This window comes from Nostoc spongiaeforme FACHB-130, assembly GCF_014698475.1.
GTDB lineage: Bacteria > Cyanobacteriota > Cyanobacteriia > Cyanobacteriales > Nostocaceae > Nostoc_B > Nostoc_B spongiaeforme.
This window is the reverse complement of sequence record NZ_JACJTB010000045.1, coordinates 1-57,150: the sequence shown is the minus strand read 5'-3', so window position 1 is coordinate 57,150 and position 57,150 is coordinate 1. Positions and strand designations below refer to the sequence as shown.

47 protein-coding genes and 1 pseudogene are annotated in these 57,150 nt (G+C 40.6%); 24 read left to right on the top strand and 24 right to left on the bottom strand.

Features of this window, described 5'->3' with window-relative positions; genetic code table 11:
* Positions 1–108, top strand: a pseudogene (locus H6G74_RS31950) (IS982 family transposase); the annotation flags it as partial.
* Positions 109–130: 22 nt separating this feature from the next.
* Here H6G74_RS31950 and H6G74_RS25085 read toward each other — a convergent pair.
* From H6G74_RS25085 to H6G74_RS25060, 6 genes are all read right to left on the bottom strand, one after another.
* Positions 131–499, bottom strand: a complete 369-nt coding sequence (locus H6G74_RS25085) for an EamA family transporter (protein WP_190970228.1) — start codon at positions 497–499, stop codon at positions 131–133.
* 267 nt (positions 500–766) lie between these two features.
* Positions 767–2,056 carry a Glu/Leu/Phe/Val family dehydrogenase gene (locus tag H6G74_RS25080; RefSeq protein ID WP_190970227.1) on the bottom strand — a complete coding sequence of 430 codons (1,290 nt, stop codon included), beginning with the start codon at positions 2,054–2,056 and terminating at the stop codon, positions 767–769.
* 178 nt (positions 2,057–2,234) lie between these two features.
* Complete coding sequence (locus H6G74_RS25075) at positions 2,235–3,731, bottom strand: carotenoid oxygenase family protein (protein ID WP_190970226.1); 1,497 nt, start codon at positions 3,729–3,731, stop codon at positions 2,235–2,237.
* Positions 3,732–3,930: 199 nt separating this feature from the next.
* A complete protein-coding gene (locus H6G74_RS25070) occupies positions 3,931–5,334 on the bottom strand; it encodes a folate/biopterin family MFS transporter (protein WP_190970225.1) in 1,404 nt (467 codons plus the stop codon).
* A 91-nt stretch (positions 5,335–5,425) separates the two neighbouring features.
* Positions 5,426–7,648, bottom strand: coding sequence for a CHASE2 domain-containing protein (locus tag H6G74_RS25065; RefSeq protein ID WP_190970224.1), 2,223 nt, complete (start codon positions 7,646–7,648; stop codon positions 5,426–5,428).
* Positions 7,649–7,898: 250 nt separating this feature from the next.
* Complete coding sequence (locus H6G74_RS25060) at positions 7,899–8,642, bottom strand: DUF928 domain-containing protein (RefSeq protein WP_190970223.1); 744 nt, start codon at positions 8,640–8,642, stop codon at positions 7,899–7,901.
* Between the two features lie 452 nt (positions 8,643–9,094).
* Here H6G74_RS25060 and H6G74_RS25055 point away from each other — a divergent pair, with 452 nt between their 5' ends.
* The 4 genes from H6G74_RS25055 to H6G74_RS25040 all read left to right on the top strand — a co-directional run bounded on the left by H6G74_RS25055 (position 9,095) and on the right by H6G74_RS25040 (position 15,423).
* Entirely contained in the window at positions 9,095–10,120 is a 1,026-nt protein-coding gene (locus H6G74_RS25055; RefSeq protein WP_190970222.1) for a Gfo/Idh/MocA family protein, read from the top strand.
* A gap of 119 nt (positions 10,121–10,239) precedes the next feature.
* On the top strand, positions 10,240–10,725 hold the full coding sequence (locus H6G74_RS25050) for an NADAR family protein (RefSeq protein WP_190970232.1): 486 nt from the start codon (positions 10,240–10,242) through the stop codon (positions 10,723–10,725).
* 325 nt (positions 10,726–11,050) lie between these two features.
* The gene (locus tag H6G74_RS25045) at positions 11,051–13,834 is read left to right on the top strand and encodes a GAF domain-containing sensor histidine kinase (RefSeq protein ID WP_190970221.1); all 2,784 of its coding nucleotides are present in this window, start codon (positions 11,051–11,053) and stop codon (positions 13,832–13,834) included.
* 818 nt (positions 13,835–14,652) lie between these two features.
* On the top strand, positions 14,653–15,423 hold the full coding sequence (locus H6G74_RS25040; RefSeq protein WP_190970220.1) for a hypothetical protein: 771 nt from the start codon (positions 14,653–14,655) through the stop codon (positions 15,421–15,423).
* On the opposite strand, the gene H6G74_RS25035 is transcribed toward H6G74_RS25040, so the two are convergent.
* The 4 genes from H6G74_RS25035 to H6G74_RS25020 all read right to left on the bottom strand — a co-directional run bounded on the left by H6G74_RS25035 (position 15,407) and on the right by H6G74_RS25020 (position 18,988).
* A complete protein-coding gene (locus H6G74_RS25035) occupies positions 15,407–16,426 on the bottom strand; it encodes a glutathione S-transferase family protein (RefSeq protein ID WP_190970219.1) in 1,020 nt (339 codons plus the stop codon). The genes H6G74_RS25040 and H6G74_RS25035 overlap by 17 nt on opposite strands.
* Before the next feature lie 109 nt (positions 16,427–16,535).
* Positions 16,536–17,117 carry a Uma2 family endonuclease gene (locus H6G74_RS25030; RefSeq protein WP_190970218.1) on the bottom strand — a complete coding sequence of 194 codons (582 nt, stop codon included), beginning with the start codon at positions 17,115–17,117 and terminating at the stop codon, positions 16,536–16,538.
* Positions 17,118–17,200: 83 nt separating this feature from the next.
* Positions 17,201–18,229: a GTPase ObgE gene (gene obgE, locus H6G74_RS25025; RefSeq protein ID WP_190970217.1), complete on the bottom strand. Its 1,029-nt coding sequence runs from the start codon at positions 18,227–18,229 to the stop codon at positions 17,201–17,203.
* Between the two features lie 99 nt (positions 18,230–18,328).
* Positions 18,329–18,988, bottom strand: a complete 660-nt coding sequence (locus H6G74_RS25020; RefSeq protein WP_190970216.1) for a Mo-dependent nitrogenase C-terminal domain-containing protein — start codon at positions 18,986–18,988, stop codon at positions 18,329–18,331.
* 515 nt (positions 18,989–19,503) lie between these two features.
* On the opposite strand from H6G74_RS25020, the gene H6G74_RS25015 reads away from it, so the two are divergent.
* Positions 19,504–20,598, top strand: a complete 1,095-nt coding sequence (locus tag H6G74_RS25015; RefSeq protein ID WP_190970215.1) for a glutamate--cysteine ligase — start codon at positions 19,504–19,506, stop codon at positions 20,596–20,598.
* Positions 20,599–20,790: 192 nt separating this feature from the next.
* On the opposite strand, the gene H6G74_RS25010 is transcribed toward H6G74_RS25015, so the two are convergent.
* Complete coding sequence (locus tag H6G74_RS25010; protein WP_190970214.1) at positions 20,791–21,636, bottom strand: D-alanyl-D-alanine carboxypeptidase family protein; 846 nt, start codon at positions 21,634–21,636, stop codon at positions 20,791–20,793.
* Positions 21,637–21,895: 259 nt separating this feature from the next.
* Here H6G74_RS25010 and mnmG point away from each other — a divergent pair, with 259 nt between their 5' ends.
* The 3 genes from mnmG to H6G74_RS24995 all read left to right on the top strand — a co-directional run bounded on the left by mnmG (position 21,896) and on the right by H6G74_RS24995 (position 27,670).
* Complete coding sequence (gene mnmG / locus H6G74_RS25005) at positions 21,896–23,818, top strand: tRNA uridine-5-carboxymethylaminomethyl(34) synthesis enzyme MnmG (RefSeq protein ID WP_190970213.1); 1,923 nt, start codon at positions 21,896–21,898, stop codon at positions 23,816–23,818.
* Positions 23,819–24,042: 224 nt separating this feature from the next.
* Positions 24,043–25,407, top strand: coding sequence for a hypothetical protein (locus H6G74_RS25000; RefSeq protein WP_313888516.1), 1,365 nt, complete (start codon positions 24,043–24,045; stop codon positions 25,405–25,407).
* A gap of 820 nt (positions 25,408–26,227) precedes the next feature.
* Complete coding sequence (locus tag H6G74_RS24995; RefSeq protein WP_190970212.1) at positions 26,228–27,670, top strand: RecQ family ATP-dependent DNA helicase; 1,443 nt, start codon at positions 26,228–26,230, stop codon at positions 27,668–27,670.
* 11 nt (positions 27,671–27,681) lie between these two features.
* Here the strand turns inward: H6G74_RS24995 and H6G74_RS24990 are convergent, their stop codons facing one another.
* The 5 genes from H6G74_RS24990 to pheS form a co-directional block, all read right to left on the bottom strand.
* Complete coding sequence (locus H6G74_RS24990) at positions 27,682–28,008, bottom strand: DUF4926 domain-containing protein (protein ID WP_190970211.1); 327 nt, start codon at positions 28,006–28,008, stop codon at positions 27,682–27,684.
* Between the two features lie 90 nt (positions 28,009–28,098).
* Positions 28,099–28,677, bottom strand: coding sequence for a Uma2 family endonuclease (locus H6G74_RS24985; RefSeq protein ID WP_190970210.1), 579 nt, complete (start codon positions 28,675–28,677; stop codon positions 28,099–28,101).
* Positions 28,678–28,731: 54 nt separating this feature from the next.
* Entirely contained in the window at positions 28,732–29,016 is a 285-nt protein-coding gene (locus H6G74_RS24980) for a type II toxin-antitoxin system RelE/ParE family toxin (RefSeq protein WP_190594099.1), read from the bottom strand.
* Positions 29,013–29,228, bottom strand: coding sequence for a hypothetical protein (locus tag H6G74_RS24975; protein WP_190970209.1), 216 nt, complete (start codon positions 29,226–29,228; stop codon positions 29,013–29,015). Before H6G74_RS24975 ends, H6G74_RS24980 begins: the two co-directional genes overlap by 4 nt.
* Positions 29,229–29,258: 30 nt before the next feature.
* Complete coding sequence (pheS, locus tag H6G74_RS24970; protein WP_190970208.1) at positions 29,259–30,251, bottom strand: phenylalanine--tRNA ligase subunit alpha; 993 nt, start codon at positions 30,249–30,251, stop codon at positions 29,259–29,261.
* A gap of 343 nt (positions 30,252–30,594) precedes the next feature.
* Between pheS and surE the strand changes: the two genes are divergently transcribed.
* The 5 genes from surE to H6G74_RS24945 all read left to right on the top strand — a co-directional run bounded on the left by surE (position 30,595) and on the right by H6G74_RS24945 (position 37,414).
* Complete coding sequence (gene surE / locus H6G74_RS24965) at positions 30,595–31,395, top strand: 5'/3'-nucleotidase SurE (RefSeq protein ID WP_190594093.1); 801 nt, start codon at positions 30,595–30,597, stop codon at positions 31,393–31,395.
* Between the two features lie 381 nt (positions 31,396–31,776).
* Complete coding sequence (locus H6G74_RS24960; protein WP_190594090.1) at positions 31,777–32,661, top strand: MBL fold metallo-hydrolase; 885 nt, start codon at positions 31,777–31,779, stop codon at positions 32,659–32,661.
* Positions 32,662–32,959: 298 nt separating this feature from the next.
* Positions 32,960–34,015: a bifunctional riboflavin kinase/FAD synthetase gene (locus H6G74_RS24955; protein ID WP_190970207.1), complete on the top strand. Its 1,056-nt coding sequence runs from the start codon at positions 32,960–32,962 to the stop codon at positions 34,013–34,015.
* A gap of 108 nt (positions 34,016–34,123) precedes the next feature.
* Positions 34,124–35,032 carry an AAA family ATPase gene (locus H6G74_RS24950; RefSeq protein ID WP_190970206.1) on the top strand — a complete coding sequence of 303 codons (909 nt, stop codon included), beginning with the start codon at positions 34,124–34,126 and terminating at the stop codon, positions 35,030–35,032.
* Between the two features lie 405 nt (positions 35,033–35,437).
* Positions 35,438–37,414, top strand: a complete 1,977-nt coding sequence (locus H6G74_RS24945; protein ID WP_190970205.1) for a DUF3352 domain-containing protein — start codon at positions 35,438–35,440, stop codon at positions 37,412–37,414.
* Between the two features lie 243 nt (positions 37,415–37,657).
* Here H6G74_RS24945 and H6G74_RS24940 read toward each other — a convergent pair whose 3' ends face one another.
* A complete protein-coding gene (locus H6G74_RS24940) occupies positions 37,658–38,638 on the bottom strand; it encodes an aldo/keto reductase (RefSeq protein WP_190970230.1) in 981 nt (326 codons plus the stop codon).
* A 91-nt stretch (positions 38,639–38,729) separates the two neighbouring features.
* Here H6G74_RS24940 and H6G74_RS31635 point away from each other — a divergent pair, with 91 nt between their 5' ends.
* Entirely contained in the window at positions 38,730–38,852 is a 123-nt protein-coding gene (locus tag H6G74_RS31635) for a hypothetical protein (protein WP_277927181.1), read from the top strand.
* A gap of 106 nt (positions 38,853–38,958) precedes the next feature.
* Here H6G74_RS31635 and H6G74_RS24935 read toward each other — a convergent pair whose 3' ends face one another.
* Positions 38,959–40,350, bottom strand: a complete 1,392-nt coding sequence (locus tag H6G74_RS24935; protein ID WP_190970204.1) for a response regulator — start codon at positions 40,348–40,350, stop codon at positions 38,959–38,961.
* A 907-nt stretch (positions 40,351–41,257) separates the two neighbouring features.
* On the opposite strand from H6G74_RS24935, the gene H6G74_RS24930 reads away from it, so the two are divergent.
* From H6G74_RS24930 to H6G74_RS24920, 3 genes are read left to right on the top strand one after another with little or no spacing between them, the layout of a single operon-like run.
* Complete coding sequence (locus H6G74_RS24930; RefSeq protein WP_190970203.1) at positions 41,258–41,932, top strand: vWA domain-containing protein; 675 nt, start codon at positions 41,258–41,260, stop codon at positions 41,930–41,932.
* A gap of 50 nt (positions 41,933–41,982) precedes the next feature.
* A complete protein-coding gene (locus H6G74_RS24925; protein WP_190970202.1) occupies positions 41,983–42,765 on the top strand; it encodes a PP2C family serine/threonine-protein phosphatase in 783 nt (260 codons plus the stop codon).
* A gap of 57 nt (positions 42,766–42,822) precedes the next feature.
* Positions 42,823–45,003 carry a tetratricopeptide repeat protein gene (locus H6G74_RS24920; RefSeq protein ID WP_190970201.1) on the top strand — a complete coding sequence of 727 codons (2,181 nt, stop codon included), beginning with the start codon at positions 42,823–42,825 and terminating at the stop codon, positions 45,001–45,003.
* Between the two features lie 202 nt (positions 45,004–45,205).
* Here H6G74_RS24920 and H6G74_RS24915 read toward each other — a convergent pair whose 3' ends face one another.
* A complete protein-coding gene (locus H6G74_RS24915; RefSeq protein ID WP_190970229.1) occupies positions 45,206–45,988 on the bottom strand; it encodes a hypothetical protein in 783 nt (260 codons plus the stop codon).
* Positions 45,989–46,103: 115 nt separating this feature from the next.
* Between H6G74_RS24915 and H6G74_RS24910 the strand changes: the two genes are divergently transcribed.
* On the top strand, positions 46,104–46,898 hold the full coding sequence (locus H6G74_RS24910; protein ID WP_190970200.1) for an HAD family hydrolase: 795 nt from the start codon (positions 46,104–46,106) through the stop codon (positions 46,896–46,898).
* A 101-nt stretch (positions 46,899–46,999) separates the two neighbouring features.
* Here the strand turns inward: H6G74_RS24910 and H6G74_RS24905 are convergent, their stop codons facing one another.
* Complete coding sequence (locus tag H6G74_RS24905) at positions 47,000–47,653, bottom strand: PEP-CTERM sorting domain-containing protein (protein ID WP_190970199.1); 654 nt, start codon at positions 47,651–47,653, stop codon at positions 47,000–47,002.
* Between the two features lie 341 nt (positions 47,654–47,994).
* Positions 47,995–48,201: a hypothetical protein gene (locus tag H6G74_RS24900; protein ID WP_190970198.1), complete on the bottom strand. Its 207-nt coding sequence runs from the start codon at positions 48,199–48,201 to the stop codon at positions 47,995–47,997.
* A gap of 453 nt (positions 48,202–48,654) precedes the next feature.
* Between H6G74_RS24900 and H6G74_RS24895 the strand changes: the two genes are divergently transcribed.
* Positions 48,655–50,298 carry an alpha/beta hydrolase gene (locus H6G74_RS24895; RefSeq protein WP_190970197.1) on the top strand — a complete coding sequence of 548 codons (1,644 nt, stop codon included), beginning with the start codon at positions 48,655–48,657 and terminating at the stop codon, positions 50,296–50,298.
* 113 nt (positions 50,299–50,411) lie between these two features.
* Here the strand turns inward: H6G74_RS24895 and H6G74_RS24890 are convergent, their stop codons facing one another.
* Entirely contained in the window at positions 50,412–51,140 is a 729-nt protein-coding gene (locus H6G74_RS24890) for a hypothetical protein (RefSeq protein WP_190970196.1), read from the bottom strand.
* Between the two features lie 601 nt (positions 51,141–51,741).
* On the opposite strand from H6G74_RS24890, the gene H6G74_RS24885 reads away from it, so the two are divergent.
* Positions 51,742–51,948, top strand: a complete 207-nt coding sequence (locus tag H6G74_RS24885) for a hypothetical protein (protein ID WP_190970195.1) — start codon at positions 51,742–51,744, stop codon at positions 51,946–51,948.
* Between the two features lie 175 nt (positions 51,949–52,123).
* On the opposite strand, the gene ilvC is transcribed toward H6G74_RS24885, so the two are convergent.
* Both ilvC and H6G74_RS24875 read right to left on the bottom strand, forming a co-directional pair.
* The gene (gene ilvC, locus H6G74_RS24880; RefSeq protein ID WP_190970194.1) at positions 52,124–53,119 is read right to left on the bottom strand and encodes a ketol-acid reductoisomerase; all 996 of its coding nucleotides are present in this window, start codon (positions 53,117–53,119) and stop codon (positions 52,124–52,126) included.
* A gap of 273 nt (positions 53,120–53,392) precedes the next feature.
* Positions 53,393–53,830 carry a thermonuclease family protein gene (locus H6G74_RS24875; protein ID WP_190970193.1) on the bottom strand — a complete coding sequence of 146 codons (438 nt, stop codon included), beginning with the start codon at positions 53,828–53,830 and terminating at the stop codon, positions 53,393–53,395.
* Positions 53,831–54,014: 184 nt separating this feature from the next.
* Between H6G74_RS24875 and H6G74_RS24870 the strand changes: the two genes are divergently transcribed.
* The 3 genes from H6G74_RS24870 to H6G74_RS24860 all read left to right on the top strand — a co-directional run bounded on the left by H6G74_RS24870 (position 54,015) and on the right by H6G74_RS24860 (position 57,055).
* Positions 54,015–54,902 carry a DUF4349 domain-containing protein gene (locus H6G74_RS24870; protein WP_190970192.1) on the top strand — a complete coding sequence of 296 codons (888 nt, stop codon included), beginning with the start codon at positions 54,015–54,017 and terminating at the stop codon, positions 54,900–54,902.
* 99 nt (positions 54,903–55,001) lie between these two features.
* Positions 55,002–56,534 (top strand): SagB/ThcOx family dehydrogenase, encoded by a 1,533-nt coding sequence (locus H6G74_RS24865; RefSeq protein ID WP_190970191.1) that lies wholly within the window; start codon positions 55,002–55,004, stop codon positions 56,532–56,534.
* 227 nt (positions 56,535–56,761) lie between these two features.
* A complete protein-coding gene (locus H6G74_RS24860; protein ID WP_190970190.1) occupies positions 56,762–57,055 on the top strand; it encodes a PAS domain-containing protein in 294 nt (97 codons plus the stop codon).
* The last annotated feature ends 95 nt before the right edge of the window (positions 57,056–57,150 follow it).

Here is a 57,150-nt window from a genome sequence, read left to right as displayed (position 1 = left end):
CATGTTGCCGCTAAAATCACCAGTCATACTCTACGCCTTTTTCTGCGTCAGCGTTTTGGTATTGATGTGCTTACTTTTGAACAGCATCCTCTGGCTTCATTCACATAAGGCGTACTATATAGACAGTTTATTATTTGCGCCAAACCACTAAGATTACACCCACAACAATAAAGCTTAAACCAACTAAGCGAATGAAAGGTATCGGCTCTTTCAATATCCAATAGCCAAGCAACACAGAAAAAATGTAACCTATAGATACAGATGGGCCAGCAACGCTCAGGTTAACTCTAGACAGTAGTAGGATATAAAACATAGCACCAAAACCATAGCAAGTTAATCCAATTAATAGTTCTGGTATTGTGATAATACTAAGAATGTGAGTGATTGCGTTGCCTAAGTTAACCCTGCCTAATTTATTTGCGCCTATTTTCAAAAAAAATTGTCCGGCTGTGCTGATGAGGATTGATACAATTAATAAACTAAATTCTTGCGGGGTCATAAGCTGTTATATCGTGTTCGGTGAAATAATTATCATTAAGACCGCAGAAGGATCTGAGGACGCAAGGGAGCATAGGAAAGGGTGTTTACATTTCTCCACCGATTTCCGGAATTATAACTAATTACCCGAACTTGATATTACTCACCTAAATTATACATTCAGCATATATTAATTTTGACTGACTAGAACTGAAAAATGATCTTTCACAACCTGACTCCTTTCTGCTGGAGAGACGCTGCATAGCAACGTCTCTACTTTATGTAATTATCAAGGATAAAGACCGCGATCGCTCAATGCCTGTGCTACTCTGCCTACACCCAAAGTATAGGCTGCTAACCGCAGAGGAACTTGGCGCACTTTAGACTGTTGAATCACTTGATGGTAAGCTTGCACCATCAAATGTTCCATTTCGCGGTTGACTCTTTCTTCATCCCAAAATAGGTAAGACAAACCTTGCACCCATTCCAGATAACTCACTACCACACCCCCAGCATTGGCCAAAATATCTGGTAGTACAGTTACACCCTGCGCTTCTAGAACACGGTTGGCTTCTAAAGTTACAGGGCCGTTAGCGGCTTCAGCGATAATTTGCGCCTGTATTTGATGGACATTCTCTGCTGTAATTTGGTTTTCTAAAGCCGCCGGAATCAAGACATCGCAAGGTAAAGTCAGTAATTCGGCGTTGGTAATAACTGTAGCGTTGGGGAAACCAGCCAAATGGTGACGATTTTCGGCGGCGTAAGCTTTTAAAGCGGGAATATCCAACCCATCAGCCGCATATACTCCACCTGTCCCGGTGGAGACTGCTATAACTTTCGCGCCTGCTTGGTGAAGTAGTTCAGCTGCTGCACCACCAACATTACCAAAACCTTGAATAACAACTCGCACTCCTGCTAAAGTTCTGCCTTGGTCTGCTAAAGCTTCCCGCACAATAATCATTGTGCCGCGTCCGGTGGCCTTTTCTCTACCAAGGGAACCACCTACAGATAGGGGTTTACCAGTCACAACCCCTGGGACAGCATGACCAACATTCACAGAATAAGTATCCATCATCCAAGCCATTTCACGGGCAGAAGTACCCATATCTGGCGCAGGGATATCTACGGACGGGCCGATATCTTTAATTAATTCGCTAGTGTAACGCCGGGTAATGCGTTCTAGTTCTCCCACACTATATTGTTGTGGATCAATGGCAATTCCTCCCTTTGCACCACCATAAGGAATACCCAACAACGCACATTTCCAAGTCATCAACATAGCGAGTGCTGAAACTTCCCGCAATGTGACAGCCGGATGATAACGAATTCCGCCTTTGTAGGGGCCTAAAATATCCGAGTGTTGTACCCGATGTCCTGCTAATACTCGCACTTCACCATTGTCTAGTTTCACGGGAATGGAAACTGTGACAACTTTGCGCGGATGGCTGAGAATTTCCAGTACACCTTGGTCTAACCTTAATTCTTTCCCGGCTGCTTCTAAGTAGCTACAAGCTTGATCGAATGGGCATATATGGGCTGGTGTAGCGGCTTCTAGAGGCATTGTCGGTGTTGCAATCATAAAAGTTTCTCCTCATCGCGGTATCTTTGCGAACTGGATACATATATGCCTAGCTTATCCTCTATATTCAAAAATGAATTATTTTCTGTAGTTTTTGTTACAATTTTATTTTTTGTTAAAAAAAGCACAGTTCTGGTGAAATGTGCTTTATAAACAGTGAATAATCAATATTTATACATCAGGGATCAATTGGGCAGAATAGCTCAGAAGTGAAATGACCATGAAAGCCATAGGGGATGTGATGTTTGAGGTGTAGACGAGCGATCGCACCTTTGGTTAAATCACTAGCATCTAAAATTACCACATCTGAACGGTGATGAGCCGCATCGTAAACCAAAGTGAGTATCCAACCATCATCTTCTTGTTCAGCACCAGGACGGGGTACAAAAATTGGTTCGCCTACAAAGCCACGGGGTGCATCACTCCAAAGTTGTTTTGCTCCTGTTTCTAAATCTAGTTTGAGAATTGCTTGTCCAGGAGCATGTCCCGTCTCTGCATGAGCCGCAGCTACATACACATAGCGATAATAACGCCCGACTTTATTAGGATTTACACTAGGAAATTCACAACTATGATTTGTGATTAATTTCTTTTGTACCGTTTGACTATCAAGATTTAGGTGAAACCGCCAAATATTACCGGGGGGAAACTGCTCAAAATCAACTTGGCGAAAATCGCTGGCTGGTTCTAGTTCGGGAAAATTCTCATAGCAAATAGTATCAATGAATATTTCATTGCCCACCTCAAAAGCATTGGCGTGATGGAAAATAAAGCCTGCTTGAGTTTCTAAAACTTGGACGTTTTGTTGTCCTTCTTGGGGAGTGCGGGGAATTACTAAAATCCGCGTCAACTTGTTGGGTTGAAACTTGATACTTTCTGCGGCACTACTAATACCCAAAGCAAATAATAGGGGATTAAAGGTGACAGGATTTTGAAAGAATATATAGTAATTGGGTGTAATGACAAAATCGTGAATAAAGCAGAAGCCAGGAATAGTATAATCATACTTTCTCAGAACTTTACCGATTTGGTTAAGTTCAAAAACACTCAGTTTAGTTGATAGCCCTGGGTTACTGGAAAAGTTCACTAGACAAGGTGCGCCACCATCTTGATAACTACTAGGGTCAATGCGGGGATGGGCGCTAAAGGGTTGACGCTCTGATAATAAACCGTGAAAATTTTCTCTACCCAAGGTTTCTAGTGTGTATGGGTCGAGGCGATAAGGGTCTTCACCTTCCCACAATGCCAACAGTTTTTCTGCCCAATAAATAACGCTGGTGTTGGCAGTGTTCTTAATTTTGAAATCGAAAAGATTCGCTAACCAACCACCGGGTTTTTGAGTGCCAAATGCACCGCGATATAAAATTTTTCCGGCTTTTTGTTCTGCTAAATAATCATCAGTCTGCACAAAGCGATTACGGAAATGAGCGCGACCTTGATTGAATGTAATGCGGCTAATCATTCCATCGCCATCAATGGGATGATGAATACGTTGTCCATTTATATCCAATAATCCAGGGCCATTTCTAAAAAGTGTACCTTGGAGTTGTGGGGGGATTTGTCCTTCTATCTCATCAATCCAATAATCATATTCTTGGGGTAGAGATTCATATCCTTTCTGCCAATCTTCTAGATTGTAAGATTTTTGTAATTCTTGATTTTTTAAATTCTGCATAGTTTTGATTTTTTTCACGCAGAGACGCAAAGGCGCATAGACACGATAGCGGCTTCCCGAAGGGTAGGACACAAAGAAAGAGAAAGAGAAAAAGAAAGAGATTTCACAAATGATTTAGGATTGCTATAGATAGAAATGCTAATCATGGATATTACTAATTAACCAACTCCGATCAATTCTGACTTCTGAATTCTGATTTTTATTCAATCACTTGTGATTCTTGTTCTGGGAGTATTAAATTTTGAATGAATGGTTCGCTGTTAGTTGGTAAGCTTTCGGTTTGGGTTTCCTCTTTTGGTAGCCAATTAAGAAACACTAGTGGTAACAAGGTGCTGAGATTGGTGATAATTACCAAAATCCACAGTGAGTCAAAGTTACTCTCGGTGATACCTAGCCAGTGCATAATGATGGCTCCAAATTCATAAGAGACCATACCGGCTAAGTTAAAGACGGACATTAATAAAGCAAATAAGGTTGCTTCGACTCCAGGGGGGCAAAGTCTGGCGGCTAATACCAAAACTGGCATATAGGCGATTTGTCCCATTACGGTAAGAATGAGGCTATCTCCCAAACTAAACCAGTGGTCATCTATACCTAAAGCTCGGTTGGTGTGAGTTACCAAAAGCAGCATTGTCATGCCTAAAGCTGCTGAAATCACGGTACTCCAACCAAAAATGAGCCGGAATGAAACGCTTTTGAGAAAACGTTGAAAAATCCAAATACCTAATAAGGAGGCGAGACTTGTAACTAGGCGGACTCTTCCTAAAAATTCTGGTTCAAAGTGGAGTTCGTTGGTACTGAAGTAGAAAAAAGCTGATTCGGCGGTTGGGGTAGCTTGCAAAATAAAGACGAAAGCTGCTGGTAGCCAAATTGTTTTTTGGCTGACTGCTTGGCGTAGTTGTTTAAGTTGATGTTTGATACTTAGGTCTTGAGTGTTATTAGTATCGTTAGTTTCTTGATTAACAGGAGATTCCGCAATAAACCAAGCCGCCGCAGAGACAATTAACGGAAAAGAAGCGGTAATAAAAAATACTGTGCGGGTGGTGAAATGTTCGAGCAAGATGCCACTGAAGTATGCTGTGACTAAACCACCAACAGCCGATGCGCCCCAACATAAAGATTGTAATGAGCCTGCATCTGCTTGGGATTCGACTCTGGCTCGTTCGACAACCAGGGAATCGACTATGACATCGCTGACAGCTACAGCCAGGGAACTGAGGGCGATCGCAGCTGTTGCCGCCCAGCTACTATGAACTACTGTGGCCATACTCACCCAAGCAATAGCACCTAATATCCCAGACAATACTAAATATGGGCGGCGACGATAGCCAAAAATTGGTAAGCCGTCAGACATAAAGCCAAATAGCGGCTTGATCATCCACGGTAAGGCGACAACACCAAATAATGCTGATACCTGCGCCGGACTCAGCATTAGTTCATCCTTGAGGAAAAAGCTAACAGCTAAACGCGCTAGTCCTAAAATCCCTTGGACAAAGTAAACGCTAAGAATAGCAATTAACTCGGCACTGGGTTCATGGCCGAAGAAGATTTTTTCGGTTATCGAGTCTTTGACCTTGGACAAGCCAGACGAGTCAATGAGCATTTGATAAATATTTTTTAAGTTTTGTCTACTTTTCTATAATATCGATTTCTTATGAATTGGGGAGTAGGGAGTAGGGAATAGGGAGTAGGAATCAATGATTAGCATTAATGCTGGATTCCAAAACTGCGATCGCTTTTGGTGGTACAGATGTAAAGCGAATTGTCACCAGATGTTCGTCAACCTCAGATTTTTTCATCACCTTGGCGTAAATATCTTCTTCGGTGCTGAGTTCGGTATTGAGTAATTTAAGTTTCAGGTTATTTAAGACTTCTAAAGAATTGAGCGATCGCATCTGTGCAACCTTGGGGGAAAGGCTAATCAATTCCCCTGGAAATGCTGTGCCAACGGCTTGTTTGCCTTGTAAGATTGTATACTCGACTAAAACTGGCTGAGTTAAAGTCACCATTTCCCCATCGTCGTTGGGCAGAAACAAATTATATTGCCCACCAACACCGTGAACTTCATAAATAGTGATTGATTCTCTGATGCCTTTAGGCTGGATTTGCATTTGGTTGCCAATGTTTAGTTCAATGTCAGCCTCTTTGAGGGTATTTTCCGAAATTAAAACTTGTCCCCCGACTGTATAAGTTTCGACACGAGAAGCCAAGTTGACATGGCTACCAACAACTGTATATTTAGCGCGTTTTTGGGAACCGATATTACCAGCAACAACTTCACCTGTATTAATTCCAATACCCATTTCTAGAATTGGGAGATTCATTTTTTTATTATGTTCATTGACTTGCTGCATTACTAATTGCATGGCAATTGCACAAGCGATCGCTCTTTGACAATCATCAGGACGATTCACAGGCGCACCGAACATCACAAAGATACCGTCACCCATAAACTCATTAATCGTACCTTTGTACTGATTAATTACATCAGTCATTGCCTCTAGGTAATAATTGAGAACTGACACCACTTGTTCAGGTGGTAACTGTTCAGACATGGCAGAAAAGCCACGTAAGTCAGAAAATAGCAGTGTGACTTTGCGGCGTTCGCCACCGATGGTTAAGCCGGTGGGATTTTCTAGTAAATTAGCAACGACCTCATCAGTCAGGTAACGTCCAAAAGTTTTCCGCATTCCATTGGCGGTTTCTGCAATGTAGTAAGTAACTGCGATCGCTGAACCAGCTAATGCTAAAAATGGCGGTACAATCGGAATCCACCAACCAGCTAAAAAAGCTATAAAACCAGTGCCGACTAAAGTACTAGTCGTTAACACCACATTAATAGGTAAACGGATTTTTTGATGACTATTGTGGCGTTGTACCCAACATAAAGTTGCACCTGCGATCGACCAACTCAAAATCCACAAATATTCTAAAGGCTCAGGTAAACTTTGAATTTGTGGACGACCATCTAGAGCAGCACTCAAAATTTGACTAATTAAATTTGCATGAATCGTCACACCAGCCATACGCTCTGGTGCAGCAAACACACTACTACTATATGGCGTATAAAATAAATCTTTTAAACTTTCAGCCGTTGCGCCAATTAGTACCACCTTATCCCGCAGCAAATCTGCCGAAATCTGATTGGTTTGGATTTGAGTTAAAGAAATTTTTTGAAACTTTTGTGTTCGTCCTCGATAGTTGAGCAGCACTTGATAACTACCAGCATTCGCCCGAATATAACTGCCATCATTAGCCTCAAAGATTGGAAAAATACCTTTGCCTAACTGTAAATAGTTTGGGTTCTTGACTGATGGTTGCTCGGTAATCCCTTCAGGCTTTAAATATAACAAAGCCAGCTTCAAAGCAAAGCTTTCTAAAACTTCGTCGTTTTTTAAATTAACGTAGAGCAATCCGCGTCTAATTTTGCCATCAATATCTATAGGTAAATCATTTGATCCAATTTGATGCTGTTGCTTCAATACAGGCGAAGCATTCACAGCAGAACTATCAATAGTATCAGAAACTTTTTGGACTCCAATAATATTAGGTGTCGATTTAAATACTTTCACTAAATCTTGATGACCAGGATTAACTGGTAAATCACGATAAATATCTAAACCAATCGCCCTGGGTTTTTGTTGCTTGATTTTCTCTAACACAGTAGCTAAAGCAGCATCAGTCATTGGCCATTGCGTTTGCCGACGGATATCTGCTTCATTAATCTCGACAATCACAATGCGGCTATCAACTGATTCTGAAGGACGCATTTGGAAAAAATGATCCAACGCTACTAACTCTAATAGTTGCAACCAACCCATCAACCTTAAGCCAATCACTAAGGCTGTCATACTAGGAACAGCAAATAAAACACCCCGCCATTGCCAAATTTGCGGCTTAAGTTTTGACCACATCATAATTTTAGGTACTGGGTATAGCAAATTAGTTTTTCATTCAATTCGCACTCCCCAGTTACCTATCCGTATTTTTTGTTACCTATTTACTGATCAAATAGAATTCAGGAGTCAGGAGCCAGAATTCATTCTGTGTCCAACCTTAGACAAACCAACAGAGTTAAACACTGCTGCCAACTTGAAAATTTGGATGTCTTAAATACTAGTTGCTTCTGAATTCTGACTACTGAATTCTGCTTTAGTCACTTTTACATCAATCAACAAATTGCTCAGAAGCCAGTGTATTTAAATTCACTGATTTCAATAATGTCCACCAATCAATTCTGGCTCGGACATTTTTCGGCTCACTGCGCCGTAATTGAGCTGAAGTTGCCAGTGCTTCGTACCAAATCCCAGCTTCAGCATAAAGGCTAGGTAATTTGCGTGGTTGTGTTTTGGCTAATGCTGCTGACAATGAGGCTTCCGCTTCAGTGCGTTCTACCCAACCATCTACCCAAGGATTTGTGCTGGCATCTTGAGAATTACAAACAACAGTGAAATACCAATGGTAAGTTTTCCCAACTGCCAATTCTGGGGCAGTCTTAGGTAAGGTAAAACTGATAATTCCAGGTTTATTTGGCAGCTTCAAGGTTGTTTCGTAAACAGAATTTTCATCTTGGTCAGTTAAAAGCACAAACTTGGCTGTTTTGACTGAAGATTCCGGTACAAACAAAAAAAATGTGGGACGTTCAGCTAATGTCAAACCTAGTTTATTTGGAGGTAAGAGAGGGACTATTTGTTTCTTGCCTTTCAAACAACTAGAACCACGAGTTGAACCACCAGCACTGGCGGGTGGATCTCCGCGTTTTGGTGGCTTAAATGCTTGGCTAATTTGCCATCCTTGCGTTTTTGAGACAGATTCAGCTTTTACTTGTGCTGTGAGACTAGAAATTGGCAGAACGTCTAAGCACAATATGGACAAGACGGCAAAATATACGGATGAATTAATCCATTTCATATTGATGATATTGCTTTGGTTTGAGATTTACAAAAACTGATAAATTTTTACTTACTGGCTTGTTCCAGGAATTCAGTTATAGCGGTTCTCGGTTGGATGAGGTACATTTCAACCCCACCCCCAACCCCTCCCCCGAAGTTTGCTCAACGGGGGGAACCCCCGCACGCAACTTCTCTCCGCAAGCGGGGAGGGGAGCGTTTGCGTCAGCAAATGCGGGGTGGGGTTCCAACTGTATTACAAGCAAGTAAGAACCGCTATATACCTGGCAGTCAGCTAAACTTAAGTGTTCCCAAAAATCACCTTGGAGTTTGCACTGTCCAAAAATAACTAGGATTTTTTTGTATAAATCAATACTTGAAATATTTAGTAGAAATGAGAAATTTGGCATCTTTACTGTTGACGATCGCACTTTTAACGCTGACTATTGACTATTGATTTTTGACGGTTAACCAATGATTAAAATCGCAGTTATTGGAGTTGGGCGTTGGGGCGTACATTTACTGCGGAATTTTTTAGCACATCCCCAAGTAAGTGTCGCAGCAGTATTAGATCCCCATATAGAAAGATTAACAGCAGCCAAGCAGCAATTTAATTTAGATGAAAATGTATTATTAACAACTCAATGGTCAGCTTTACAGGAAATAGCAGATTTAGCCGCAGTCGCGATCGCCACACCAGCCACGACTCACTATCATTTAATCAAAGATGCTCTCCAGCAGGGATACCATGTTTTAGCGGAAAAGCCTTTAACTTTAGACCCCAAGGAATGTGAGGAACTTTGCTATTTAGCAGAGTTACAAAAGTTAATCTTGATGGTTGACCATACTTATTTATTTCACCCAGCCGTTATCGCGGGAAAAGCGGTAGTTGAGGCGAATCAATTAGGTGAATTACGTTATGGTTATGCTTCTCGCATCCACTTGGGGCCAGTCCGCCAAGATGTTGATGCACTCTGGGACTTAGCGATTCATGATATTGCGATTTTTAACAACTGGCTGGGACAAGTACCTGTGAAGGTGCAAGCAACGGGGACAGTGTGGTTGCAAACAGCAGAAAACTCACCATCTGGTTTAGCAGATTTAGTTTGGGTGACGCTGACCTACCCGAATAACTTTCAAGCATACATTCATTTATGCTGGCTAAACCCTGATAAACAAAGGCGTTTGGCTGTGGTGGGTAGTCTGGGTAGTTTAATTTTTGATGAAATGTCACCGAATGCACCATTGACTTTATTACATGGTGAGTTTGAACGCCAAGGAAATCATTTTCTCCCGGTGAATCAAAGCCGAGAAGTGATTGAATTAAATCCAGGTGAACCTTTGCAACAAGTGTGCGATCGCTTTATTCAATCCATACTCCAGAATCAACCGCCGCTTGTGTCATCAGGTTGGGTAGGTACAGAGTTAGTCAAAATTCTGGCAGCTTTAACCACATCTCTCAATCAAGGTGGAAAATCTATTTTTTTAACCAATATTTAAGATTTTCAGAAAATCTCTCTACTCAGATCCCCGACTTTATTAGGTAGTTGGGGATTTTGATTTTTCAAGAAAGTATTAGGACTGCTATAGATTGAATATATATGAACATAAATTTTCAAATGACTATTTACTTTTACAAAGTGTGGCAGCCTTACGGTTGTTTTTCTAACTTTTCTTCCCATCCCATCCAAATCCAAGGTACTTATTGGTCAACAGTTGAGCATTATTATCAAGCCCAAAAGTTTGTGAGTAGCAAAGATGCAGCAATTATACCTGTAATTCATGCTGCTGCCACACCAGAAGAAGCCGCAGCCCTAGGACGCTGTAGTTCCAGGACAGTACGTTTAGATTGGGATTTGGTGAAAACTCAAGTGATGCGTGAAGCAGTACTCAAAAAATTTCTCACCCATACTGATATTCGAGAAGTTTTACTAGCCACAGGAGATGAGACGATTGTAGAAAATTCTCCTACTGACTATTTTTGGGGTTGTGGTCAAGATAAAACTGGTCATAACAATCTAGGTAAAATTCTGATGAAGGTGCGCGAAGAAATTCGTCACTTATGCCTTTACTCCGTAATTACCAGTGATTGTCACCAAGAGTAGATACATATAAAAGTGTCAGAATACTGATAGGGGGAATGCTGACATTCCCTAAATCAACAAAATTGAAAGGTAGTATCACTAGATTTACTTAATTGCAGCGATTAAAAATTAAAAAATTATAAAAAAATTAAGATTCATAGAGACAATTTTGGAATTGGTTGATTTACATAATCCTACCGAATACATCATTTTGCAGTAGGTATAAAATTAGTTGACAATTAATATTTTCTCGTCGTTATTAAAAGTCAAAGATAGAAATGGCGGCTCTGGGTATAGCAGCATTTTTCTAACATAGTTTAATTATTTTTTATAGGTTTAGTAGGCAATGGAATATACTGATAACCCAAGCGGTTCGCAGCCTCCCTTTGGTCAAGAGGGTTTATTACACCGGATAATTAACCGGATTAGGCGATCGCTGGAACTGGCAGATATTTTAACCGCTACCGTTGCCGAAGTTCGTTTGTTTTTGGCTACAGACCGAGTGATGGTATATCGGTTTGATGCTGATGGTAGTGGTGAAGTTATTGCTGAATCTCTGAATGATCAAGTACTACCATCCTTAATCGGGTTACGCTTTCCAGATTCAGATATTCCTCTGGAAAGCAGAAAAATGCTGTTATTAGGACAGCAACGTGTAATTGTTGATGTATCTAGGGGCAAATTAGGGTTATCTTTGCCAGCGCCCAACGCTACAGAAGAACTTCTAGAAAGCGAAAATACCGACTATCAACAAGTAGATCCCTGTCATATTCAATATTTAACAGCAATGGGGGTGCAGTCTTCGCTAGTGGTGCCGATTTTACATAGCGAAGTCCAAGGTGATTCTCTCAAACCCATACTTTGGGGACTATTGGTATCACATCACAGTCAACCACGAGAAATTTCCCCAGCAGAACTAACTTTAGTCCAGCAAGTTGTTGATCAAGTAGCGATCGCTATTACTCAAAGTAATCTTTACACCCAAACTTTAGCAAGACAGAAGCGGGAAGAGACAATTAATCATGTTACTACCCTACTACATCAATTACCTAACCTGGAATTACAGGCCGCTTTAGAAGAAACGATCACAGCCTTAAATGGCATAGGTGGCCGCCTTTACATTGAACCAGTAACAGAAGTTTACACATTTGGCGAGCAACCAACAATTCCATTTGAGGTAGAAACTAGCATCATCGAACAACATCCTGTTTGGCAAAAATGGATGGATGAATGCAAACAAGGTCAAATTTGGATGACCACTAACCTTTACCATGAAGCACATTTGCGTGTTTTGGCATTTGCGTTTCAACTAACCCAAATTCGGGGTATGTTAGTCATACCTCTGCATTACCGACAAAAATTAATCGGTGTGTTGAGTGTGTTTCGTCCAGAATTCAACACCGAAATCCTGTGGGCTGGACGACGTGAGCAAAATCCTCAACAACAGTTACCACAAATTTCTTTTGATGTGTGGCGAGAAGAAAAAAAAGGACAAGCTATTGCTTGGACAGATGAAGAAATTTCTCTCGCCCAGGCTTTGTCTCATAGCTTTTCGATTGCTATTCAGCAACAACAAATCTACCAAGAAGTACAGACACTCAATACCAATTTAGAACTGCGGGTAAAAGAGAAAACGGCGGAACTAGAAAAATCCTTATTGTTTACTAAGGTAACTAAGCAAGTTTCCGAACAAATTCGCCGTTCATTAGATTTGAAAACTACCTTACAAACTATTGTCTATGAAGTTCGTTCGCTGCTGAATTCTGATAGGGTTCTGATTTATCAAAGAACTGGTGAGTCGGAAGGTCAGGTAATGGTTGAAGAAATCAACGGGTCTTGGTCATCAACTTTGGGAATTCCCACACCAGCAGGCTGTATCCCCGATGAAGCAACAGGTTTATTCTTGCAGGGTAACGTTAAAACTATTAATAATGTCAATACGGATTCTATAAGTGCTTGTCACCGAGAATTTTTGCAGAGTATACAAGTACAAGCTAACTTAACTGTTCCCATCAATATAGGTTTGCAACTTTGGGGCTTACTGATTGTTCATCAGTGTGCAAAGCCCAGAGAATGGCAAGATACAGAAATAAATTTACTACAACAGTTGGCAGATCAAGCTGCGATCGCTATTCAGCAAGCTCAACTTTATGAACAAAGTTGTCTGTCTGAAGCAGAAGCTAGAGCAAAAGCTACACAATTAGAACGAACTTTAATAGAACTTCAAGCAGCACAAACACAATTAATTCAGACTGAAAAAATGTCTAGTTTAGGTCAACTAGTAGCAGGTGTAGCCCACGAAATTAACAACCCAGTTAACTTTATTTACGGTAACTTACATTATGCAAACAGATATACTCAAGACTTGTTAAAAATTATCGAACTTTATCAACTGCATTATCCTCAACCACATCCTGAAATTATGTCCACGGCCAGAAGCGTTGACTTAGAATTTTTGGCAGAGGATTTACCAAAAATGATTTCTTCAATGCAAATTGGAGCCGATCGTATCCGTTCGATTGTTTTATCTTTACGCAATTTTTCCCGATTAGATGAAGCAGAAAACAAACCCGTTGATTTACATGAAGGCATAGATAATACTTTATTAATTTTACAACATCGTCTGAAATCCACAGCTAATTTTACAGGCATTGATATTCTCAAAGATTATGGTGATTTACCATTGATAGAATGTTATGCAGGACAAATAAATCAAGTCTTTATGAACATTCTGACAAATGCTATTGATGTCTTGGAAAATCAAGGAGATTTAGCACAGGATAAATTTCAGCTTCCTAAGCCGAAAATTTCAATCTCTACTAGATTAGCTACAGATACGTCTCGTATATTGATTCGCATTGCTGATAATGGGCCAGGAATGACAGAAGATGTCAGGAAGCGAATTTTTGATCCTTTTTTCACCACCAAAGCTGTAGGCAAAGGTACAGGTTTGGGATTAGCAATTAGTTACCAAATTATTGTAGAAAAACATGGTGGAATGATGGATTGTATTTCCGAAGTCGGCAAAGGTACAGAGTTTTGGATTGAAATTCCCATTAGGTTGTTACGTCACATAAATAATAGAGAAAAGCAGGCAGTAGAATCAACTATAGTAATGGATTTACAATAGCTGATTAGTCTTATTTTCTCTCAATAAAAATTAACGAAAGGCGAATGTTAATTTAATAATTATGTTGTTTTAGTAATAAGTAATTAACAATTATTTAGTCGGAAAATAGAAATAAATTTCATTACTATTAATCCAATACTTATCAGTTATAAATATTAATAATTCTGATGCTAAAAGTAAAGTTTATTTGCATAAATATCCATATTAATCTACTGATGTTAATCTAATAAATGAAGCTATAGGAATATGATTTGATTCCTGAATCTAGTTGTGTAGGCAGGGAGTAGGGAATGGGGAGTAGGGAGTAGGAAAAAAGCCTGATCTGGGTGTACTGATTTTTTTCAGAAATCAAATATGAGTCCTATACTTAGCTTCCCTGGCAGATAAAACAGCTAGATTGCAATAAAAAAGAAGAGGTAAAACGCTGTTGAATTTATGTCTGTCTCGTACAAACCCAACAACACCCAACGCGATCGCTGATATTTCCTCAAATATTGAAAATCAGGGGGCGCTGTAAACTGGTTTTCATTGCTTGTTTTGAGTGGTGAAAGAGATTACATCCCTGCCTAGAAGAAACAAGAGGAGGAAATAATCTTAGCTAGTAAATGCTTGGGTGTTGTTGTATTTAGGTAAATCAGTGTAAGCTAGTAGCCAGCTAATTGCAGTAAAATGTAGAATCCAGAATTCAGCAGTAAGTTATTGAGTGGGGGTTATTTAATTTCTTCAGACTTGTAACTTCTGTACGGTCAAATGATCGTTCGCCTGAAGAATTCTGAATTTTAGTGAAATCAACATTTAAATAATTCAAATAGCGCCTTATGTCAATTATTGCGCTCAGAGCATGGTATCTCCAAGATTACGAACCGATTTCACAATTAGAAAAACGCCCAGCAGATATTCGTCTCAGTAAAAAAAGTCTACTGCGTTCGGCTTTGCGAGCAGACTTTTTAGAAGATAGTGATGACGTGAAAAAATCTGTATGGTTCGAGCGTTATTTGGAAGGAGAAAATATTGAATTTTATATTGAAGGTAGTGGTGGTTATTGTGTAGCTAATATTGACTTGATTAGTCATGAAATTTATTTCACCAAACAAGCATTGTTAGCGCAATTAGATCCAACCATTTTTTTCTGCTATCAAACTGAGTATAGTGTAGCTAGTGAAGCCTTGCGCGAGGGATTGCAAAAAAGCCTGGAAATTTTGAATATGCGATCGCGTCTGCCTTTAACATTAGTAGAATCCTATAGACCGAGTGATGGCATTCTGCGCTTAAATAAAGCCATGATGCGAAAAATCCGCAAGAGTTTGTTGTTTATAGCTGATACTACAGCCATCGCCAGCATTGACAGCCAAGAAAATCAGCAACTCATTCCTAGTCCCAATGTTTGCGTAGAAATTGGCTATGCAATTCAAAGTAAACGCTCCGAACAAATTTTGTTAGCACACATGCAGCGCCCAGATTTAGAAGGTAAAATTCCGTTTGATTTACCAACACAACAAATTCTGCAATTCAAAAATAGTACTGAACTCAATAAAATTATCATTAAAGCCCTAGAAGTTCAGTTAGCAAGATTTAAGTTATTTTACTAAAACGCCCATGTGGTTTTAACATAAATGCCATATCAGGGCCAGTCGGCACAATTCCACCAGGGTTAAGCGGGAAAAGATTGCCATAATAGTCTTGCTTGACACTTTCTAAATCACAAGTACCAGCCACGCCTGGTAACTGATATAAATCACGTAAGTAACCTCCCAAATTGGGATAGTCTTGAATGCGGTGGCGGTTACACTTAAACAACCCATAGTACACAATGTCAAAGCGAAATAGCGTTGTAAACAAACGTATATCCGCTAAAGTGACATTGTTACCACAAAGATATCGACTGTTATTCAACGCTGCATCAATTTCATCCAGAGTATCGAATAATTGATCACAAGCTTGGTTGTAGGCGGCTTGAGTTTGAGCAAAGCCACAGCGATAAACGCCATTATTAACATTTGTGTAAATCTTTTGATTCCACCAGTCAATTTTTTCTTTGAGTCCGGCTGGGTAGAGATTTAATGTGGGATTTGTCGCCAACTGATTAAATTCTGAGTTCAGGATGACAATAATTTCCGCACTTTCGTTATTGACAATGGTTTTGGTTTGTTTATCCCATAAAACTGGAACTGTACAACGCCCAGTGTAGCCAGGTTGGGCAAGCTGATACAATTGGGCTAGAGTTTGACAACCTTCATCTTCGCTAGTAAATACCCAACCCCCAGTCTCCGCCGAAGGTTCAACGGTAGTAACTGATATCACATCTTCCAATCCTTTGAGCGCCCTGACAACTAGTGTGCGATGCGCCCAAGGACAACCCAAGCCAACGTAAAGTTTATAACGTCCTGCTGCTGGTTGGTAAATGTTACCTTCAGCTTGACTCACAACACTTCTAAACTGACTGTCGGGACGAATATATTCCCCTGATTGATTGCGGGGGGCGAGTCGAGACATCATAATATGCCAAAGAGTCGTCCAGACAAACTTACCTAAACCAATAATGAGCTTTGGCGGTAGAGATTTGCCTTTTTTCTTAATTTTGGTATCAGTCATAGTTGAGTAGAAACCGATGTCTAGGACAAGCTACTAATTGCGTCTACGCATTTATGCTCAATTACAACTTTAACGCTCTTTCTCGTCTCTGTGCCTTGGCGTGAAGTTTTTACTCCTCTACACTCAAATCAACCTTATCGTAAATATCCCCCAGTAAAACCTGACAAGGAATAGAAGATAAATTCAACAAAAGATTTGCATCTTCATATTCAGAAAATATCCACTTATTATTATCGGTTTTGTAATAATGCTCCACGTGGATTTTATATTGGTCAATCAGAATATATTCTTGAAAATTAGGAATTGTCCGATAAGCAGCAAACTTTTCATCGCGGTCATAACTTTTAGTAGATTTTGATAACACCTCAGCAATCAACACTGGGTTAATTAAAGTATCCCGTCTTCCTTCTTGATATTCCAAAGGAGTTTTCACTACCGATACATCAGGATAAGTAAGGATATGTTTCTGAGGTATCCATATACGCTGGTCACTAGAATACACTTCGTAAGGCAGACGCTTCATAGCGTAAAGGATTGCTGCATACAAATTACCAGCAAGTTTGTTATGATTTGGTGTTCCACCCGGCATAAGAATAATTTGACCGTCAATATATTCGTGCTTTTCCTCTGAATTAACCTCAAATTCTAAATATTCTTCCGGCGAATAGTAGCGTTTTTCTGGTAACTGCATAACTACCAAAATAATCAGTAATTAACCGCAGATAAACACATATAATTTATCTGGGTATATCTGTTGTTTTATTTTAAGTTAACTCAACTCAACACTTGCTCGGCTTCAATAGCATTAATTTGGTCAATAACATTCCAAACTTCTTGTAACATTGGCTCTAAACCAGTACGAGTGACCGCCGAAATCACGAAAACTGGAGCATAGGCAAGGTGATTTAATTGGGTAGCTAACTCATCTAAATCAACTTCTTCTCTATCAACTGCGTCAATTTTATTCAGTGCTAAAATTTGCGGACGCTCTGCTAAACCGCGTCCATAAGCTTGCAATTCTTGTTGAATGGTATTGTAGTCTCTGATGACATCATCACTAGTTGCGTCAATTAAATGTAATAGTACCCTTGTGCGTTCAATGTGACGTAAAAAATCATGTCCCAAACCGGCACCTTGGGCTGCACCTTCAATTAGTCCGGGAATGTCAGCAAAAACTGTACCATCACCCGTAGGTTTCCGCACGACACCCAAATTTGGTATCAGAGTGGTAAAAGGATAATCAGCAATTTTTGGTCTGGCTGCCGATAATGAGGAAATCAAAGTCGATTTACCAGCATTTGGTAAACCAATAATTCCGACTTCTGCTAATAGTTTCAACTCCAAACGGAGAGACTTTTTTTCACCTTCTAAACCAGGGAGGGCGTATTCTGGGGCGCGGTTGCGGTTACTTAAAAAATGTTGATTTCCCAGTCCACCTTTACCGCCTTCGGCAATGACTAAAGTTTGTTCTGGTGTAATTAAATCGCCGATAATTTCATCAGTTTCGGCATCATAAATCACTGTACCGCAGGGAACTTCGATGATTAAATCTTTCCCGGATGCGCCAGTACGGTTATTAGGGCCGCCTCGACCACCATTTTCCGCCTTAAATAGATGGTTATATCTAAAGTCAAGGAGGGTTTGGAGGTTTTCTACAGCCTGGAATATCACAGAACCGCCGCGTCCGCCATTTCCGCCAGAGGGGCCGCCAGCCGGCACATATTTTTCTCTACGAAAGGCGACAATACCATCGCCACCTTTACCCGCTTCAACTTCAATTGCTACTTGATCAATGAATTGCATATTTCTACAGTGCTGAGTTGTGAGTTCTAAATTATAAGTTTTTTAATCAATGCTTTATCTTTATTCTCTACTTTTAACTCAACACTCAGCACTCAGCACTCAAATATATGGCGTAACATCCTCACCGCAGTCATCTGCCAAATATGAGAGGGCGCGGAAACGTAAACCAACTAGTTGTTCATAAAGTGGATTAATCTTACACAAGGGTGGGATGTGGACAATTTTGCGTCCAAATAAGGTGACATCTCGTTCAAAAGGACATTGAGAGGGAATCATTTTACATAAAAAGCGGGCAACTCTGGGGTCTTGCACATCTAGCCCATCTAACCAGTCGCGCAGCGAGTCGAGTGGTAAGTGGGGTGGTACTTTGGATGAAACTAGCGGATCTTGAATTTCTAGGGTATGACGCAGGGCTTGGATAATATCTTCTGGTAGTTCTAAAACTTGGCAAAATTGGTGTAGTACTTGATCTTCGCTAGAAGAATATGTACCATCAGCGATCGCTACCATCACTGCTGTACGTAAAAAATTTTCGGCTACTGGTGTACCTTTACCCAAGGCTGCGGCTAAGTCTTCTGGTGTAATGACTTCTAAAGATTCCCATTTTAGGCTCGGTGCTAATTCTTCTTTGGTCAGACTAGCAATAAACTGCTGTTCATGGTCATCAAAGTTGCCATCTGCCCAAGCAATGGTTAGCAGTCCACGCAACCAAGCGGCTATTTGTTCGCTACTGTATGGGGATTGTACAACACTAGTCATACATTTACTCCTCAAACTCCTCTCGATGATTACTAGGCTAACTTGAAGGTAACTGATTGCACAGTTAACTCACAGGCTTTTAAGATTTGCTGTTTTGCTAACTACAAGTAAAGTGCGATCGCTTCCTAATCACATTGCAAGTTAAACTACTCTTAAAATAATCTTGAGAATTTTTATACTTAAACTTGTACTAAGATAATTAATTTAGATAGCGGAGGTACTCAGCAATTGTGAACTTATGACCTTTAAATGCTGCTCACAGCACACTCAAATAGTCAAGTATTAAACATAAACTATTGAGAATAAGTATCAAATATGTATATATTCATCAATAGGTCAGCAGACACCCACCTCCTACACCATCAGTAAGGATTGTTCAACAATATTCCCAGAACAATCCTAAATGACTTATCAACATCTCTCTACCTTGTCTACCCTCTCCTCCTTGTCTCTGTTGTTCACATATCAAACAAGACTGCTATATAGCCCATAATTAGCAATTTCAGGTATCAGCTATGTTTTATTTTGGGATTGAGCATGAAGTCGCGTTCTTAAACCAAGAAGGTAAATTTGCCGATTTTACCCACACCAAATTTACCGATTTTGCTCAAATTGTCGACAGATTACCCATATACCCTAATGATTATCCTCAACTGCGTGTAGGTGATGCTGGAATTAAAAAGAAAAGATGGTACATTGAAGGATTTGAAAGATTTGCAGATTCTGATCAACCAATAGATTGTTTAGCCAAAGGTATTGAAATTAGAACCACCATACATACTGATATTCAAGGTGCGGTGAATGAATTATCAGAAAGTTTTAGTTTACTGCAAGAATTAGCAGTTAACTTTGGTTATACACCAGTTTTAGCTAGTTTTAACCCTTACAAAACAGTTTTTGAACCACAACCCCCATTAAACGATTTTGAAATCAAACAACTACAAGCTTATCCTGACGAGCAAACTGCTAATATTTACATGGTCAGTTACGGGCCGGATTTGAATATTTCTGTGGCAGATATGTCTACAGAAAAGTTAATTGATATTGGTCGAAAGTTAACTTATTACAGCCCTTATATCGTTCCTTTTACTTATAGTTCACCTTTTTATAATGGTAGTCTGTGGGAAGGGTTATCAGTCAGAACTTTTATTAGAACAGGTAAACGTTCAGCAACACTGGTTTTCGTGGAAAAACCAGAACAATTAATTCCTAGCATCCCATCATTAACCAAAGTTGCTCGCATTCCCGCAGAAATTGGACGTATAGAATTTAAAGCTTTTGATAGTTGTGATAATTTTAATATTTATGCAGCTTTATTGGCATTATTAAAAGGTTTGATATTAGATGAAACTCTACAGGATAGATTAACTGTACCCGATACAGCTTTGCACCAGCTTTCTGCTATGGAAGGTTTTGATAATGAAGAGATTTTTGCTAATGCTATAGAAATTCTACAAGCATCCGAGGTTGCTTTGAATGATGACCCAGATGTTAAATTGCTCACACCATTAAAAATAATGCTAGAACAGCGAAAAAGTAAATCCCATGAATTAATTGAGAAGTTTCACAAGCTAGGTTCGATAGAAGAAGTGCTACGACAAACTTATTGAGATTGAAAAATTAATAAATAGATGATTCATATAGCCTTTCTTACTCTAGTGAAGTACAAGCAAGAATAATTAACCGCAGATGAACGCAGATAGACGCAGATAAATTTGTACCTCAGCAGACTAGGAAAGGCTATATTTGATGAATACGCACAGATCCCCGACTTCTTTTAGAAGTCGGGGATCTAATACTCACTACGACAAAGGTGTTAACCAATAAGTAATTCCTTGAATAACTTGTTTTTTAAAACCCAATTTAGGCAAATCTTCTGCTGAGACACCAAGATAAGTCCAGTGTGGTACATCTTTAACTACAGTTTGAAACCAGCCATTTTGATTCAGAATTTGCCTTTGTTTTGCATTAGATACACCTAAATCAATTGCTAACCCCCAAAGATGTTGTGATGTTCCCGGTGGTGCAACTACGCCTAGAATTGCTGTTTCTTTACCTTCTTTGACTTTTTCTAAAGTTTTATTATTAGCATATTTATGCCAAAATCTTAGATTTGTGGCGTAACTACGCAGACAATCACTAGCACCATAACCTGATTTGAGAGGAATATTAAACTGTAATCTAGCTTTATTTAAAGCATCGGCGGCAGACTTTTGTAAATAACAATCCTTGGTATCAACCACTCTTTCTAGTGTTAATTGTGACTGATATTCTTGAGTATCAGCTTCATTATCGAAAATCAATTTTGGCGGTAATTTTACATTACTAGTTGAATTGATAAATGCTGCACCGTAGGAACGAAGTAAAGTATATTCATAAGTTCCTGGTGCGGGCATTACCTTTAAGCTTTGCATAATTGCAGCTACAAAATTTTCTTGTGGGCTTAATGGTTCACTAGTAACAGGTTGCGGTAAATTTGGCTCTTGGGCATTAGCAATACAGCCGGATACAGATGCGACTAAGCATTGGTTTGTAGACGGTAGATTATTAACTGATTGATAGCGTTGGATACTGTTACTAGCAACCAATGCCAAACAAATAAAAATAGCAGTAAAGATAAATTTCGCTGGTTTAATTAGACGTTTCATTAATTACTTAATTTTGTAAATATACTGAATAGCATAGCCTGTGCAAATATGGTAAAAATAGTTGCATTGACAACATATAAGATAGATTTAACTAAATTCTTAAGCGGAACTTAGTTAATAATTATAATTCCTAAAATTAAGATTTTCACTACTACTATATGCCTAGCTCTTTTGATAGCTTTTTTATTAACAAGGCGCATCCTTGAAAGCACTGGATCAGCTAAAATATCAATGACTCTTAGCTTGCTGTTGTATAAGTATGACCATGCACAATTCCATTGAATTCCAAGACGCTTATGATGTGATTGTCGTCGGTGCAGGTCACTCCGGTTGCGAAGCCGCCTTGGCCGCGGCCCGTCTTGGTTGTCGGACTCTGCTATTAACACTGAATTTAGATAAAATTGCTTGGCAACCTTGTAACCCCGCCGTAGGTGGCCCGGCTAAATCTCAGTTAACTCATGAGGTAGATGCTTTGGGTGGGGAAATTGGCAAAATGGCAGACCGGACATATTTGCAAAAGCGCGTTCTTAACTCTTCACGGGGGCCTGCGGTCTGGGCATTACGCGCCCAAACAGACAAACGCGAATATGCGGCGGTGATGAAAGCTATTGTCGAAAATCAAGAAAATTTGACCATTCGTGAAGGGATGGCGACAGATTTAGTTTTGGGCGCTAACGATGAAGTTGTTGGTGTGGAAACTTATTTCGGTGTCGCTTTTCAATGTAAAACAGTCATTTTAACGACTGGTACTTTCTTGGGTGGCAAGATTTGGGTTGGTAACAAATCAATGGCGGCGGGACGCGCGGGAGAATTTGCGGCTGAAGGTTTGACTGCAACTTTAAATCGTTTGGGTTTTGAAACGGGAAGATTAAAAACTGGGACACCGGCACGAGTAGACAAGCGATCGGTTGACTACAGTAAGATGGAAATTCAGCCAGGAGATGCGGAAGTTCGCTGGTTTAGCTTTGACCCAGAAGTGTGGGTAGAACGGGAACAAATGCCTTGTCACATGACCCGCACTACTGCTGAAACCCACCGTTTAATTAGAGAGAATTTGCACCTATCGCCCGTTTATGGTGGTTGGGTAGAGGCGAAAGGGCCACGTTATTGTCCCAGTATTGAAGATAAGATTGTGCGCTTTGTGGATAAGGAAAGCCATCAAATCTTTATTGAACCAGAGGGGCGGGATATTCCAGAATTATATATTCAAGGTTTTTCCACGGGGTTGCCAGAAACTCTGCAATTGCAAATGTTGCGGAGTCTACCAGGATTAGAAAACTGTGTGATGCTGCGTCCCGCTTATGCAGTTGAATATGATTATTTACCTGCGACTCAGTGTTATCCCACAATGATGACGAAGAAAATTGCTGGGTTGTTTTGTGCTGGTCAAATTAATGGGACAACGGGCTATGAAGAAGCCGCAGCCCAAGGAATTGTGGCAGGAATTAACGCGGCGCGATTTGTGCGTGGTCAGGAAATGATTGTATTTCCGCGTGAGCAAAGTTACATCGGCACGTTACTAGATGATTTGTGTACAAAAGACCTGCGAGAACCTTACCGGATGCTAACCAGTCGGTCTGAGTATCGCTTGCTGTTGCGTTCGGATAATGCAGACCAACGCTTAACGCCTTTGGGACGGGAAATTGGTTTAGTTGACGATCGCCGTTGGCAATTATTCACCACTAAACAAGCCCAAATTACAGCAGAGAAAGAAAGATTATACACCACCCGCATCAAAGAACATGATGAAGTCGGAAAAGCGATCGCCTCTGACACCCAACAAGCCATCAAAGGTTCCATCACCCTCGCTGACTTGCTGCGGCGACCAGGATTCCATTATGTTGACCTGAACAAATACGGCTTGGGTAATTCCAGTCTCACCCAGGCGGAGAGAGAAGGTGCAGAAATCGATATCAAGTATTCTGGCTATCTCGCCAGACAACAAAACCAAATTGAACAAACCGCCCGACAAGCACACCGCCAGCTACCTGCGGATTTAGACTATGGCAAAATTGATACTCTTTCTAAAGAGGCACGGGAAAAATTAACTCAAGTAAAACCACTGACTATTGGTCAGGCTGCCCGTATCGGGGGTGTGAATCCTGCGGATATTAACGCACTGTTAATATATTTGGAATTGCGTAAAACCAAATACCAGACCGACTTTCCGGCATTAACGTAAGTTAAAGTTTTAACAAGCGTGAGTATAGTAGAAGGGAGGGGATTGGTATGATTGATGACACGAATTTTTCCCTGGCATCAACAGCAATCTCTAGACTACGTTGAATTTAATACCACATAAAAATAAACTCGTCAAGTTTAGGCTGGCAGTTTGATATTTTTGCAAAATCCTGATTTCCAGGCGTTAAGAGCATTACTTAATCCTGGCAAACAAAACCCAAAATCATGCCTATGTTACAAGAATTCAACAACCATCTCATCGTTCCGGAACCATCAGAAGAATTAATTAGCAACGAGCCTTGGTCAATCGAAATTTATGCTGATGGCTTGATGGATGATTTGTTTGCCGATATTGACGACATTTTAGATGGCAGTGGCAGTTTATCTTCCCATACTGTGAGGTATGGTGGCCGCATACCACAGCGTTCTAGAGAAGAAACATCTGTAAACGATTGGTATTACTCAGATTACGAGCCACTGCAAACGCTGAACATACCGCAGATTATCCTGCCCAATATGGTCAGCACTGTACAAGGCGTTCCACAAGTCAGAAATCAGCACGCCAGTACAGTTGTAGTCGATACTCCCGTAATGGCTTCGGGAATCAGAAGACCGAAGAAAATCAAACTGGCTTTCAGTAAGCTGGTGATTTTAGGAACAGCCATTGGGATTGCGATCGCTGGTACGATTTATTTACTACGGGCAGAAGTTCTCTCTTTGATCACTGGCAGATGGACACAGCAAACCGCCTTCATGTCAGGAACCCAATTACCCACCAAAGCAGAAATTGAGGCAGATTTAGCCGATTACATGCTGGGGTCGTTAGCCATCATCGACCAACAAGGTGGAAAAACTAATCAAGCATCTTTTCGCACCGGCATCAGCAACCGCATAACCTCTAACCCGAACACCATTGCTTATGCTGGTAGTTCACCCATCGGTAACTTACCATCTCCACTCACCGCTAACAATACAGCCCCCACAGCTAACCGTTCAGCAAACAATGTTGTTGAACGCATTTATATTCCTGTTTATCAAGCGCCTTCACCTATGCGCTACGGGCTACCACGGCTTCCCGGAACTCCCTTAACTCTACCGCCCATAGCCAACGCTAGACAAACAACTCAGCCGAATGCCGTCAAAACAGCTTTAAACACTGCCAAGCAACCAGGCAAACCTGTCAGTGTCAATATGTTAGCGGCTGCTGTGCGTACCGATCTCAAACCTGTAGCTGTACGTACTGCCCCAATTACTGTTAGACAATCAGCCAGTCCCCTTCCCGCCTTACCAGTTGCACCACTGCGGGCTGCTTCACCTCCTGTAACGAGTGTGGCTGCATCACCAAAAACACCCCAACAAGTATATTTAGCCTCCAACCCTCAACCTGCACCCAGTCATACCTTAGAAGGTGTACTGGAGTTAGGTAAGAAATCTGCGGCTTTATTTCAAGTTGATGGCGTAACTCGACGCATCAATGTTGGCGAAACAATTGGTACTAGTGGCTGGACTTTAGTAGAAGTCAACAACGGCGAAGCAATTGTCCGTCGAAATGGTGAAGTCCGCTCTATTTACACAGGACAAAAGCTATAAGCTGAAAGCCTAATTTCTTTGACAGCAAATATCACAATTAAACAAGTCCTAAATTTCTCAGAGTAGATTCTCTTACCCAACTACTCTAATTTCAACATGAAAAAATACCGCTATGTTTTCTTTAGCGTCAATACACCTTCTAGCCTGCTCTTGCAGGTTTTTTATTTTATGTAATCCTGCTTAGTAGTATAACACGCTTTTTTTATTTATCCAGTAAAATTACCGTAATATATTTTTATATAAAAATGAGTATAGCCCTCATAATTACGGTAATAAGTACAGGGACATAAATAATTGTAATTAGGGCAAGGCAGAAGGCAGGAGGCAGGAGGGAAGAAGTTTTTAGCTATTTTGCCCAAGAATTTTCTAGTTAAGTTTATTTGTGTCTTCTTAACTTACTCCGAAATTTCTTTACCCTTGAATAGGCTATGAATGTGAAGTTTAAAATTAAGAGAGGCAGGAAATAATAATTGCCTGTTCTGACTGAATATAAAACTCATCTTTGAGTTATAAAAAAGCACTACACTCCAGAAAGAATCTTTTCTACTCTCTACTCCCAACCTATGCCGATAATTTGAAAACTCAATCCAGGTAATATCTCCATAGTTATTTAACCAGGCAAACCTTGATTTAAAAGTTATTCAGAATTCAGAATTCAGAATTCTGAATTCTGAATTCTTGCACTAAATATCAACTTCAAATGCTCGCGGCATAAAATTATGGGGAAATTACTGAAGCTGATGCTAAATAGCAGCAGTTATATTCATAGTAACCTCATATTCAATGTGGAAAACCAAGGGCGCATCTACTATTTCTCAGCATGAATCAACCCACAAAAACCACTTGGCAGGATGTTCATGCAGCGTTCCAAAAAATTTGGAGTTACGATGATTTTCGTCCACCACAGGGAGAAATAATCAGAACTTTATTAGCACAGCAAGATGCTCTGATTATTATGCCAACAGGTGGTGGTAAATCCATTTGTTTTCAATTGCCAGCATTATTACAAACAGGATTAACATTAGTAATTTCTCCCTTGGTAGCGTTGATGGAAAACCAAGTGGAAGAACTACGTCAACGCCATCTGAGTGCAGCACTTTTGCATAGTGAATTAGCTTCATTTCAACGCCGTGCAGCACTGCAAGCATTGGAAAAACAACAACTGCGATTACTTTATTTATCACCAGAGACTTTATTAAGTCCTCCAATTTGGGAAAGATTATCTCAGCCACAATTGCAAATCAATGGCTTGATTTTAGATGAAGCACATTGTTTGGTGCAATGGGGCGATACATTTCGACCAGCTTACCGCAGATTAGGGGCGGTGCGTCCGGCATTGCTCAAATCAAAACCACCAGGAACGAAAATTAGTATTGCGGCTTTTACAGCAACAGCTGATCCATTAGCGCAAAAGATTATTCAAACAGTTTTACAATTAGAGCAACCTGAAATTTTTCGGCAGAATCCTTACCGTGCTAATTTGCATCCTAGCGTTCGCATCGCATGGACACCACGGGGGAGAAAACAACAGTTACTCCAGTTTATTCAAAAGCGATCGCCACAAGCTGGTTTAATTTATGTTCGCACCCGCCGCGATAGCGAAGAATTAGCAGCATGGTTAGCCGAGATGGGTTATCCGACAGCTAGTTACCACGCAGGGTTAAGTGCAGCCGAACGCCGCGTCGTCGAAGCCAGTTGGTTAGGTGGTAAAATACCATTTGTGGTTTGTACCTGTGCCTTTGGAATGGGGATAAATAAGCCTAATGTGCGCTGGGTTGTCCACTATCACGCACCACATTTACTATCAGAATATGTGCAGGAAATCGGCCGTGCGGGGCGAGATGGGAAACCAGCCGAAGCATTGACACTGGTGAGTGAACCTACAGGTTGGTTAGATTCTGGGGATAAACAAAGACAACAGTTTTTTGCTGATAAAATGCGATCGCAACTGCAAACAGCACAGCAATTAGTCAAAAAATTGCCCAAGCAAGGTGATATTCATACAGTCACGCGACAATTTCCTGATGCTGCTGTCGCATTGGCCTTACTCCACAGTAGCGGACAATTAAAATGGCTTGATCCTTTCCATTACAAAATTGAATCAAAGGTGCAGAAACAGCCAGTAACACAACTGCAAGCTGTTAAACAAATGCAGCAATATTTAACAACAAAACAATGTCGTTGGCAGTTTTTGTTAAATGCCTTTGGTTTTTCTCAAGAAGCAGCTAACTGGCGTTGTGGACATTGTGATAATTGTCGTTAACATCAGATTTACTAAGCACTCTTATGCTCAGACTCTTCTTTTTGTAAGAGAAAATCAAGATAGTTTTGTAATTCTAACAGCCTAGCTCCAGATAGCTTGCGTAACTTAGTTAAAATTATTTCTTCTTCCTGCAATTGAGCAACAGGAATAATTTGAGATGCTGATACTTCTATAGTTATATGGGGCAGATCAAATCCTTCCAGACTATACCCATCTTCTTCCCCTTCAGGCATAGGATAATGTTCTACAATTGTGGCAACCTTCCCTCGCTTCAGGTTGTATTCTGGTAAGTCCTGCACTAAGGCAACTTGGGAGAATAGAGGGTACTGTATCTTCATGAATTTGCTCCTTTATCTGGCACTAAGGTAACAAATTTGGTTGTATCTTCTCAGTTAATGTCATGAAAGCTTTAACAGCGATCGCACCTTTCAAATTCCAGCATTAAGTACTTGCTCTGCGGTTAGCTCTAATTGTGGAAAAATGCTAGAAACTATCACTGCATTTTCTACAAATATAGTTTCTTCATAAAGCCCATCAACTAATATAAGTACGGTAATCTTATGTGCGTGCGGATCAACAATCCAATATTCAGCTATTCCTCTAGCCGCATACTCAGAACGTTTGTAGCGATAGTCTCGGTCTTCATTCACTTTACCAGGAGAAACAACTTCAACAACTAGTGCAGGCGGTGGCATATCTAAAGTAATTGTGGATCTGGTTTTACCTTGTAAAATTGTTGCTAGTTCTTCTGTCAGTACAACTAAATCAGGCACACGAGTAGTTGCACGAAAACCACTGATCACAATTTCAGCTTTATTACTCACACGATTGACTGGAACAAACTTGAGGAAGTTGACTAGTAAAAACAGAGCTATCTGAACATTTTTTGGGCTTTCAGGCGGCATTTTCACTAGTTCTCCAGCCACTAGTTCATACTGGTGATCAGTGCGATCTTCATATTTTAAATATTCCTCAAGCGTTAGTTTTTTGCTCGTGGTTGAGGTCATATCGCATAACAGTAATTGGTATATAGGTATTTTAACGAATGCACCTATTTTGGTTTAATAGACTTCATCATGAGAGCCAATATCGATGAGCAAAATTTCTTCTTGATCAGATTCGGGATTCTGCACAAAGTTAAAGACAATACGACAATCGTAATCCACTGAACAAGCCCAAGCTCCTGACAATTTGCCTTTGAGCTTATGGGTTTGTAACAGTGGATCAAATGGGTCAGATGCTAGAAGCGTTAAACGCTCTTCTATTCGCTCTTGCAACTCTGGTTGTCGTCGCACCAACCGCTTAAATGCTCGTTTAAACGATGATGCTAAAACCAGAGTCATCATTTGTTTAACTCATCCATGATTTGATTAACATTGCCACGAAACACTTTACCAGACTGGTATTCTGCTTGTGCTTGCGTGATATTCACAGCAATAGCAGAACGTCGTTGTTCTGCTAATCGATGACGGATCAGATCAATGAGTATTTCTTGTTCATCTATTGATAATTCTTCGATGCTGTCTAGAACTTGATCTAATCTAGAAGATTGAGTCATTATTCTTTCTGCCTTGATTGCAGTAGATGTTTAAAACTGCCGTAAAAATCTTAAATCACTGGCATACAAACGGCGAATATCATCGATTTGATGTAACACCATTGCAAAGCGTTCTACACCAAAACCAGCAGCAAACCCAGTATAAATTTCTGGGTCATAGCCTACAGATTTCAGCACATTCGGGTCAACCATACCGCAACCCATCACTTCTAGCCAGCGCCCATTCCACTGCAAATCAACTTCAGCCGAAGGTTCAGTAAAGGGGAAGTAACTGGCACGGAAGCGGATTGGCAAGTCACCAAACATCGCTTGTAAAAACATCTTGACTGTACCTTTGAGGTCTGTAAAAGTCAGTCCCTCATCAATGGCTAACAGTTCTATCTGATGGAAAACTGCTGAGTGGGTTGCGTCTACATTATCACGCCGATAAACTCGCCCTGGTGCCACCACGCGAATTGGTGGTTCTTCTTTTTCCATATAACGGATTTGGACTGAGGAAGTATGAGTCCGCAGTAAATTACCATCTGGCAGGTAAAAAGTATCCTGCATATCACGGGCGGGATGGTCGGGTGGTGTATTCAGGGCTTCAAAATTGTAATAGTCGGTTTCCATTTCTGACCCTTGGGCTACGGTGTAACCCATCCCGACAAAAATATCCAATGCCCGGTCAATCATGCCGTTGAGGGGATGGATGCGACCTTGGGGGCGGAAAATTCCCGGCATTGTCACATCTAGGGTTTCTGCTTCTAACTGCGCCTGAATTTTTGCAGTTTCTAAAGCGGCACGTTGTTTATCTAGACTAGTTTGCAGGGACTCTTTTACTGTATTGGCGATCGCTCCAATTTTAGGACGTTCCTCTGCACTCATATGCCCCATGCTGCGTAACAATGCCCCTAATTGCCCTTTTTTCCCCAGATAATTGACTCTGAGTTCTTCCAGGCGTTCTAGGGTATCAGCAGCAGCGATCGCATTTTCTCCTTCCTGCTGTAATGCTAAAAGTTGAGTCTCTAAATTGCTAGTCATTAGTTAATAGTCATTAGTCATTGGTCGTTGGTCATTAGTCATTGGTCAATAGTAAGAACTCGTTACTCATGACTAATGACAAAAGACAAATAACCTTATTTTATAAGCGATCGCGCCAGGGAGGATTTTTTCTTTGGTATTTGTGATGTCAACCATTGACAATTTAGCTTTAACTGTTGACTATGGACTCTTGACACTGCGAATTTTAGATTTTGGATGATTCTTTCCGTTCATACCCCAGACTCTTTTGGGCAGAACAAATCTAAAATCCCCTGACTGTATCCCCAAAATGGGCGCAGTCAATCTAAAATCTAAAATCCAGAATCTAAAATTATCATGACCCATGAAATTACTTATTAGTAATGATGATGGTATTTTTGCCTTGGGTGTGCGTACCCTAGCCAACTGCTTGGCAGAAGCTGGCCATGATGTAACTGTAGTTTGTCCAGATCGGGAGCGATCGGCCACCGGACATGGATTAACTCTACACCAGCCAATTCGCGCGGAAATTGTCGAATCAGTTTTTCATCCCAGTATCAAAGCTTGGGCTTGTGATGGCACGCCTTCAGATTGTGTCAAATTAGCAATATGGGCTTTATTAGATTCTCCTCCAGATTTGGTGCTGTCTGGTATTAACCAAGGTGCCAATCTCGGAACCGAAATTCTTTATTCTGGAACTGTTTCAGCCGCAATGGAAGGAGTGATCGAAGGCATTCCCAGCATTGCTTTTAGCCTGACTAGTCATCTCTACAAAGACTTTCAACCAGCCGCTAAGTTTGCCAAAACTTTAGTGGAGCAACTAGCCGCTAAACCCTTACTAGATTTAATGTTACTTAATGTTAATGTGCCTGCGGTGAAGTGGGAAGAAATTGCCGGAGTCACTTTTACCAGACAAGGAGTCAGGCGCTATGTTGATGTGTTTGACAAGCGCATTGATCCCCGTGGTAAAACCTACTACTGGTTAACTGGTGAAGTTCTCGAAGATGTCGAACCCCCAATGGGGTTAAATTTACCGCAAAATATACCTATTGACGTGCATGTGATTCGTCAAAACTATATCAGTATTACGCCGTTGCAATATAATCTCACCTATCCAACCGGACTCGATAAATTATCCCACTGGGAAATTCCTTTAGATAAGTAAATTTATATACTTTTCATCTAAAGGCAACTACATAATCAAATTCATTTACCAATTTGGCAAAGTCATGATGAGCATTTTAACCTGCTGCCCACAGCCTTCATTTTCCTACCCTTGGCCTTTTTATGATCAGTTAAAGGCATCACAGTAAAATTTAGGTTATAAAGTAGGAGCGTTTTGATATTACTGATACATATAATGTGGGAAATATTCAGGTAACTCTTTTGCAGGATTTCTTCGACGTTCACACAATCTACCCCAAACAAGGTATGCTGTTGTACCAAGAAAAACATTCTCTACCAAATGTGGTAAAACAGCATAGACTTAACCAAACAAGTAACATTTTTGTTCTTGATCGCCCGCTCAGTCCAGCAAGCAACACCCATGTCTAGGATAGAGAACCAATTTACCGTACAATTTTGGGGTGTTCGTGGCAGCATCCCCAGTCCAGGTCCACATACTGTCCGCTATGGTGGTAATACCCCCTGCATTGAGATGCAAGTGGGCGACAAACGCTTAATTTTCGATGGTGGTACAGGGCTGCATGTTTTAGGACAATCTTTACTGCGCCAAATGCCCTTAGAAGCTCATCTGTTATTTACTCATTCCCACTGGGATCACATGCAGGGGTTTCCCTTTTTTGTCCCAGGGTTTGTCAGAGGCAATAATTTTCACATTTATGGTGCTATCGCTCCTGATGGTTCGACCATTGAGCAACGCCTCAACGACCAGATGCTTCACCCAAATTTCCCAGTGCCATTACAGATTATGCAAGCCAATTTGCATTTTCACGATGTCAAACCAGGGCAACCCATTCACATTCATGACATTACCATAGAAACGGCATCATTAAATCATCCTGGTGAAGCAGTTGGCTATCGAGTTAACTGGCGTGGTGGTGCTGCTGTATATATCACCGATACCGAGCATTTTCCGGACAGATTGGATGAAAATGTGCTAAGGCTATCTCGCAATGCCGATATCCTCATCTACGATTGTACTTACACCGATGAGGAATATTATTCGCCAAAATCGCCGAAAATTGGCTGGGGACATTCCACTTGGCAAGAAGCGGTGAAAATAGCCAAAGCCGCCAATGTCAAAACCTTGGTCATCTTCCACCATGATCCAGCTCACAATGATGATTTTTTGGATGCTGTCGGGGAAGAAGCGGCTAAACAATTTCCAGGCGCAATCATGGCACGGGAAAGAATGGTGCTGCAAGTGTCTACATCTGTCCCGTTATCAGAATCTTTTCCTGTTAGATAAGTTGTCTGGGTAAAAGTTGCCTGTCAAGCGATCGTAGATTTTAGATTAGATTGGTGATCAAGAGCTATAAGCGCGAGAATCTACCTCACAATGACACTGTGACAATCGGAGACAAAGTTGTGTGTTTATTCAAGTTAAAACTACTCATAGTCTAAAAACGAAAAATCAACGGTTTGGATGTTAAGTGTTCATCAACCTTACACCTCTATACCCATACACAGCTTGTCTTCTACTCATTGGTGTTCCATCAGGTTGCTTGCGATTTATGGCAAAATAAACCTCAAATTCCAGAATCTACGTGCTAAATTTGTCTCAAAATGGATGTTCTGTATGGGTTGCTGCTTCAGCCACAGAGGTTCTCAGGCCAACTAATGTTGCGCTGGGCAAATTTGATGGCGTACATCTTGGCCATCAAAGGGTAATTCAGCCGATTCTACAGCCAGCAGCGAACAAAGATGGGGAAAGTGGAAGTTACCAAGATTATCCCAATCAACCCCCAACATCAGAACTCATATACTCAACAGTTGTGACTTTTCGTCCCCATCCACAGGAATTTTTTACGGGAACACCCCGTACTTGGTTAACACCACTGGATGAAAAAGTTCAACAATTGCGATCGCTAGGAGTGGAACAACTAGTACTATTACCCTTCGACAAGGAATTATCAGCTTTGTCGCCGCAAGAGTTTGTTGATAAAATTCTCGTCCAACAATTACAGTGTCAAAGAATTAGTGTTGGGCAAGATTTTTGTTTTGGCAAACAGCGTCGAGGTACTGCTAAAGATTTGCAATTACTTGCGTCTCAACACAATATTCCTGTTACTATTGTTCCATTACAAACTCATACAGATAACTTGTCAGACAGTGGATTTGTCAGCCTACCTCCAATTAGCACTTCTCTAATCCGCCAATGTCTGGAAAGTGGCGATATCAAAAACGCTAATTTATGTCTTGGAAGACCATACACTCTCTTCGGTACTGTGATTCAAGGTCAACAACTCGGTAGAACCATTGGTTTTCCTACGGCTAACCTCCAAATACCCAGCGATAAATTTTTACCACGTCACGGTGTATATGCGGTCAAGGTATATATTTTGAATGACACCACTGCTACAACTCCGCAATTGATTTTGGGAGTGATGAATATTGGTAATCGCCCCACAGTAAACGGTATAAATTCATCCGTAGAAGTACACTTATTTGATTGGTCTGGGGATTTATACGGCAAACAATTGACTGTAGAACTCATCAAATTTTTACGCCCAGAACAAAAATTTGCGTCTCTAGAAGCCTTGAAAACCCAAATTCACCAAGACTGTAAGATGGCTCAAAAAATTTTGTCTGGAGAATGCTAACTTCCGATGATGAAGTGGGAATACTGAAAAACAGGGAGTGGGGAATGAGGCATAGGTTATTCTCCATTCCAGTTCCTAATCGCCAATTCCTCAATCATTCTGTGGTGCATGAGAGAACAAATTGAAGCTTTAACTCAAAATCTCGCTCTGACCATTGTCGGTAAAACCGAGGCAATTCGCTTGGTCTTAGTCGCCTTATTAAGTGGTGGTCATGCACTATTAGAAGATGTTCCAGGAGTGGGTAAAACACTGCTGGCTAAATCTTTAGCGCGTTCCTTAGATGGCAAATTTCAACGCTTACAATGCACTCCTGATTTACTTCCCACAGATATTACTGGTACGAATATTTGGAATCCCAAAACTGGTGAATTTACCTTTCTGTCTGGGCCAGTGTTTGCTAATGTACTTCTAGCTGATGAAATTAACCGCGCTACACCTCGTACTCAGTCAGCTTTATTAGAAGTCATGGAAGAAAATCAAGTCACAATTGATGGTGTTTCTCGGTCAGTTCCCCAGCCGTTTTTTGTGATTGCTACCCAAAACCCCATTGAATATCAAGGTACTTTTCCATTACCAGAAGCTCAAATGGATAGATTTATGCTGTCTTTGAGTTTGGGTTATCCTTCAGCACAAGAAGAATTGCAAATGCTGCAAAATCTTCAACAAAGAGCAAATGTGACGGAGTTACAACCTTGTATTAGTTTGGCAGAATTACAACAATTGCGTCAAATCTGTTCTCAAGTCAGAGTAGAAGCTTCTTTACAAGAGTATATTTTGGAATTGGTAAGGGCAACGCGACATGATGAAGAAATTACTTTGGGTGTGAGTCCGCGCGGAACTGTCGCATTACAAAAAGCAACTCAAGCATTAGCATTTATTTCTGGGCGTGATTATGCCATCCCCGATGATGTAAAATTTCTGGTGCCTTACGTTCTCTGTCATCGCCTCATCCCTAGGGGAGGACGTAATGCGCGAACGATTGTAGACAGATTATTGCGATCGCTGCCTATTCCTTAATTCAAATTACAATACACAGTACCTATTGCTTCAGATAGTAAAGTGCTGAGTCACCGAAGTTTACTCAATGGAGGGAACTCCCCGAACTTTGCAAGGGCGCGAGGAACCCGCGCACGCAAGTTCTCTCCACAGGTAACTTCTCGCTGAGTGCTGAGTAAAAAACTTTCCCCTTGTCCTCTGTTGGTGAGCATAGCTAAACCACTACTCTTTTACTTCCATCCTTATAACTTTTAACCACTAATTGTTAAAACAGATTATTTTTTAATACTTAATTTTAAATTTTGGCAAAATCCATTTATTTTCTAGTAATAAAAATATAAAAAAGAAACCTACAAAATGGCATTTTATGCCTTATACATTTAGTTGCTAGGTTGCAGTTCTAAAATCGAAAATCTAAAATTCAAAATGGTATCACCGATTATTACAGTATCGCTATTGTCAGTTTTAGCAGTGGCTTCTCCTGTGGCTGAGAAAAGCGAGGCTGAGGCATCTACTACCCTGAATGTCCCAGCGATCGCTAAAATCTTACCAGCAGACACACCATTGGTCAGCTTAATCAACACGAAGGTAGATGCTTGGGCAGACCTAAATCGTTTTTATTTATTTGACAGAGCATATTCCGCCGTAGCTCAATATTTGCCACCTTCTTTTAAGCTAGACTATGTGCGAGAAATTGAGTCTTTGTTGGGTGAACAAGTAGCTGCTGCATTTCTACCCAAGGTTGAAGGTACAAAAGCAACTCTAGAAAATAACTTTATAATGTTGGCTCCTCTGAAAGATGAGTCGCGCATCCAGCCTCTTTTAGACTTACTGAAAAATAGTGATCCAACAAGGGTCAAGCTAAGTGAGTACAAAGGCGTAACTATCATAGAACTCCAGGTTCCAGAACCAGCCGAACCGCCAAAATTACCAGAATCAACAGAATCAAATCCAGAAACTGAATCAACCACCCCATCACCAGAGTTACCAACAACACCTGAATCACCAGAGTCAACCACCCCATCACCAGATTTACCAAAAGCACCTGAACCAGCAGCATCACCAGAATCAAATTTAAAAAAACTTCCCATATTACCGACAAAGCCGATCAAAATACCCCAAAAACCGACTAATTCTCTGAAAAAATCAAACTTAGCAGCGATTCCACCGATTTTGAGTAATCCTGATTGGTTAAAAAGAAGACCCAAAGGACTGGCGATCGCTACTGTACCAGGTTACATTGTCACTGGGTTTACGGCTAAAGCTATTGAGCAAATTGTTGATGTTTCACAAGGTGAGAATAATCTAGCTCAAAATCCCCAATTTCAAGAAACAATTAAGCATCCCCAGTATGCTAAATCTCTGTTTACAATTTATGAAGATTTGGCAACTTTTATTCCTTTAATTAACGACATCGCTAAAGATCCAAGTCTGCCCGTTCCAATTTTTGGTAGTGAATCCATTAACCTTGATGAATTAAAAGAATATGGGAGTGTCAATGGGTTTTTAACAGTAGAACCAGAAGGATTGCGCTTTCAAGCTACAGCCTATCGCCAAACCCCAAAATCAGAAAAAGATGAATTTCAAACTGAACAACCAGAGGCGATAGTATCCAGATTACCAGGTGCTACTTACTCTGCTGCCACAGGGCGCAATCTCAATCAAAAATGGCTACTAATAGCAAAAGCTTTGAGTACAGAACCAAAACTCAAAGAATATCTAGACCAATTTCGTAGTTTTGTCCTGAATAATACCAAACTGGATTTAGAAAAAGACATCCTCAATTGGATGGACGGTGATTATGCGTTCTTTTTGTTTCCTTCTAAGGGAGGGTTATTAGGCTCAATTCCTAACTTGAATTTAGGCATCGGTATCGCCTTAGAAACAAATAATCGAGCTGCTGCTGAAACTACGCTCAAGAAATTAGATCAACTGATCAAATCTTTCTCAGAAGGAGAAGTGGTAGTTAATACTCATGATATTCAAGGTCGAAATATCACGAGTTGGGATATCAATGGAGAATCTTCTCAAAGCTTACTCGCTTATAATTGGGTAGATGAAAAAACCCTTGTGATTTCAACAGGTTTTGGTGCAATTAAAGATTTAGTACCACAGCCTTATATTCCCCTACCTGCAACTTATAATTTCCAAACTGCAACTAATTCTTTACCCCGACCTAACTACGGCTATTTTTATTTGAATGGGGGGTCTACTTTATCTTGGATTTATGGATTTGCCCCCAGTTTCTTTGATGATCAAACCTTCCGTCCTTGGAAATCAATTATCGGCTCAGTGTACAGTTTGAGTGCCACAAGTTCTACCACACCAGATAAAGAACAATTTGATGTCTTAATGGTGTTGGCTCCTACTAGAAGGCCGATTAATCCTGTGGGCAAAGAGTAATTATTAGGAGGTGGTGGTTCGCTTCCTTTCTCCTGTGGAGACGCTAACGCGAACGACTTCGCGGTAATCGAGCGAAGCGATGCACTGAGCTTGTCGAAGTGTCGAGATTTCAAGGCAAGTCGCTCACCCACCGGAGGCGGGGGAGAATCTTCCCCAATTCCCCCTGCTCCCTGCCCCCACCTCACGCCCCTATACCCTTTTACCCTTCCCTAGTCCATAGCCCCCAGTTTCTAACCCCTCGTCTCACTTCGTCTGAAAAATATTCTGCACCATCACTTTATCTGTACTGTCGGCGGCTTTATCTAACTCTGCTAGTTCGCCAGCATCGAGTTGCCAACCCAACGCACCAATATTATCTTGTGCTTGGGCAAGAGATTTGGCACCAGGGATGGGAATAGTACCTTTACAGATACACCAGTTAATGGCTACCTGTGACATAGTTTTATTGCGAGATTGGGCGATCGCTTGTAAACATGCTAACAGCGATCGCACTCCCGGTAATAACTGTCTAAATAACAACCCACGCACACCTTTGGGAAAAGTCCCTGTCTCGGAATATTTACCTGTTAATATCCCCAAAGCCAAAGGACTGTAAGCAATTAATTTAATACCCAATTCATCACACACATCTTTTAGTCCTAGTTGCGTCACCGGATAAGTAGATAACAAAGAATACTGCACTTGTAAGGTAGAAATCGGCACACCTCGTTCGGCAAATCTTTGCTGCACTATTTTTAAGCGTTTCGGCCCATAATTCGACAGCCCAACACCTTTAACCAAACTTTGTTCGTAAAGATCAGCCAAACCCTCTAATAAACCTTTTTCTTGCCAAGGTGCATAATTAGCAGTAGACCAGTGCATCTGTACTAAATCAACATTTCTACCCAAACGCTTGGCCGAAGACTGACAAGCTTTTATCATTGACTGGCGTGTCCATCGCCAAGGATACGCAGCCAGCTTTGTTGCAATGCAAATCTTTTCCTGGTTTAAACCTTGATATGCTTGAGCAAATCGCCCCAAAAGTAACTCACTACGTCCGTTTAATCTCCCAGTACCATAAGAATCACCCGTGTCAAATAAAGTTACACCATTACTGACACACAAGTTAAACACAGCTTGTAGCTGCTCATCCATATTCTCGTTGTATCCCCACAGCAGTTGGTTTCCCCACGCCCAAGTTCCGCAACCCATTTTTGCTAGGGATAATTCTCGACTGATTTGCATTTTGATTGTCATTGGTCATTTGTCATTCGTTATTTGTCACGAATGGTTAAGAATTCTGTTATGCAATCTCATTATCCTGGATTTCTCTCTTGTGAGAAATCCAGGGGTGTGGGAGGGGTGGGAAGTGTGGGAGGATGGTGAAGAAATCTTTCCCCCCACACTCCCCACACTCCCCACACTCCCCTCTCTCTCCACACCCGCTACCCATACGTGAGAAATTCGGGATTATGTATTGTCGGCGGTTGAATTTATCTCATTCATTTTGAATAACAAGTCAGTTTTACCAATGACTAAGGACAACTGACAAATAACACTTAAAATTAAGCCAAGTGCATAAACACAAGTTTCAGCAGTTCTGCACGGGTAAAAGGTTTAGTTAAATAACCAGAAGCTCCGACTAATTTAGCTTTGACTTTATCAACAATTCCTTTATTACCTGTAACAAAAATAATCGGAGTATGTTTAAAGGTAGAATTATTCCGAATTATTTTGCATAATTCATAACCATCAATTCCAGCCATATTGAGATCCAACAAAATTAAGTCTGGTTTATGGCGAATAATTGACATTACAGCTTTGAGTGGATCATCAATTGTCACTACAGAAAAATTCTCACTTTCCAAAAAACGACTAATTTCTTTGAGAATTGTCGGGCTATCATCCACAGAAATGATTTTATAAGTCTTTTTGGCGGTGACGGTAGTAGTCGTTACTCTTTCAGGCGCAGAATTTATGGTATTTGGTATTGTTAATTCCTGAAGATTGTAAATTGATGGTGAGGTTGCTTGTGGCGATCGCACCACAAGGTTAAAATCTTCAACAGCCAGAGCCGCTTCTGCTTCTAGATAGCGATTACTGGGTTCTACTACTGTGTCGATGAATTGTCTGTTGAGTAATGCTGTTGTATATCGAGCAGATCCTGAAACTTCCGGCTGATGCTTTGGTAATTGATCAAATGGTGGATCTGGTTCGTGCATAATTACCCCTCCTTGCACAATATGAGGGTATAAATGTTGCGCCAGTTGCATTTCATCTTGATTCACAATTACAGCCAGATGTCGCAGGCTAAACCCTTTCATCCAAGCTGTTAATTCTCGTGGTAGTTGCGGTAAGTTCTTACTCTGGAAGTTCCTGTTAATTATCAGGTATGGACGCTGATAAGGTGAAGAAATTTGGGGAGCGAAAGATTGCCAATTTTGTAGTCTAACGTAACAAATTTCTAGAGTTTTTTCGACATCCAAACGACAAATTTTAGTCAATTTTTGGGTTGCATCACTTAAAGCATAAGTACCTGTTTTTACTAACAAAAATGATTCCATCACTTCTTTGACAAGTTCTTGAATCAAAATAGTCGCTTGTGCATCATCCAGATAACCTTCATGAATTAGCCAATGAATTGCTTGGTAGTCAGCAGGCTGAGTTGATAAATCATTGCTATCAGCAATTGCATGATTAAATACATCATTTTCAAAATTCATGCGTAATTCTACGCGGATTTCGCTGCTGAGAAAATTCAGGCGGCGCAGATGGCGCTCTAATCTATCAAAGGGTTCAACTGAGTTTGTCGCGTAGGTGATGTTTCCTTGTTCTAAATAAATTAGCCATGTTACTAAGTTACTAAATGCTTGTAAACAAGTCGTTTCGACACTATGAGACAGTTGTTTTAATAAACTATGAGGACGTAAAACTGTAAATGTACCGAAATTAGACATTTTAAAAAATTGTTTTAGAAAATTATACAGAATCTATGCAAATTTTGGATTCTTAAGTATGTTTTACTTTATTAGTTTTAATCTGTCTCCCGGAAAATTATTCTCTCATTAGATAAAATAAATCGAGATTAACAGCTATGGAAATCAAAGCCTTATCTAGTCAGCTTGACAATCTACGAAGACAAAACAGCAACATCTATAAAATACTTTTCATTACTATTTCTGAAAAGTCATAACTAAAGTTAGTATTTTTACTCAGTCAGGAGTCAGAACAGGTGCTTTACCAATCTTTACCCACAACAATTCTTTTAGGAGGCTCAAGTACCAACAGATCCAAGACACCAACCTAAATCAATCTAAATTTGACATTTGATTAAGAGTTACCCACACCCTAGATTCAAGTTCAAAAAAATACATCTGTCATAAGATAGATTATTTATTTTTGAGCCAGCTTGAGGAAAATGAATCAAAAACAAAATTTTTACTAGCTCAATTCCGTATTTAGCTAAAAAACCCGCTTGCAAGGTGACTGGAATGAGCAATTGAACGAGTTAATACTTTTGCCGGAGATAAAAATGAATATGTTCCACACGAAATCTTTAAATTTTTATCTGGGCAAATTTTGATGTTTATTATATTCTAGCGGTTGCCCTACATAAATCTTTGTAGTTCTGAGAATGCCGAAAATAAGAACTCTTGGTAAATTTGCAGTTGAACAACGGTAACTTGATGAAAACTTTAATAAATGTGTAGAGAATTTAGCGAAAAGTATTTGTTTAATAGTACATAAAGACTCGACTGGCGATCGCCACAAATTTGCTTATTCCCTGTGAGACTCCGGAAACTTAAATATATACTTTGAAAAAAGGAAAATAAAGCTTTGGACTATAACATAACACAAAAAGTTATGCAAGATACATTAACCCTGGATGAAGTAGTTGAATTTGCGGAAAACCCTGAACCCCGTTGCCCTTGTGTATTGTTACTAGATACATCGGGTTCCATGCAAGGCGAACCCATAGAAGCATTAAATCAAGGCTTGCTGAGTTTAAAAGATGAATTAGTCAAAAATTCCTTAGCATCTCGTCGAGTTGAAGTAGCAATAGTAACATTTGATAGTCAAGTAAATGTCCTCCAAGACTTTGTAACCGCCGATCAATTTAACCCGCCAATTCTCACCGCCCAAGGACTCACCAGTATGGGCGCAGGCATTCACAAAGCCTTAGATATGGTGCAAGAGCGCAAATCCTTATATCGCTCCAACGGCATTGCTTACTATCGCCCTTGGGTATTCATGATTACCGATGGTGAACCACAAGGTGAACAAGAACATTTAGTAGCCCAAGCCGCCCAAAGAGTTCAAGGAGATGAAGCCAACAAGCGCGTAGCCTTTTTCTCTGTAGGTGTAGAAAATGCCAACATGACAACGCTCAATCAGTTAGCTGTGCGGACACCACTGAAATTGCGCGGATTAAACTTCGTGGAAATGTTTATGTGGTTGTCAGCAAGTATGGCGGCTGTTTCCCACTCCCAAGTGGATGAACAAGTAGCCTTACCGCCAATTGGCTGGGGTTCCATTTAATCGCCCTCCCGCGATTTCATACTTACACAGCTAGCCCAGACACAGAATCTATGAACACATCAAAACAGATTGATCATTGGCGGGTAGTCGCCGCATCTGTATGTGGTACCAGCCACATCAGAAATAAGCAGCTGTGTCAGGATGCTCACAACTGGCAGCTATTGCCAGACAATATATTAGTAGCCGCAGCAGCAGATGGCGCAGGTTCTGCCAGTCAGGGGAAAATTGGCGCAATGGTGGCGACAGAAGCAGCGGTAGAACATTTATCGCACAAAGAAGTCTCTCGCGCTATTTTAGCTGATGATTTGGAAGTGCAGTCTTTGTTGAGTGATGCCTTGCTAGCTGCCAAAAAAGCCGTAGAATCAGAAGCCGCCGCTTGTAGCCAGCAGCCCCAAGATTTAGCAACTACCTTAATAATTACCATCGCTACACCCGAAATGGTAGCAGCAGCCCAAATCGGTGACGGGATGGCAGTCGCAAAAAATCGTCAAGGAAATTTAATTGCGCTAACCATACCCAATAACGGAGAATATATCAACGAAACGACGTTCTTGACTTCCTTAGATGCTATAGATACAGCCCAAATGAGATTATGGCGTGAAGAAATAGTCAACGTTGGTATCCTCACCGATGGACTACAAATGCTGGCTTTAAACATGGTTGTTGGCGAACCTCACAAACCCTTCTTTTTTCCTTTGTTTGACTTTATCGAAAACGCCGAGGACAAAACATTAGCGAAAGAGCAACTCGTGAGGTTTTTAGGTTCTGAGCGGATAACACAACGTACCGACGATGATTTAACACTAATTATTGCTGCCTTCAACCGCTCATAAACAAGGATTCTGCAAGTTCGGTCTTTTTATCTAACCCCCGTTAACAGTGACTTAAACATGAAGGTACTACGTTGTCTTCCCCAGCCAGAAATTATCAACCTCAGCGTTAGCTTAGGACGAGGTGGTGAAGCTTGTGTTTATGCAGTGCCATCTGATGGCGATTTAGTGGCGAAGGTTTATCACAAACCCACAGCCAATCACGCTAAAAAACTGCAAGCAATGTTGGCTAACCCACCAGAAAACCCGACAGCTAACTTGGGGCATATTTCCATTGCTTGGCCACAAGAGTTAATCAAAACAGCAGATGGGAGTAAAACTGTCATTGGCTTTATCATGCCCCGGATTCGCGGGATGCGGCCAATTATTGACTTTTACAACCCCAGAACCCGTCGCCAACACTGCCCGTTATTCAATTATCAATATTTAGTGCGGACAGCGCGAAATTTAGCGGCGGCTTTTGCAGCCCTGCACAGTAGTGGTTATTGCGTGGGTGATGTCAACGAGTCCAACATCTTAGTCAGTGACACCGCACTGGTGAGTTTGGTAGATACTGACTCTTTCCAGGTGCCAGATTTAAATCACAATCTTGTCTACCGTTGTGCAGTGGGTAAACCAGAGTTTACTCCCCCAGAACTGCAAAACAAAGTCTTCGCGCAACACGATCGCACAGTCTATCATGACTCATTTGGTTTGGCAGTACTGATCTTCCAATTATTAATGGAAGGTACACATCCTTTTTCGGGGATTTTTCAAGGTACTGCCGAACCGCCAGCTTACGAAGCCCGCATTGCGGCGGGACACTTCACCTACAGCCAAAACCACCAAGTTCCTTACCTGCCGACTCCCATTGCGCCTCCTTGGGAAATTCTGCATCCTAGTTTGCAGGCATTGTTTATCCAGTGTTTTGAAACTGGCCACAACAACCCGCCGTTACGTCCCAATGCTCAAGCTTGGTTGTCTGCCCTGACGGAAGCTGAAGATGCTTTAATTACCTGCACTACTAATCCCCAGCATCGCTACAGCAATCATTTGCATAGCTGTCCTTGGTGTGAACGGACTTTGCGTTTAGGCGGACGAGATCCTTTTCCCTCACAACGCGCAATTGAGAATCGAGAACATCTCAGACCAGCCACCATCCCCACCAGACGCTACAATCAGCCTCATCGCTTACCGCAGCCAGTTATGTCATTTGCTAAGGGTAATTCCTGGCAACCAAATAATCAGCCAAATTATTTTCCTTATCAACGGCGCAAGGTATCAAAAATTTACCCGATTGTTTTAGGTTGTCTGGGTTTAGGGATGTTGGGTTATTTGGATGTGATGGTGAAATTTACCCGTCCGTTTGTGTCGCAAAATGCCTATACTCAGCAAACCTTGATGACACATACTGCACCAAGTCGGCAGGTGCTAAATTTTGCTGATTATTACAAACAAGGTCATGCTGCTTACCAAGTGCGGGACTATAAGCAAGCAGTCGAAAGTTTTACCAAAGCCATCCAAGAAGAACCAAAATACGCCAAATCTTTTATTAATCGAGGTAATGCTCGTTACAATCTTAAAGACTATGAAGGAGCGTTAATAGACTATACGAAAGCGTTGGAAATTAATCCCCAGGAAGTGAAAGCTTTGGTTAATCGTGGTAATGCTCGTTATATGCTGGCTGATTATAGCAACGATCCAGATCGAGAATATCATCTAGCGATCGCAGATTTTAACAACGCCATCCGCCTCAATATCAAAGAAGCCGAAGCATATATTCGTAGGGGTATTGTGCGATCGCAAATCGCCAAGTATAGTGGTGAATCTCTCAAAGAGTTCCAGCAAGCCATAGCCGATTTTTCCGAGGCGATTAAACTCAACGCCTCCAAAGCCGAAGCTTATTTTCAACGCGGTTCGGTATATTACCAAATGGCACAATACAGCACCGAATACGCCCAACAATACCAAAATGCGATCGCTGACTTTGACCAAGCATTAAAACTTAACGAAAAACTGGCAAAAGTCTATCTCAAACGCGGTATGGTGCGCTATGAAATTGCTCAATACGGTGGTAAAGAAGCAGACAAAAATAACCAAAAAGCCGTTGAAGACTTACAAGTAGCCGCCAAACTCGCCTTAGAACAAGAAGATACAGAAAATTATCAACAAGCACTCAGCAGTATGTGTGTGATCATTGAAAGCCAATGTAATGCTTTACTGCAAAGTTCTAGTGCTTGGGGAACTGTAGGGACAAATTAACTGTAGTCCTTGGTCATTAATGTTTTTTTTACTAAGAATTACGCACAAAGGTTGTCTGTTAAGAATGGGTGTAAGGGTGTAAGTCCCTATACCGTTCGGCTGACGCTGACGGCGAAGCCCTTTCACCCCTACATCCAATCTCCATAGAAAATTTTGGTGCGTAAGTCCTATTCGTTTTCTTCCCCTACTCACAACTCCCACCCTATTTTGCTGGAGCATTTGCTTGGCGGCTAGTCCGAAAAGTGACATTTACGCCATCATTTGATTGTTCTAACACTAGTAATGGTGTGGGTTTAGCTTTTTGATCCCAGTGCATAGTCGCAAGGCGACCTTGAATTGTCGGTTGCCATGTATCTTCATCATCCATCGGGCTAAGATAAGTTTCGATGCAATCAATAATTTGGCTAATTGTAGCGGAAGTTGCTTGGGTGGGTAACTTCATCAACTTAATTTGAATGCGGAATAGCACCCGTTTCGCAATGTTTGGCGGCGTACCACTTTCATATTCAACATCAAAAATCTCATCCACCTGTCGCCCTGCACTATTGGCTATTCCCACTGTTCCTTGTTGAGATTGGTTGGGACGCAAAGCTTGAGAAATTTTATCTTTGACTCTGATTTTAATTTGGTTCAGAATCGCAAAATGAAATACTTCTTCAGACATCCGCATCCGCAAATAATCTAGGTTAAAGTCCCGCGAGTTTACCAAATCCGGGTTAGTTTCCATTTTGCGGATTGTGTCTAGCGCCAGTTTAAACTTTTTCTCTAGCTCTCTAGCACGGAATTTTTCAAATTTAATTTTCTTCTCTAATTTAGTCATCTGGATTTTGCCAAACACAATCAACCCAATTACTGCTACAGCCAGCCCTCCAGAGGTAATTAATAAAAAGGGTGGTGCTGGGGACGCTTCGCTGGCTGCTGGTTTTTGAGTAACTTTTTTTGTTTTTGCTGGTGGAGATTGTGCCAGAAGTATAGGATTTAGCATGGTAACAATAACTTTACTTGTCATTGTTTAGAATGCCCAAATCCTCAATGTCATATTGCTGTGTTATTAGTATTTTTAACAGCTTTTTATAAAATACGTATATACCGTTATTAATATGTATTATTTAAACCTGACTCATATATCTCAAGCTGCATCTAGTTGCTGGAGTAATATCCGCCTGATTGCTACTGATATGGATGGGACTCTGACCAAGGAAGGAAAGTTTTCTGCTGCGTTATTACAAGCGTTAGAAGGTTTAACAGCATCGGGAATTGAGGTATTAATTGTCACAGGGCGTTCGGCGGGGTGGGTAAGTGGGATTAGTAGCTTAATGCCAGTTGCAGGCGCGATCGCTGAAAATGGTGGTATCTTCTATCCCAAGGGTAGTGAACAGCCCATTGCTTTAACTGCAATTTCTGACTTAACGTTGCACCGTCAACAATTAGCAGCCGTTTTTGCTGAATTAAAACAAAAATTTCCTCAAATTCAAGAATCTGCGGACAATCGTTTTCGCCTTACAGATTGGACATTCGATGTCGCTGATTTAACTGTAGAGGAATTACAAACTTTAGGTAATCTCTGTCAATCAATGGGGTGGGGATTTACTTACAGTACAGTACAGTGTCATATCAAACCCCAAGATCAAGATAAGGCTGTGGGTTTATTACAAGTATTACAAGCACATTGGCCTGAATACTCACCCATACAAGTTGTTACTGTGGGCGATAGTCCAAATGATGAAAGTCTATTTGCAGCCCATGATTTTCCTGTTTCTGTGGGTGTAGCTAACATTCTAAAATACGCCAGTCGGCTACAACATCGACCAATTTACGTCACTAGTGCAGCGGAAGCCGCAGGATTTTGTGAGTTAGCTAGTTATATTTTAAAATCGTCTACTCAATCAGAATAACTCTGCGATCGCCATTCACAGACAATCAAGAATCAGAAAATCCCCAGAATTACAATCAGGGGATCTATAAAAAAGGTGAATTTCCACACTGATGAGAAACTTTATTGATCTACTGTAGCTCTCTGCCCACGTTTCTTCCTTTTGATTAAAGTACCCAAACCCATCACAGCACCAATACCTAAAATAGTTGATGGTTCTGGAACTGTGGTAACAAAATCTAAGGTATAGTTCTGTATCCCACCAGCAGTTTCCTGAATCCAGAAAGTGTAAGTACCAGCGCCAAGTCTACCGCTACGAAAACCCACAAAGTTGCTTCCTTGAATGGATGTTGCTGTACCTACATCGTCTAAGACATTATCACCTTGCAGGGTTCCAGGCGCTGCACCAATTAAAGCTGCACCCAGTAATGGAGGATTATTAGTTAGGCTGGTAATACTAGAACCTCTTTGGACTGCTAAAAATCCTTGATTTGCCCCTGTGCCATCTAGCCCAACATAATTAGTTAAGATAACTTGACTCAGTTGACGACCAACAGGAATAGTAAAGGTAAAGAAATCTCGGTCAAGATTGGGATTACCAGTGGTAGAGCCACTAATTTGGTTAGAACCAACAGAAAGATTCACTACTGTTGGGTTTAAGTTGTCGCCAGACAAATCGCCATTAACAGGATCAGCTTCATCATAGATGAGGGTGGCTGCATGAGCATTGGAAGCAAAAAATAAGGTAGCTCCTATTCCCAGCAATAAACTTTTCATTTATCTGCCTCTGGTGTAGTTGAATTCAAGTGATTGAGCTAAAATTAGGCTGTTTGAGAAAGTATTTCTCTTCAGCTATTACGCTTTAAATTACATAATTGCCCATGATGTTATTTGATGATTAACTGTTAATAGTAAGCAGTTAACCACCAACACAAAAAGATATATAAATTATGTAAGTCTCCGTGTAATAGCTTAAGCCCCAGAGTGATTTTAAAACAAATTCGTAAAGGTAAATTTAAGGAATTAGTCAAAAATCCCAGTATCAAACTGAGATTTTTATGGTTTTAGTAAAGACTAACGTCGCAATCTAAAAAATATCAAGTTTCCTAACCTGTGTTTTATGCGTTTTCAGATTCGTTAGTCTGCTGAGATTTTGCTTGTTCAGAGATCACAACAACTCGACCATTTTTTACCACTGTAGAATTTTTACTAGTATTCTGACTGTGGTTGATTGGCTGATTTTGGCACTGGTGTTGGTGAGAAATATTTTGTTCCTGTTGTTGGTTGAGAATTACGACACAACTGGAGCAGGAAACTGTAGACATAAGGTTAACTTGAGTTCTATATCTATTATCGCGCTTATTGCTGACACTAACAGGACTTACGCGCAAAGATTGTTTGTTAAGACTGGGTGTAAGGGATTTGATCATCGAACGGCGAAGTCCTGAAACCCCAATACCCCTTCACTCTTACCCAAACCTCTGATTTTTTCTTTGACTGCGTAATACCAATTTGAAAAATGATTGCGACACATGGATTGCTGAAGCTCACCTTTAAGCAATTCCCCAATCCAAAATCCGTCTTGAAAAGTTTGCTCAAGTCGGGAAACCCGCCCACGCAACTTTTCGCAAAATCTAAAATCCAAAATGGTATAAGTTCTAACAGAAATACGACCGAAGTATTATTTCTGATGATATTTCACTTTTGTCTAGCAAAACCTTTTATATTAACGATCGCGTCCTCTATAACCTTGATAATTCTCCATTTAGCAATAAATTATGAAAAAACTGCTGAAATACTTGGGTTTGGGGCTATTATCCACTGTTTTATCAGCTGCTCCTAGCTGGGGAGCCGAACGTATTAGCTTATTTTATCCCCCATTTGGAGAATTTTCGTTATCCACAGATGCGCTAGAAACCTTCGCCAAAGAAGGCAAAATTACTGGAGAGTTAGACATTTATGCCCAGCGTGCCACACCGGAACAACTGGCGCAACTCAGAGAACTTTTACAACAGCGATTTAGTGCCACACCTACTTTAGTGTCACAGTTTACTTATTCCCCCATCGGAGAACAAGTAGTACAACGTTTAGGAGAATTATTACTTACAGAATCGCGCCAAAATGGTTTTTATGCTGTGCGGGCGGCTTTGATTTTAGCTGCGGCAGATTCTAAAGAAGGTTTAACTGTTGTTAATATCATACGTAAGTTTCCTTCGCCCACAATTAAATTAAATTTCTCCGAAGGAATTAAGATAGTCAACAATTTATCAGAATTACTCAAAGATAGAGATGCAGTTGTGGCATATTTGCAACAACAAGCGATCGCTGAATCTAGCAATGCAAACATAGATTTTTCGCAAAAGCCAGATTTACGCCAGCCTGGAAAATTGCAGTTTCAAAAATTGTACTTTGAGTTAAATGACACTAAACGCGATCGTCGTCTACCACTAGATGTTTACATACCACAAGTCACAACCCAAAAGCCTTTTCCCTTAATTGTGATTTCTCACGGTTTAGCTTCAGACCGCTATGCTTTAGCTTATCTAGCAGAACATTTAGTTTCCTATGGTTTCGCCGTCGCCGTATTAGAACACCCTGGTAGTAACGCCCAACGCTTTCAAAAATACTTTGCTGGTTTAGCAGGGCCACCACAACCGCGAGAATTTATTGACCGTCCCTTAGATGTCAAATTTGTCCTTGATGAACTCCAACGTTTAGATACCTCTAATCCTCAGCTGCGAGGAAAACTCAACTTTCAGGAAGTTGGAGCCATTGGACATTCTTTTGGTGGTTATACAGTATTGACTTTAGCCGGAGCCGAACTGAACTTTGCTCAATTGCGTCGAGATTGTTATCCCAATAGATCCTTGAATTTATCTTTATTACTGCAATGTCAAGCTGCGGAATTATCACCAACAGATTATGCACTACAAGATCCGCGAATTAAAGCCGTGATGGCGATTAATCCAATTAACAGTTCGGTTTTAGGCGAAAATGGGATCAATCAAATCAAAGTTCCCGCAATGATTGTCACGGGTAGCCAAGATATTTTTGCCCCCGCCATTCCCGAACAAATTCGTCCCTTTACTTGGCTAACTGAACCTAACAAATATCTAGTGTTAATCGAAAATGCTACGCATTTTTCCGCACTACAAGAATCTGCTCCAGAAAATAATGTTTTACCTGTACCAACCGGGTTATTAGGGCCAGATCCAGCCCCTGTTTATTCATATTTAAAAGCCTTAAGTGTCGCTTTCATGGAAACCAAGCTCTTAAATAATGCAGAATATCGCCCTTATTTGCAATCATCTTATGCTCAATATATTAATCAAGCTCCTCTCAATATCACTTTGTTAAGTAACCTGAGTACAGAACAATTATCACAGGCTTTAAAAAATGGCACAAATAAAAAATCAAAATAAAAATTTCCGAATAGATAATTCACCATTCCAAAACCAAAATTGAGCAACTTGATGAATCTAGTGAGGTGCTAATCAAAATAATTAACCGCAGATAAACGCAGATAAAGTTGTACTTATCTAGGTAAGACATATTTAGGTTTAGCTACTAATTCTTTAAATTTATGTTGATTGGCAAATTGCATTAGCCCATCCATACATTCTGTAAAGCTATCAAAAACATAATCAACTAAAACTAAGGCTTTAGCCTTCTGTTCTGCACTTAATTCAATATTGAGCAAATAATTTTCATTGGCAAATTGAAAATGTGAATTTTCTACATTTACATGGTGCTGACTAATATAAAAACACCTTTTATTTTTTACAGCCTGTAATTCGTCACCAACCTGCGCCATTGCACGTTGGGCGGTACTTCCTGTAGCTTCAATTGCGGCGATAATGACTATTTTTAGCAAGATGTCAGTTTCATAACGACACATTGCTACTAAATTATTAGACAGACGACGAGTTTTGATTGTTTTTTCACTCCAAATAAATTTGAGAAAGTCACTGAAGCGCATTACCTGATCAATTCCCAGCGTATCTAAATCTCTGAGATACCATTTCCAATGGCTACCATCTTCTAGGGACTGCTGGTTAATAATTTTTTGAAGTGGATGATCACTCAACTCATCTTGGAGAATATCATGATTTAAATCTTTGAAACTCATTGCAAAATGAGCCAAACAAGGGAACCACACTAATCGCTGTTCTGGGTCTATTTTGCAATTGGTTAAAAATTGAAAAAAGGGTAATTGAGAAAATTTTTTTTCTTGGTGTTTAATATATTCTAAAACATCTTGCATAGTATCAACCTATGATTTGTAATCAGGAATCTAGGCAATAAAAATTTAGTTGAATCTTGAGCGATTTCAACAATATTAGGAATACATAAATTATTGTAGAGACACCAAAAATAGCATCTCTGCATATTTACTAATTCCTAGTTCAATCTGGAATTTAGATGACTTGTTTGTATAAACTTTACACAGTTAAGTAGGCTTTAAGCTTGAAGAAGTTTAGTTTGATGATTAACCGTCTATAGTAAATATAAATAGTGGCTGAGAGAAAAATCAACCCTGTTTCCGTAAATTCATGTATTTTTTACAAATACTCCTAGGAATGTACTTAAGTAAATCACACACCTAATCTTGATAATGACTGTAAATCACAGCAATACCAAGGAAATTCACAGTCTTGGTTAATCTATTTCTGCGAGTGAAGTTTGTATAAAGTTGGTGTAAAAATATATACGTAAAAGCGAAGTAACAAGCTTAATCAAATGTAATCAACCGTATGAGCAATCTGCATCTCAACCATGTATAATCTCAAGCAATACGGATTAATCAATAATACAAACGCCAAGTTTAATTTAAACTACTGAAAATTTTTCATAAATCTAAGGCTATGATTTCTCAAGATTATGATGTCTATGCGGTGGATGAACTGCTGAGAAAAATCAAAATTAAGGAAAGTCAATTGAAAATTGCCCAAGCATCAAATCTGCTTTATACGTCGCAAGCATTAAATCATCAAATCTTAGAATTACGCCGTCAGCTATCTGAGGCAGAAGACCCAGAAATTCAAGCGTTGATGAGTTTGTTGGAAGATTAAGGTTGACTTGGGGTGTTAGGGGACGAGGGGACAAGGTAGACAAGGGGGACAAGGGAGATATGAGAGTATTCTAGAAAGTCTTTTGGTGTCGTTTGTCTTAAATACTATGTTTATGCAGAGACGCAATTAAACTGCGTCTCTACTATGACCCGTTTTATGTGTGAATGAAACGAAGTTAGACTTTTTTCAGCCAGCTAAACATTGCCCGTAGGTCTTTACCGACTACTTCAATGGGGTGTTCGGCTTCTTGACGACGCATAGCGGTAAATCCTGGTTTACCGGCTTGATTTTCTAAAACGAATTCACGGGCAAATTGTCCTGATTGAATTTCGCGGAGAATTTTCCGCATTTCGGCTTTGGTTTGTTCGTTAACCACTCTGGGGCCGCGAGTATAGTCACCATATTCTGCGGTGTTGGAGATGCTATCGCGCATTGTGGCTAAACCGCCTTCTACAACTAAGTCAACAATTAATTTAACTTCGTGCAGACATTCAAAATAAGCTAATTCGGGCTGATAACCAGCTTCGACTAAAGTTTCAAAACCAGCTTTGATTAAGGCGCTCAAACCACCACATAATACTGCTTGTTCGCCGAACAAATCAGTTTCGGTTTCTTCGCGGAAGGTGGTTTCGAGGACACCTGCACGAGTACCACCAATACCTCTAGCGTAAGCCATAGCGCGATCGCGTGCCTGACCACTAGCATTTTGATAAACCGCAAACAACGCAGGTACGCCTTGTCCTTGTTCATAAGTCCGGCGCACCAAGTGACCGGGGCCTTTGGGTGCTACCATGACCACATCTACATCGGCAGGTGGTACAACTTGCCCAAAGTGAATGTTAAAGCCGTGGGCAAAAGCTACTACATTTCCAGCTTCTAAATTAGGTTCAATTTCGTTTTTGTAAACTGTTTTCTGTACTTCATCAGGTAACAAAATCATGATGAAGTCAGCCGCTTTAGCTGCATCGGCAACATTTTTCACGGTTAAGCCAGCAGCTTCAGCTTTTTGTGCTGACTTACTGCCCGGATATAGCCCCACAATCACATTCAAACCGCTATCTTTTAAGTTCAGGGCATGAGCATGACCTTGGGAACCATAGCCGATAATAGCAATAGTTTTTCCAGCCAAAAGGTCTAAATTGGCATCTTCGTCATAGTACATCCGGGCCATAGAAGCATCTCCTGTCAGCAAGCATCACAATTATTTATAGGCAGGTTTTTGATCTTACCGTAAATTGTGTAACCACAGATAAGGGACTTCCAATTAGACAAGATATACTATCACTGTGTAGGCAGGGGGCAGGGAGCGGGGAGCAGGGAGAAAAAGAAAAATACCCTCTCTTGAAAATTGGATAATTTATTTTTTGCAAGTCTCTAAGCTCCGAAGCATGAAAATTTCTATGTAATTTCAGATGCTGACTCCTGAATTCTTCCCAATCAATAATTATCTTGGTATTTTTTTAGTTGTGTCTGAATGAATTTGCTGCCACATTCCTAGTCGTTTATTTTGAGCATTGGCTTGGGCAATTAAATATTGAGTTTTAGTTTCTGAGCAGTAGTAGATAGTATCTTGGTCAATAATTGCGTTACCTTCGGCAACTAAGCGGAGATTGACTGATTGATTATCTACGAAGATTTCGCCTGTAATGCGATCGCCTTCATCTTCTGTAACTCTTCTAATCACTACAGGACTACCTGCTGGTAATAATTGGTTGAGTTTCTCGGTTGCTGCTAGATTATCTGGTTTTTTTGTTGCGGGTAAATTAATACAAGCAAGTTTTACTGTCTGAATTTGCCCTGTATCATTTTTGACGGTGATTATATTGCTATTCCCGACATTCAGCACTGTCGCTAGAACTAAAAGTAACTCTACAAAATTCATCTTTTAAAAACAGGTATTTTTTTACACCATATTTTTGAGTGTATTTTACTTGTCGGGTAGCTCCTGTGATTTGTCTCACATAGACAGATGCAGCAAAATACTGGTTACATAAATTGCAACAAATCCAATAATCAAACTTTCCTCGGTAATACTGAAATTAATTTCATTCTTCCGAGGTCGAATTATGACTTTTGATTTACCATTACCACGCAAATCAACCTTACTTGTGGGTGCTTTACTAGGAGGGGTTGTTTTTACTAGCTGTGCTGCCCAAAATTTCTCGACTAAATCATTACCGCCAATTGCCAGCCAAGACCAAGCTGCACCAACGGCTAATAATCTCGTCGCCCAAGCAGAAGCAGCACCAGCTACCAGGGCGCGTCCCCAATTAATCAAAAAAGCCACAATGACAATTGTGGTGAACTCTGTCGAAAACAGCATTAATGCTGTTTCACAGATTATTGCAAAACAGCAAGGTGATTTGATTGGGTTAAATGAAATGCAACCCACAAAACAAAATTTCCGTCACACTGCATCTATACAGTTGCGAGTGCCGCAAAACTTATTGGAACCGACCTTAGAAGAGTTAGCTAAATTAGGTACAATTGAAAGTCGTAATATTACAGCCGAGGATGTAGGCGATCGCTTGGTGGATATCCAAGCTAGATTAACTAATCTCCGCAAAACCGAAGTAAATTTACAAAAAATTATGGACAGGGCTGGTTCTGTGCGCGATGTGTTGAGTGTTGCTCAACAACTCAGTCAAGTCCGAGAATCTATTGAGCAAATTGACGCTCAACTCAAAAGCTTGCAAAATCAAGTCGCCTACTCCACCATTACCTTAAATCTAGAAGCAGCCGTATCTAGTAACAGTCCCCAACGTGCGCTAGGTTCACAAATTCAAGAAACTTGGAACAATTCGACTCAATCTCTAGGCAGCTTGACTGTTGGGCTATTAAAGTTAGGTATATGGTTAATAGTCTACACCCCTTATTTATTGATTTTAGTTGCGGGTGTCTACGGTTTTCTCCGTTGGCGACGCACTCATACACCAGGAGAAACTAGAAATTAAGAACCTGACTCTTTCATGGGATTGTACCGCGTAACACGAAATAATGAGCCAGATGAATGCCAAGATCAAAAAAGCAAGCCCTAGGGTATTGAAAGTACTATGCCAGAAATCCACCAATCTATTGCACAGCACTACCACGAACGTACTAAATATGACCCTCAAACCCTAGCCGCGAAAAATCAGAGGCTAGACTGGGCTAAACAGCCAGTACCTTTTAAAGAGTATAAAATTGGCTCGACTTTTGATCTGAAACCTTACCTGCAAGAATCCTTAGAACCCTTGGCTGGTCAAGCAGATGCAGGGTGGTGGCAAAGACTGTCTCGTTTACTGTTTCGGAGTTACGGATTAACTGCCAGAATGCCTTCTATGGGTAGCGCAGTTTATTTGCGTTCTGCGCCTAGTGCTGGTGGGTTATATCCCGCAGAGGTGTATGTCGTTTCTCGCGGTACACCCATGCTCCCCGCCGGACTGTATAACTATCAGTGTCGCACTCATTCATTGATGTTGTATTGGGAAAGTGATGTGTGGCGGGCTTTGCAAGATGCTTGTTTTTGGCATCCGGCGTTAGAAGGTACGCAATTGGCAATTGTGGTGACTGCGGTTTTTTATCGTTCGGCTTGGCGGTATGAAGACCGGGCTTATCGGCGAATTTTTCTGGATACAGGGCATTTATTGGGGAATATTGAGTTAGCAAGTGCGATTACTGATTACCGTCCCCACTTGATTGGCGGTTTTGTTGATGATGCGGTTAACGATTTGTTGTATATTGATCCGCAGCAAGAAGGTGCGATCGCAGTTTTGGCAATGGCAGACTTATTAGATATTCAGCAAAATTTGTCTACCGGATGCACAGCTTTACCTTCCGCCACAGAAACTAAATATCCCCCCATCCCTGACGGTGAGTTGCTGAAATATTTCCATCGTCACACCCAAATTCAATCAGGTATCACTGGTAAGTTGAATTTACCAGCAGTGAAGCAAGAAAGGTCTTTGGAAGACAAATATAATTTCCCTTTCTGTCTGAAAATTCCCACCGCTACCACACCAATTGACTGGGGGATAAATCTCTCCAGCTTGGAAGCGACTATCCATAAGCGCCGTTCTACCCGTGCTTACAGTGGTGATGATTTAACCTTTGATGAACTCAAAGCTTTGTTGGATTTTACCTACCAGCCCCAAAATTACATCGACCAACATCTTGACCGGAATCCCGACTACTTTGACCTCAACTTAATTGAAACATTTATTGCCGTGAGTGGAGTCAAAGGCTTGGAATCTGGCTGTTATTATTACGCGCCCAAAGCCCAAGAACTGCGCCAGATTCGGTTTAAAAACTTCCGGCGAGAATTACATTATCTGTGTTTGGGTCAAGATTTAGGCAGAGATGCGGCGGCTGTTGTCTTTCATACCGCAGACCTGAAAGCCGCTATTGCTCAGTATGGCGATCGCGTTTATCGTTATTTACACATGGATGCAGGGCATTTGGGTCAACGCTTAAATTTAGCCGCCGTGCATCTCAATTTGGGCGTGAGTGGTATTGGTGGTTTTTTTGATGACCAAGTAAATGAAGTTCTGGGTATTCCTACAGATGAAGCTGTTCTCTACATTACTACGTTAGGAAGACCAAGATAAAACAACAGGACTGACGATATTTCCGCCGCGAGTGCAACGACGCGATCGGCTGCACTCCGCGCTTACTACCTTACGACAAGTCATAACAAGTGTTTAGTCGGAATTGATATCACTTGACATAAAATATAGTAGTAAATGTCCAACCGACAGAAACCAAAGTTTTTCTCAAAACTCAATATGATTCATGTAGTTAAAATAACCAATGCTGCAAATATCACTTTATAATTATGGATGATGATTTCATATTTATTAATAATCCTTCTCCCATTTGGATCTACGATAGCCAAAGCTGGCAATTTTTAAATGTTAATGCAGCAGCAATTAGTAAATATGGTTATTCAAAAAAACAATTTCTGCAAATGCAAGTTACTGATTTATATCATGCAGAATATCAACCTATTTTATTAGACATTTTTAGGAAGAATCAAAATAAACTAGTGTTTAATTTTCAATGTCAACATCGTTGTTATGATGGTACATATATTGATGTTGAAATATTGGCATATAGGACTAGTATTTGATTTTTGAAAATGATCCGTACATCTGGAGAGACGGAAAATCAAAGAGAGTGTTTTTAATGAACCACTCAAACATCCACTTAAGATGAGAAAATGTT

Coding starts and splice junctions, on each gene's coding strand:
- H6G74_RS25085 (WP_190970228.1), bottom strand. CDS start 499: ATGACCCCGCAAGAATTTAGTTTATTAATTGTATCAATCCTCATCAGC.
- H6G74_RS25080 (WP_190970227.1), bottom strand. CDS start 2,056: ATGATTGCAACACCGACAATGCCTCTAGAAGCCGCTACACCAGCCCAT.
- H6G74_RS25075 (WP_190970226.1), bottom strand. CDS start 3,731: ATGCAGAATTTAAAAAATCAAGAATTACAAAAATCTTACAATCTAGAA.
- H6G74_RS25070 (WP_190970225.1), bottom strand. CDS start 5,334: ATGCTCATTGACTCGTCTGGCTTGTCCAAGGTCAAAGACTCGATAACC.
- H6G74_RS25065 (WP_190970224.1), bottom strand. CDS start 7,648: ATGATGTGGTCAAAACTTAAGCCGCAAATTTGGCAATGGCGGGGTGTT.
- H6G74_RS25060 (WP_190970223.1), bottom strand. CDS start 8,642: ATGAAATGGATTAATTCATCCGTATATTTTGCCGTCTTGTCCATATTG.
- H6G74_RS25055 (WP_190970222.1), top strand. CDS start 9,095: ATGATTAAAATCGCAGTTATTGGAGTTGGGCGTTGGGGCGTACATTTA.
- H6G74_RS25050 (WP_190970232.1), top strand. CDS start 10,240: ATGACTATTTACTTTTACAAAGTGTGGCAGCCTTACGGTTGTTTTTCT.
- H6G74_RS25045 (WP_190970221.1), top strand. CDS start 11,051: ATGGAATATACTGATAACCCAAGCGGTTCGCAGCCTCCCTTTGGTCAA.
- H6G74_RS25040 (WP_190970220.1), top strand. CDS start 14,653: ATGTCAATTATTGCGCTCAGAGCATGGTATCTCCAAGATTACGAACCG.
- H6G74_RS25035 (WP_190970219.1), bottom strand. CDS start 16,426: ATGACTGATACCAAAATTAAGAAAAAAGGCAAATCTCTACCGCCAAAG.
- H6G74_RS25030 (WP_190970218.1), bottom strand. CDS start 17,117: ATGCAGTTACCAGAAAAACGCTACTATTCGCCGGAAGAATATTTAGAA.
- obgE (WP_190970217.1), bottom strand. CDS start 18,229: ATGCAATTCATTGATCAAGTAGCAATTGAAGTTGAAGCGGGTAAAGGT.
- H6G74_RS25020 (WP_190970216.1), bottom strand. CDS start 18,988: ATGACTAGTGTTGTACAATCCCCATACAGTAGCGAACAAATAGCCGCT.
- H6G74_RS25015 (WP_190970215.1), top strand. CDS start 19,504: ATGTTTTATTTTGGGATTGAGCATGAAGTCGCGTTCTTAAACCAAGAA.
- H6G74_RS25010 (WP_190970214.1), bottom strand. CDS start 21,636: ATGAAACGTCTAATTAAACCAGCGAAATTTATCTTTACTGCTATTTTT.
- mnmG (WP_190970213.1), top strand. CDS start 21,896: ATGACCATGCACAATTCCATTGAATTCCAAGACGCTTATGATGTGATT.
- H6G74_RS25000 (WP_313888516.1), top strand. CDS start 24,043: ATGCCTATGTTACAAGAATTCAACAACCATCTCATCGTTCCGGAACCA.
- H6G74_RS24995 (WP_190970212.1), top strand. CDS start 26,228: ATGAATCAACCCACAAAAACCACTTGGCAGGATGTTCATGCAGCGTTC.
- H6G74_RS24990 (WP_190970211.1), bottom strand. CDS start 28,008: ATGAAGATACAGTACCCTCTATTCTCCCAAGTTGCCTTAGTGCAGGAC.
- H6G74_RS24985 (WP_190970210.1), bottom strand. CDS start 28,677: ATGACCTCAACCACGAGCAAAAAACTAACGCTTGAGGAATATTTAAAA.
- H6G74_RS24980 (WP_190594099.1), bottom strand. CDS start 29,016: ATGATGACTCTGGTTTTAGCATCATCGTTTAAACGAGCATTTAAGCGG.
- H6G74_RS24975 (WP_190970209.1), bottom strand. CDS start 29,228: ATGACTCAATCTTCTAGATTAGATCAAGTTCTAGACAGCATCGAAGAA.
- pheS (WP_190970208.1), bottom strand. CDS start 30,251: ATGACTAGCAATTTAGAGACTCAACTTTTAGCATTACAGCAGGAAGGA.
- surE (WP_190594093.1), top strand. CDS start 30,595: ATGAAATTACTTATTAGTAATGATGATGGTATTTTTGCCTTGGGTGTG.
- H6G74_RS24960 (WP_190594090.1), top strand. CDS start 31,777: ATGTCTAGGATAGAGAACCAATTTACCGTACAATTTTGGGGTGTTCGT.
- H6G74_RS24950 (WP_190970206.1), top strand. CDS start 34,124: ATGAGAGAACAAATTGAAGCTTTAACTCAAAATCTCGCTCTGACCATT.
- H6G74_RS24945 (WP_190970205.1), top strand. CDS start 35,438: ATGGTATCACCGATTATTACAGTATCGCTATTGTCAGTTTTAGCAGTG.
- H6G74_RS24940 (WP_190970230.1), bottom strand. CDS start 38,638: ATGCAAATCAGTCGAGAATTATCCCTAGCAAAAATGGGTTGCGGAACT.
- H6G74_RS24935 (WP_190970204.1), bottom strand. CDS start 40,350: ATGTCTAATTTCGGTACATTTACAGTTTTACGTCCTCATAGTTTATTA.
- H6G74_RS24930 (WP_190970203.1), top strand. CDS start 41,258: ATGCAAGATACATTAACCCTGGATGAAGTAGTTGAATTTGCGGAAAAC.
- H6G74_RS24925 (WP_190970202.1), top strand. CDS start 41,983: ATGAACACATCAAAACAGATTGATCATTGGCGGGTAGTCGCCGCATCT.
- H6G74_RS24920 (WP_190970201.1), top strand. CDS start 42,823: ATGAAGGTACTACGTTGTCTTCCCCAGCCAGAAATTATCAACCTCAGC.
- H6G74_RS24915 (WP_190970229.1), bottom strand. CDS start 45,988: ATGCTAAATCCTATACTTCTGGCACAATCTCCACCAGCAAAAACAAAA.
- H6G74_RS24910 (WP_190970200.1), top strand. CDS start 46,104: ATGTATTATTTAAACCTGACTCATATATCTCAAGCTGCATCTAGTTGC.
- H6G74_RS24905 (WP_190970199.1), bottom strand. CDS start 47,653: ATGAAAAGTTTATTGCTGGGAATAGGAGCTACCTTATTTTTTGCTTCC.
- H6G74_RS24900 (WP_190970198.1), bottom strand. CDS start 48,201: ATGTCTACAGTTTCCTGCTCCAGTTGTGTCGTAATTCTCAACCAACAA.
- H6G74_RS24895 (WP_190970197.1), top strand. CDS start 48,655: ATGAAAAAACTGCTGAAATACTTGGGTTTGGGGCTATTATCCACTGTT.
- H6G74_RS24890 (WP_190970196.1), bottom strand. CDS start 51,140: ATGCAAGATGTTTTAGAATATATTAAACACCAAGAAAAAAAATTTTCT.
- H6G74_RS24885 (WP_190970195.1), top strand. CDS start 51,742: ATGATTTCTCAAGATTATGATGTCTATGCGGTGGATGAACTGCTGAGA.
- ilvC (WP_190970194.1), bottom strand. CDS start 53,119: ATGGCCCGGATGTACTATGACGAAGATGCCAATTTAGACCTTTTGGCT.
- H6G74_RS24875 (WP_190970193.1), bottom strand. CDS start 53,830: ATGAATTTTGTAGAGTTACTTTTAGTTCTAGCGACAGTGCTGAATGTC.
- H6G74_RS24870 (WP_190970192.1), top strand. CDS start 54,015: ATGACTTTTGATTTACCATTACCACGCAAATCAACCTTACTTGTGGGT.
- H6G74_RS24865 (WP_190970191.1), top strand. CDS start 55,002: ATGCCAGAAATCCACCAATCTATTGCACAGCACTACCACGAACGTACT.
- H6G74_RS24860 (WP_190970190.1), top strand. CDS start 56,762: ATGGATGATGATTTCATATTTATTAATAATCCTTCTCCCATTTGGATC.